This window comes from Mycobacterium sp., assembly GCF_035314905.1.
Classification (GTDB): domain Bacteria; phylum Actinomycetota; class Actinomycetes; order Mycobacteriales; family Mycobacteriaceae; genus Mycobacterium.
Genome location: NZ_DATFYW010000188.1, coordinates 1 through 51,026, shown reverse-complemented (window position 1 = coordinate 51,026; position 51,026 = coordinate 1). Strand labels below are relative to the sequence as shown.

The window sequence follows — 51,026 nt, the reverse complement described above, 5'->3', positions numbered from 1 at the left end:
GCCGAACTGGTGGGTCGTGTACTTGTGGGTGCCCTCGAGGTCGTCGCGGATGGCCTCCTGCGCGCTCGGCGGGAGGGTGTGCATGATTTCGCGCACCCGTGCCTGCCGACGGCCGACGGCCTGGCGCTCCGGCATGCCGGGGGTCGCGGTGATCTGCGCTGGCACGCCCTCGATATCGTCCGTGCCGCCGTCGTGGTGGCCGGCGTCGACCATGGCCTGCTCTTCGGCCATCGTCGCCTCGTCCTTCTCCTCCGACATGCCGATCGGGCCGATGCGGCGACCGTTGAGGAACTGCCGGACCACGGGCTCGTCGCTGGTCAGCAGCACTTCGCGCGGACCGAACATCACCAGCTTGCGGCGGAACAGCATGCCGATGTTGTCCGGCACGGTGCGGGCGATGTTGATGTTGTGCGTGACGATCAGGATGGTCGCGTCGATCTGCGCGTTGATGTCGATCAGCAGCTGGCTCAGGTAGGCGGTGCGGACCGGGTCCAGACCGGAGTCAGGCTCGTCGCAGAGGATGATCTCCGGGTCCAGCACCAGCGACCGGGCCAGGCCCGCGCGCTTGCGCATACCGCCGGAGATCTCGCCCGGAAACTTGTTCTCGTCGCCCTCAAGGCCCACAAGCGCGAGCTTCTCCATGACGATGTCCCGGATCTCGCCTTCCTTTTTCTTGGTGTGCTCGCGAAGCGGGAACGCGGTGTTGTCGAAAATGTTCATCGAGCCGAACAGCGCGCCGTCCTGGAACATGACGCCGAACAGCGTGCGGATCTCGTACAGCTCTTTGGCCGAGCACTCGATGATGTTCGTGCCGTTGACGATGATCTTGCCGCGCTCGGGGCGGAGGAGGCCGATCAGCGACTTCAAGAACACCGACTTACCGGTACCCGACGGGCCAAGGAGCACGCTGACCTCGCCGGGCGGGATGTCCATCGTGACGTCTTCCCAGATTCGCTGGGGCCCGAAGGACTTGGTCAGCCCTTCAACTTCAATGCCGATGCCCACGCGTGAATCCTTCCGCCAGTGCCGATGGCAGCCACCTGCCTCCCGCTTGTGGCTTGAGTCACTCTAGCGTACGCGCGACGCTGGTGGCACTCGCCGACAACTGTCTCATCCGCAACGGGGCCGCTCCATGGTTGGAGCGACCCCGCGTGCGTGTCGGCAGACTACTTGACCGTGACGGTGGCGCCGGCGGCCTCGAGCTTGGCCTTGGCCTCCTCGGCGGCCTCCTTCGGAACCCGCTCGAGAAGCGGCTTCGGGGCGCTGTCGACGAGGTCCTTGGCCTCCTTCAGGCCCAGCCCGGAGACGATCTCGCGGACGACCTTGATCACGCCGATCTTCTTGTCGCCGGCGGCCTCCAGGATCAGGTCGAACTCGGTCTGCTCCTCGGCGGCCTCGGCCGGGGCCGCAGCGCCGGCGCCGGGAGCCGCCGCGACGGCGACCGGAGCGGCGGCGGTGACCTCGAAGGTCTCCTCGAATGCCTTGACGAAGTCAGACAGCTCGAGCAGCGTCATCTCCTTGAACGCGTCGAGCAGCTCGTCGGTGGACAGTTTTGCCATGGGTGTGGGTCCTTCCCAAATTTCTTTAGCGGGTTTCTTTAGCGGTCTGTGCGGATTACTCGGCAGCCGCGGGAGCGTCTGCTGTGTTTTCTTGCGTGCCTTCTGCGCCTTGCTTCTTCTCCTGCAGCGCCGCAACGAGCCGTGCCACCTGTGACGCCGGGGCGTTGAACAGCCCGGCCGCCTTGGACAGGTTGCCCTTCATCGCGCCGGCCAGCTTCGCGAGCAGCACCTCACGCGACTCCAGGTCGGCGATGCGCTCGATCTCGGCGACGGTCAGTGGACGGCCGTCCATGTAGCCGCCCTTGATGACCAACGCCTTGTTGTCCTTGGCGAAGGTCTTCAGCGCCTTGGCGGCGTCGACGGGCTCGCCCTTGACGAAGGCGATCGCGGTCGGGCCGACGAACAGTTCGCCGAGACCTTCCAGGCCCGCCTCCGACGCGGCGCGGCGCGCCAGCGTGTTCTTGGCAACCGAGTAGGTGGCCGAGCCGCCGAGTGACCGGCGCAGTTCAGCCAGGTTCGACACCGTCAGCCCGCGGTACTCGGTGACGACGGTGGCGCTGGACTCCTTGAACCTCTCGGCGATCTCGGCGACGGCGGCGGCCTTGTCAGCCTTGGCCATGCAATGCCTCCTTGGGTGGGTATCGGGTTGCGCCACCGAACGCAGGCCGGAAAATGACGAACGCCCCGACGCAGGGTCGGGGCGTGCATTGCGTGCGCGATCGAACGCGCGTTGCGGCGCTGGCCTCGTCCTCCTGCGTGGGCCGCCCGGATCGATCCGGGACCTTCAACCGATTGCTCGGTGACCGACGGTCTTCGGTGGAGCCATCCCAGGCTAGCGCAAGCGTCGTCGATCAGCCAAAACGCGCACCTACGCCCCCGAAGCTGCGCTTCACGCGTATTCGATGTTGGCCAGTGCTCCCGCACCGACGAGCCCCGCGTTCGCGTCAAGCTCGGCCGGGACGACTCGCAGCCCGCGGATGAACTCGAGCCCGGCATAGCCGGCCAGCGCGTCGCGCAGCGGGTCGAACAGCAGCGGCCCGGATCTGGCGACACCTCCGCCGATCACCACGAGGTCGAGGTCGCACACCGCGGCGACGGAGGCGATCATCGCCGCAACCGCGGTGCCGCCGCGCCGAAAAGCGCTCAGCGCCGACATATCCCCCGCGTTCGCGGCGTCGGCCAGCTCCCTGGCGTCGGCGCCCGCCGGTCCCGCCCAGCCGTGGCGGACCGCCCATCGGGTCATGCGCGGGCCGCTGGCAACGGTCTCGACGCACCCCCGGCCACCGCACGAGCACGGCTCGCCGTCCGGCTCGACGACGACATGGCCGACGTGGCCGGCGTTGCCCGTGCGGCCGTGGTACGGGACGCCGTCGAGCACCAGCCCGCCGCCGATGCCGGTCGAGACGACCATGCCCAGCACGAAGTCCGCGCCCCTGGCCGCGCCCCGCCACCGCTCGCCGAGCGTCATGCACAGCCCGTCGCCGCCGAGCCGCACCGGCACTCCGGGCACCGCGGCGGCCACCCGGTCGACGATCGGGAAGTGCTCCCAGCCTGTGATGTTGATCGGACTCACGGTGCCTTCCCGAACCTCGATGGGTCCTGCCGACGAGATGCCCGCACCACTCACGGCCCCGCCGGCCGCCGCGACGGCCTCGCTGATCAGTGCGTCGACGGCGGACCAGACGGTTTCTGCGTCGCCGCGCGGGGTCGGCCGCTTGGCGGCGTGGCTGAGCGTCCCGTCGGGATCGACGAGACCGGCGGCGATCTTGGTGCCGCCGATGTCCAGGACGAGGGTCCGATCGGTCATCAGTGCCTGTGGGTGTTGTCCGGCTGGCGCGGGTCGCCGGGGTGCTCGTAGCCGGGAGCCAGTTCCACCAGCGCCGCCCGTCGCCCGTCGAGCCACCTCCGGAACGCGCGGCGCCGGGCGGCCCCGCGCAAATGCTCGGCGATCGCCGGCCACACGTCGTCCAGCGGCGGGGCGGTGCGGGCAGGTGCCTGCCAGCCAAGAGATCCGCTGTCCGGCGCGGCGAAACGCAACGGGTTGCGGGCGTGGTAGTCGGCGATTTGCTCGGCGGTGACGTCGACCTGCGATGTGACGTGAACGAAGAGGGCACGGGCCGTCGGGTCGGCCAGCGCCGCCGCGGCGACGCTCCCGATCTCCAGCCGGGTCGCCGGCTCTGGCAGGAGTTCGTCCTCGCTGGGAGCGTTGTCGGCGGTCACACCGAGCGTCGCGGCTTCGGCCGCCACGACCCGTTCGGTCACCAGCAGCTGGGTCAGCCACCGCCGCAGTTGCCGCCCCTCGCTCGTCCCGACGGCCGGCAGCGATGCCGCCAGCGGACCCGAGCGCAGCACGGCCTCGCGCGCGTCCACCTCGTGGACCTTCACCGGCAGCCCGCCGACAGTGGCGACGACGGTCATCGCACGCACACCACGACCGCGGGCGAATAGATCAGCCGCCCCGCGCAGGCGACTCGCACGAGGGCCCACCACCGCCCTGGCTCCACCCATGGGGGTGGACAGACGTCGAAGTTCAGGTCCACCGTGCCGCCGGCCGGCAGCACCGCTCCGCGCGCGGCAGGGACGACCCAGTCCCAGGTGCCCCATGGGCTGATCACGTGGGCCTCCACCGCCATGTCGGCACGCGCGTCGGTGCCGACGGTCACGCCCAGCGACGCTCGGTCACCCGGCGCCACCTCGATGTGTTCCGGAGCCTTGATCAGCCGCAGCAGATCGTCGTTGGTTTGAGTGCCGACCGACACGACGCAGACGTCCTCGACGACCTGTCGCCAGGCGGCGGGCAGGCCCGCGCCGGTCAGCTCGAGTTGGGCCCGCACCGGATAGCGGCCGGGCAACGTGCCGGGCGGCACCGTCAGCCGGATCTCGCTGCCGAGGTACCCGCCTGGCGCCAGGTCGACGGGCAGCTCGTCGTGCGTGGCCGTCCACCCGTCCGGGATCACCAGCCGGACCACGCCGCTCAACGACCGGTCGCTGCAATCGCTGGACGTGGTAAGGCGAAGCGGCACCTGGCTGTTGGGCTCCGCGGCGACGCGATACGGGTGCAGGTGGGCGACGGCCGGCAGCCCGCCCAGTGGTGCGGGTCCGCGGTTGTGCAGCCAGTACCGGGCGTACAGCGGCTGCGCGGCCTCGGCTTCCGGTGCCGGCCTCGCGCCGTCGGTGTGGAGCTTCACGGGCACGTCGAATCGCGCAAGTAGGGTGGCGATTTCATAGCCGTGCAGCGTCAGCCGGCCCGATTCGAGGCGCTCGCGTGGCCGCTCGAGAAGGTCGGCGACCGCGAGCGGCGACACCGTACCCGCCGTCGATTGGATGGCGACCTGCGTGGTCGCACCCTGGGTTTCGACAATCCGCAGCGCGATTGCATTGGCGGGGTCGACCGGCTGCGCGCTCCCGCGGGCGAGCGGATTGCCCGCCGCCTTCACGGCTGCTACCTGCACGCATCGGTCGGGCACGACCGCCAACAGCGAGCCGGCCGCGCCGAGGCCGCCCGCGCTGCCGGACGTCAGGACCGCCCGCAGCGGATGCGAAAACTCCGCACTGCGCGCGGGAACGTCGGACCGCCGCCAGTCACCCGCGCCGGAGACGAGCGCGTAGTCGAAGGTGTGGGTCCAGTGCTGCAGCTGGAAGTTGGAGCCGTCGGGTGCCGTGCGGCGCGGCTCATCGATCCAGGTGCCCGACGGCCAGCCGGTGCACGAGCGCATCAGCGACGTGTGCAGCGTGCCCTCGGTATCGACGGCGAAACTGGGCACCCCGCGGTTGAGCAGCGCAACGGTGCGCGGCTCGAACGGCTCGATGTCGGCCGGGACTTGCTGCGACACGACGATTTCGGCGTCGCCGAGATCGTCGGTCATCGAACCGATGGCGCCCTTGCCGGCGACGATCAGCACCGGCAGCCTTCGCACGTCGCGCAGGTCCGCGCCCGGTACCCACTCTTGGGCGAGTGGCGCCGCGGCTGGCACCCACACCCGCGCCTCGCCGGTGGCGTGCAACTGGCGCTTGAGTTCGTCGGCGTACCCCGGGTCGGTCTCGGCCAGCACCGCCGCCGTGAAGGGATTCTCGTCGGGCCCACCCAGCGCGATGCGGGTATCCGGCAGGTTGGAGTCGACGTCCAGGTCGCCGTAGCGGGGCGTGTCGGCGCCGCTGCACGTGGCGGTCACGCCGGTGCGGACCAGCGCGACCATGAGGTCACGTGCCGCCGCGGAGGCGGCCAGGGTGGGCACCACCACCTCGGCCACCGACATCGCCCGCACGTGGTCCCCGACCCGGATCCGCGCGGCCGAAGAGAGTCCGAACCAGGTGTGGGCCGGGTTCTCCAGGGTCCATGGGTGCGTTGCGGTGTCGACCGACCGCCCCGGGCCCTCGTGCAGGAGACCGAACCCGCGGCCGACCACGGCATCGCCGACCTCGCTCACCGGCAGGGCGCCCGGCACCGGGCAGGGCCAGCGCAGCCGCACCAGGTGGTCGGCGCCCGTAAAGTCGTCGATCACCGTCCGGCAGTCCACTCGGCGCACCCCGCGCCACAGCGTAAGGGTTTGCCGGTAGCGCAATAACTTTCCGATTCGGCCCTGGACGACCAGCCCTGTGCCCAACGGGCTGCGGTACGCGTGCACGTCGGCCGCGGCGGCCGACGAGCCGACTACCGGCCCTGACGGCAGCAGGTGCCACGGCCCTTCGCCGCCCGTCGGGTGCGCCGAGTACTCGTCGTACACCGCGAGCTCGTTGCCGACCCGGCCCGCGGCGATCAACTCGCGCCCGCCGGCCAGATCGACGAGCGACGCCACACCGCCGCCCCGCGCCGGGTCGACCCGCAGCCGATAGTGCTCGTTGGCGATCTCGATGCCGGGCAGCGGCTCCCAGCCGGCCGACGAGCCGGCCGTCTCCCAGCCGGCCGACGAGCCGGCGGCCATGAGGCGGTACGAACGCCAGCCGAGCGACGGCACGTCGCGCGCCAGCCAGGTGACACAGCGTCCGCCGTGTTCGACGAGCGCGGGCAGCTCGTTGTCGTCGGCGTCGAGCACCCGCACCCCGGCGCCGACCGGTGTGTCCAGGTACCCCGTGACGATATCGGTGCGCTTGTGGCTCAACGAGTTCCACACCACAACCGAGCCGTCGACAACCGAAGACAGCAACCCGAGCGCATTGTCGCGTGCCGCCCGCCCGAGCTCCCATGCGTCCCGCCAGCCGGTCAGCAGGTCGAGGTACACCTGATCGGACTCCGACCCGGTGATCGCGTCGTGGTGTGCCCCGTAAGCCAGCTGAACCCACGCTTTGGCCAGCGCGGCCTGGGGATACTCGGCGCCGGCTAGAAGACCGGCGAATACCGCGAACCGCTCGGCGTCCAGCACCGCGTTCTCCGCGTCGCGGTTGGCCTGTTTCGTGTCGATGTATGACACGTCCTTGCCCGTGTATATCGGGTTCATGTCGCGGGTCTGCGGCGACGGCGCCTGGCCCCGTGCGGACAGCTCGGCCCGCACCGCGGCGAAGAACTCCCGCGGCAGGGCGCACACGAACCTGGGCCAGGTGTACCGCGCGTTCCAGTCGCGGTGAACGTCTGTGACCCACTTGTTCGGCGGGGTGTAATCCGTGCCGACCGGCAGCAGCACATTGCGCGTCGCGGCGACCTTCTTCAACGCCGAAAAGAGCCGGTAGGCGGAGACCTCGGCGTCGGCCAGCGAGGCCGCCTCGTCGAGCCGCCAGCCCGCCCCGTAGTGGGCCGGCATGTAATGGGTGAGCAGGCCGCGTCCCGACGGCGAGATCCACTCGAACTCACTGCAGAACTGCATCAGCGTCGGATCACCGTGGCGCGCCATCGGGCCCCACTGATGATGCGGGCCGCGCGCCCACGAACTCGAAGTCAGGCCGGTGTCCGCCGCCATGCCGGGAAACTGCGGGTCGTGGCCGAAGACGTCGAGCTGCCACGCGGTGGACGGGTCCGACCCAAGGATGTCGCGCTGAAAACCGCTGCCGTGCACCAGGTTCCGAATGGTGGTCTCCGGACTGACGAGGTTCGTGTTCGGCTCGTTGTATGCGCCGCCCATAACTTCCAGCCGGCCCTCCGCGATGAACCGGCGCAGGTCGGCGCGGTCCTCGGGGTGGGTGTCCCAGTACGGCTTGAGGTAGTCGACCTCGGCCAGCACGAACTTGTAGTCGGGGTCGCGGCGAGCCATCTCCAGATGCGTCCGCACGAGGTCGAGGCCGTTTGTCTGGCGACCGGGCGGGTCGGCGGTCCACTCGCTCGTGTAGCCGCCCTGTGTGTTCCACCAGACCGGGTCGTAGTGGAAGTGGCTGACCATGAACATCGTCCAGCCGGGCTCGGCCACGACGAACGTGAACGGCAGGCCGACACCCTTCCCGACGACGCGGGCGGCGCGGCGGTCACCGGGCGGCGTGCGATCGACGGCGACCGGGATCTCGACCACCCCGGCCGCGGGAGCGGGAGACGCCGGCTCCGGCGTCACCAGGCCGTCGCCCTCGACCGCGAGCGGCGTCGGATGGCGGCCGCTGTAAGTCACCCGGACCAGTTGCAGCGGCGCATCCGGCGGCCCGACGAAAAGGTCCGTCGACTCCGCGGAGATGACGTGCACGCCAAAACACTACGGCCTCAGGGCCGGGAAACCCGCACGGTATCACCGCCTGAGACCGGCAGCCCGGCGGAGCCGTGCCGCGACAGCCCGCATGGCCTCGGCCAGCTCCGGCGGGTCGAGCACCTCGAAGGCGCAGCCCGGCATCGCCAGATACAGCGCCATGCGCTCGGGGTCGTCGGCGCCGGTGGTGACGACGCAGGCTTCTGCGCCGTCAGCCTCTATCGTCGCCGAGTTCGGCGAGAAATGCGGCGCCACAACATCGTACGGCGCAAAGTAGCGCACCCGGGCGTGGTGGCGGTAAGGCGAGGCGGTGATCGAGCGCCGCACGAAGGCGGCAGCGTCGGGTGCCGGCCGCGGCCGGAACGTGCTGCCGAGCGCGTGCACGTCATCCATCCGGTCCAGCCGCAGGCTTCGCCAGTCCGCGCGGTCGCGGTCGTAGGTCAGCAGATACCAGCGTCGGCCCGTCGTCACCAGCTGGTACGGCTCCAGCCGCCGCCGCGTCACTCTGCCGACGCGGTCGACGTAGCCGGCGGTCACGTGCTCCCGATCGCGACATGCACGCGCCAGCGTCATCAGCACGTCGGGTTCGACGGGCGAGTCGATCGACTCGGGTGTCAGCGTGACCGTCGCGTCGTGGACGGCGCCGACCTGCGACCTCAGCCGCGCCGGCAGCACCTGGTCCAGCTTGGTCAGCGCCCGCAGCGCCGATTCCCCCACCCCGGCCACGCTGCCGCCCGCCGCCAGCCGCAGGCACACCGCGACGGCCACCGCTTCGTCGGGGTCGAGCAGTAGGGGCGGCAGGGCCGCGCCGGCGCCGAGCTGGTAGCCGCCGCCGTGGCCCTTGCTCGCATGCACCGGGTACCCCAGCTCGCGCAACCGCTCGATGTCCCTGCGAACGCTGCGGGTGGTCACGCCGAGCCGCTGGGCCAGTTCGCCGCCGCTCCAAACCCGCCGCGACTGCAGCAGACCCAGCAGCTGCAGCACCCGGCCGGTCGTCTCGGACACGCCGTAATCGTGCCAGAGTCTTAGGACAGAAATCGTCCCCTATTGCTGACAGCCTGGGTTGACGACCGCCGGAGCCGTCAACTCCCACGAGAAAGCTCCCACGAGAAAGAGAGCCAGTGATGCCCGGACTGCCCCCGCCCGCCGCCGGCGAGCGCCAGACCCTGCTCAACTTCGTCGCCTTTCAGCAGAACGCGTTCTTCGCGGTGGCCTACGGCCTCACCGACGATGACGCGCGGTCCACACCGACGGTGAGTGCGTTGTCGATCGGCGGGCTCATCAAGCACGCCACCGGCGTGCAGCACAGCTGGACCGAGCGGGCATCATCGGCGCCCGGCTTCCCGCCGCCGGACCCGCGGCCGCTCGAGCAGCAGATGGCCGACCACGCCGACCAGCTCACGATGCGCGACGACGAAACCCTCGAGGGGCTGCTGGACGGGCTGCGCACTCAGAACACGCAGACGTTGCGCGTCTTCGCAGAAGCCGACCTCGACGCCGGGGTGCCGGTGCCACGCAACGTGCCATGGTTTCCCAAGGACATCGACCACTGGTCGGTGCGCTGGGTCGCGATGCACCTGATCGAGGAGTTGTCCCGGCACGCCGGCCACGCCGACATCATCCGCGAGTCGATCGACGGGGCCACCATGTATGAGCTGATGGCCGGGGTGGAGGGCTGGCCGGAGACCGACTGGACCAAGCCATGGAAGCCCGTGCGCGCGAGGTGACCGGGACCCGGTAGAAAAGGCTCATGACGCGAAGCGGCCGGGCCGACTGCGGCGACGTCGAGCTTTTCTACGAGGACCTCGGAGATGTCGGCGACCCACCCGTAGTGCTCATCATGGGCGTCGGCGCGCAGCTGCCGATGTGGCCCGACGGCTTCTGCGCCCGGCTGATCAAGCATGGCTACCGGGTCATCCGCTTCGATCACCGCGACACCGGCTTGTCGACGAAGATGTGCGGCATGCGGGCCAAGGGATCGGTCTACCGCCGGGTCTGGCGTTATGTCCTCGGCCGCGCCAGCGAAGTGCCGTACACCCTCGTCGACCTGGCCGCCGACGTGGAGTCACTGCTGGACCATCTCGGCATCGAGCGTGCACACGTCGTCGGCGCGTCGATGGGCGGCATGATCGGCCAGGTGCTGGCCGGCCGCCGTCCGGAGCGGGTGCGGTCGCTGGCCGTGGCGATGTCGGGCAGCGGCAAGCCGTTCTCGTCGATCCCGCGCTGGCGCGTCATCAAACTGGCGTTCGACCCGCCCGCCGGGGACGCGCCGGCCGAGCAGCGGCTGGCGTTCGAGGTCCGCAACATCAGGGTCATCAACGGCCCGAACTTCCTGCCGCCCGACGACCAACTGCGTCGCCGCGTCGCGGATCTCACCGCCCGCAGCGACTATCCGCAGGGCATGCTGCGACAGTTCGACGCGATCCTCGGCACCGGCAGCCTGATGCGCTACATCCGCCGCATCGGCGCGCCGACCGTCGTCATCCACGGCTCCGGTGACCCGATGGTGCCGCCCCGCAATGGCCGCAGCGTCGCCCGCGCGATCCCCGGCGCGCGCTTCGTGATGATCGACGGCATGGGGCACGACCTGCCCGAACCGGTGTGGGAGCCCGTCATCGACGCGCTGGTCGAGAACTTCTGCAGAGCCGGTGACTGACGTGGTATGAAACTCGTCACGTCCGTCGGGCGGGCGCGCAGGCCGGCCTTCACGTCCGTTTTCGGCACTCTCACCTGGACCGATGGTCGCTGACACCCGCCGCGACGGCGCGCCGGCGGCCACCGCCGGCGGCGGCGCATTCTATGAGGTGATGGCGCCTTTTGGCACACTGCTTGCATGAGTTCCACTGCGCACCGCGAGGTTGCCAAGCTGGACCGAGTGCCGTTGCTCACCGAGGCCGCGCGAGTCGGGGCGGCCGGATGGCAGGTGACAAGAGCCGCCGGCAGGGTGGCCACGAAGCTGCTCGGCCCGGGGGGTTGGCAACAAAAAGTCATCACCGAGATGCCCCACGTGTTTGCCGACCTGGGGCCGACGTACGTCAAATTCGGTCAGATCATCGCCTCGAGCCCCGGCGCGTTCGGCGAGCCGTTGTCCAGGGAGTTCCGCAGCCTGCTCGACGCCGTGCCGCCGGCCGATGCCGGTGAAGTGCACAAGCTGTTCGTCGAGGACCTGGGCCAGGACCCGGCGACGCTGTTCGCGTCGTTCGATGACGAGCCGTTCGCGTCGGCGTCGATCGCGCAGGTTCACTTCGCCACGCTGCACAGCGGCGAAGAGGTCGTCGTCAAGATCCAGCGGCCGGGCATCCGCCGCCGGGTGGCTGCCGACCTGCAGATCCTCAAGCGCGGCGCCCAGGTGGTCGAGCTGGCCAAGCTCGGCCGCCGGTTGTCGGCGCAGGACGTCATCGCCGACTTCGCCGACAACCTGGCCGAGGAGCTGGACTTTCTGATCGAGGGCCAGTCGATGGAGACCTGGGCCGACCACATGACCGCCTCCCCGCTGGGCCAGAACATTCGGGTGCCCCGGGTGCACTGGGAGTACACCACCCCGCGGGTGCTGACGATGGAGCGGGTGGACGGCATCCGCATCGACGAGGCCGCGGCGATCCGCAAGGCCGGCTTCGACGGTGTCGAGCTTGTCAAGGCCCTGCTGTTCAGCGTGTTCGAGGGCGGCCTGCGCCACGGCCTTTTCCACGGTGACCTGCACGCCGGCAACCTCTATGTCGACGCCGACGGCAAGATCGTGTTCCTCGACTTCGGGATCATGGGCCGTATCGACCCGCGGACCCGTTGGCTGCTGCGTGAGCTGGTCTACGCGCTGCTGGTGAAGAAGGACCACGCCGCGGCGGGCAAGATCGTCGTGCTGATGGGTGCCGTAGGCACCGTCAGGCCCGAGGGACAGGCCGCCAGGGACCTCGAGGCGTTCGCCGCGCCGCTGACCATGAAGTCCCTCGGCGACATGTCCTACGCGGATATCGGGCGGCAGCTGTCCGCACTGGCCGACGTCTATAACGTCAAGCTCCCCCGCGAGCTGGTGCTGATCGGCAAGCAGTTCCTCTACGTGGAGCGCTACATGAAGCTGCTGGCGCCCAAGTGGCAGATGATGTCCGATCCGCAGCTGACCGGATACTTCGCCAACTTCATGGTCGAGGTCAGCCGCGAGTACTCCGAAGAGGTGCAGGCGTAGTGGCCAGGGCCCGCACCGGCAATGCCAAATCGGGGGATCTCGATATCTACTACGAAGACATGGGCAGCCCCGACGACCCGGCCGTGCTGATGATCATGGGGCTGGGCGCGCAGCTGCTGTTGTGGCGCGACGGCTTCTGCGAAAAGCTCGTCGACCAGGGGCTGCGGGTCATCCGGTACGACAACCGCGACGTCGGGCTGTCCGGCAAGCTCCACGGCCACAGGGCGGGCGGGTCGCAGCCGGTCAGGATGGCGCGCTCGTTTCTCGGGCTGCGCAGCGACTCGGTATACACGCTGGAAGACATGGCCGACGACGCCGCCGCGCTGCTGGATCACCTGCGGATCGACCGGTCGCACATTGTCGGTGCGTCGATGGGCGGCATGATCGCCCAGGTCTTCGCGGCCCGGCACAGCCACCGCACGCAGACGCTGGGCGTGATCTTCTCCAGCAACAACCAGCCCCTGCTGCCCCCGCCGGGGCCGCGCCAGCTCTTCGCCGTCATCAGGGGCCCGGCGCCGGATTCTCCGCGCGACGTGATCATCGAGAACGCCGTGCGGGTCAACAGAATCATCGGCAGCCCCGGCTACCCGGCACCCGAGGAGCGGATCCGCGCCGAGGCGATCGAGGGCTATGACCGCAGCTTCTACCCGGTCGGTGTCGCGCGGCACTTCGACGCGATCCTCGGGACCGGCAGCTTGCTGCGTTACAACCGGCAGATCAACGCGCCGACCGTGGTGATCCACGGCAAGGCAGACAAGCTGATGAGGCCGGCGGGCGGGCGGGCGGTGGCCAACGCGATTCCCGGCGCGCGGCTGGTGCTCTACGACGGCATGGGCCACGAGCTGCCCGAGCAGCTGTGGGACGAGATCATCGGCGAGCTGAAGACAACCTTCGGCGACGCCGCGACGTGACCTGCGGCAAATCGCCCGATTCGGTAGCCGGGGCGGAATCGGATAGCATTTCTACCCAATGCGTCGGGGTTGCGGCTGCGTCATCGGGGACGCTGAAATGGCTGAGGAAGGCCCGATGCAAAGCCCGAAAGGCATCCAACCATGGCTAAAGCCGCGCGTCTGAAGCCGCATTTCGAAGATGTCCAGGCCCATTACGACCTGTCCGACGACTTCTTCCGGCTGTTCCTGGACCCCACCCAGACCTACAGCTGCGCGTACTTCGAGCGTGACGACATGACCCTGGAAGAGGCCCAGATCGCCAAGATCGACCTCTCGCTCGGCAAGCTGGGCCTGCAGCCCGGCATGACGCTGCTCGACGTCGGCTGCGGCTGGGGCGCCACCATGATGCGGGCCATCGACAAGTATGACGTCAACGTCATCGGACTCACGCTGAGCAGAAACCAGCAGGCGCACGTCGAGAAGATCTTCGCCGAGTCGGACAGCAAGCGCACGAGGCGGGTGCTGCTGCAGGGCTGGGAACAATTTCACGAGCCCGTGGATCGGATTGTGTCCATCGGCGCGTTCGAGCACTTCGGGCATGAACGCTACGACGACTTCTTCAAGACGGCGTACGAGATCACGCCGGAGGACGGGGTGGTGCTGCTGCACACGATCACCGGTCTGACCTTCCAGCAGATGATCGACCGGGGCATTCCGTTGACGTTCGAGGTGGCCCGCTTCGTGAAGTTCATGCTCACCGAGATCTTCCCCGGCGGCCGGCTTCCGTCGATCGAGAAAGTCGAGGACCACTCGCAGAAGGCCGGGTTCGCGCTCACCCGCAGGCAGTCGCTGCAGCCGCACTACGTCAGGACGCTGGACACTTGGGCCGAGGCGCTCCGGTCGCACAAGGAACAGGCCATCGCGGTGCAGTCTCAAGAGGTCTACGACCGTTACCTGCACTACCTCACCGGTTGCGCCAAGGGATTCCGTGTCGGCTACATTGACGTGAACCAATTCACGCTGGATAAGCAAGCCAACTTAGTTAGTTGACAAGTCTCACCGGAAACACGAACCCGGCGGGGGGACAATCCGGCGTGGCCGGGGATGACGCCATGTAGGGTGCCGTGGAAACCAGGTAGCCGTCGGCGGCCATCTGTCCGCCGGCCGTTGTGCGACACCACTGGAGGGGTCACGATGTCTGACACCAAATCGACCGAGATGCGGCCGCACTTTGAGGACATTCAGGCCCATTACGACCTCTCCGACGACTTCTTCGGCCTGTTCCAGGACCCGACCCGCAAATACAGCTGCGCGTACTTCACCGGGCCGGACGTCACCCTGGAACAAGCGCAGATCGCCGATGTCGACCTCAACCTCGACAAGCTCGATCTCAAGCCCGGGATGACCCTGCTCGACATCGGTTGTGGCTGGGGTCTGGCGATGAAGCGCGCGATCGAGAAGTACGACGTCAACGTCATTGGCCTGACGCTCTCCAAGAACCAGCAGGCGTACTGCACGAGGCTGCTGGACACGCTCGGCAGCCACCGCTCGCATCAGGTGCGCCTGGAGGGCTGGGAGCAGTTCCACGAGCCGGTCGACCGGATCGTCTCCATCGAGGCGTTCGAGCACTTCGGCTTCGAGCGCTATGACGACTTCTTCAAGAACTGCTTCGACATCCTTCCCGACGACGGCCGGATGACGATCCAGAGCAGCACCGGCTACCATCCGTTCGACTTGGCCGCACGCGGCAAGAAGCTGACGTTCGAGCTGGCACGGTTCATCAAGTTCATGATCACCGAGATCTTCCCCGGCGGCCGGATTCCGACCGCGCAGATGATGGTCGAGCACGGCGAGACGGCCGGCTTCGTCGTACCGGAGTGCCTGTCATTGCGAACGCACTACATCAAGACGTTGGGGATCTGGGCTGACGCGCTCGAGGCCAACAAGGAGAAGGCGATCGAGGTCACCGACGAGAAGAACTATCACCGCTACCTGCGCTACCTGCGCGGGTGCCAGTACTACTTCATCGACGAGAGCATCGACGTCAACCTGGTGACTTACCTCAAGCCTGGCGCAGCCGCCTGACCCTTCCCGCGCGAGCGGACGGCGCTGTCGGATTGGGGCAGCGTCGTTCGTCGGACAGGTAGAGAGTGGAACGCAGGGTTCTGCTCGCTACTGAGAGGTCTGACGATGCACTACTTCGCACTGCTGCTGTCGCCGTCCGGCGCGCCCGAGGAGCGCACGGACCCGGCGGCCCTGGAAGCCGAGATGGCGGCGTACAACGCCTTCCACGCCAAGGAGGCGTCATCGATCCGTGCCGGCGACGCGCTGACCTCCGCCTCCGACGGCGTCCGGATCACCGGCGGCCCACAGGCCCCCGTGGTCACCGACGGCCCGTTCCCGGAAAGCGCGGAGGTGGCCGGCGGCTACTACGTGTTCGAGGCTGACGACCTTGACGCCGCGCTGGCATTGGCCCGCCAGATCCCGCATGCCGCCAAGGGGGCTGTCGAGATCTGGCCGATGGTCCACGAGTTCGCATCCGCCCGGAAACTGACCGGAAACGACTGGATCGCGCTGCTCTTCGAACCGCCCGCTGACACGGTGGCGCCGGGCAGCCTGGAGTGGGAGGCGGGCATCGCCCGTCACGGTGAGTTCGCCGCGGCCGCAGGCGATCACATCCTCGGCGGCGCGGCCTTGCACCCGCCGTCCACAGCGACGACCATGCGGGTGCGCGACGGCGGGACGCTGCTCACCGACGGGCCTTTCGTCGAAGGCGCCGAGGTTGCCAACGGGTTCTATGTGCTCGCCGCCGCCGACCGCGACGAGGCGGTCAAGATCGCGTCCATGATCCCGGCGACGACCGTCGAGGTCCGGCGGCTCCTGGGCGTGGCGGGACTGTAACCGTCGTCGATGGCAGACCTGGACGGCGTCTTCAGGCGTGAATGGGGTCCGGCCGTCGCCGCCCTGGCCCGTTGGTCGGGCGACCTGACCGTCGCCGAAGACGCCGTCCAGGAAGCCTTCACCGAGGCGGTGCGGGCGTGGCCCCGCGACGGGCTGCCCCAGAACCCGGGCGCGTGGGTGGTGACGGTCGCGCGCAACCGCGCCCGCGACCGGCTGCGCCGCGAATCTGCCCGGCCAGGAAAGGAATTGGCTGCAGTGGTCGACGAGATCAGGGCGCGGACCGAGATCGCGGACCCACATCCGGTGCGTGACGACGAGCTGCGGATGATGTTCACCTGCGCCCACCCGGCGCTGGACCGGCCGTCGCAGCTGGCGCTGACGCTGCGGCTCGTCTCGGGTCTGACGGTCGCCGAGATCGCGCGTGCGCTGCTGCAGACCGAGTCTGCGATCGGGCAGCGGGTCACACGTGCCAAGAACAAGATTCGCGACGCCCGCATCCCGCTGCGGGTGCCGCCGGCCGAGCAGCTGCCCGAGCGCACGCCGCATGTGCTCGGCTGCATCTACTCGGTTTTCACCGAGGGCTACTGGTCGACCGCCGGGCCGTCGGCGATCCGCGACGAGCTGTGCTCCGAAGGGGTCAGGCTGGCAGGCGAATTGACCGCGCTGATGCCCGACGAGCGCGAGGCACACGCGCTCAGCGCGCTGGTGACTCTGCACGACGCGCGCCGTCACACCCGCGTGGATGCCGACGGCGCGCTGGTGCCACTCGACGAGCAGGACCGCAGCCGTTGGGACCCGGTGGCCATCACTCGCGGGGTGCGGCAACTGCAGCGCGCCGCGGCGATGGACCGCTCGCGCGAAGAGCAGACCCTGCAGGGGGCGTATCTGCCACAGGCGGTGATCGCGGCGTTGCACGCAACGGCCCCGACCTGGGAGCAGACCGACTGGGCCGCGATCTGCGCGGCCTACGACCGTTTGCTCGCGATCGTTGATTCGCCCGTGGTCCGGGCGAATCGGGCCGTGGCGGTTGGCTTTCGCGACGGGTGTGCGGCAGGGCTTGCCGCCTTGGACGCGGTCGCCGACGATCCGCGGCTCGCTCGGTCCAGCCTGGTGCCGTCGATCAGGGCGGACCTGCTGCGCCGGGACCGCCGCCCCGCCGAGGCGCTGCCGTGGTACCGGCAGGCGCTGGCGCTCAGCGGTTCGGAGCCTGCGAAGGCGTTCCTGCGCCGCCGCCTCGCCGAGTGCGGCCCCTGACCTACCGGCCTGACCTACCCGCGTGACCTGCCAGGGCCCGCTCGGGGCTTACGCCTCGGCGAAGTTCCGGGTGACCTGCGGGTCGACCGGAATGCCCGGACCCGTGGTGGTCGACACGGTGACCTTCTTCAGGTACCGGCCCTTCGACGACGACGGCTTGGCCCGCAGGATCTCCTCCAGCGCGGCGCCGTAGTTCTCGACCAGCTTGTTCTCGTCGAAGGACGCCTTGCCGATCACGAGATGCAGGTTGGCCTGCTTGTCGACCCGGAAATTGATCTTGCCGCCCTTGATGTCGGCAACGGCCTTCGCGACGTCGGCGGTGACCGTGCCGGTCTTTGGGTTCGGCATGAGGCCGCGCGGACCGAGGATGCGGGCGATCCGGCCGACCTTGGCCATCTGGTCGGGCGTGGCGATCGCCGCGTCGAAGTCCAGGAAGCCGCCCTGGATACGCTCGATCAGGTCGTCACTGCCCACGATGTCGGCGCCGGCGGCCAGGGCCTGTTCGGCCTTGTCACCGACGGCGAACACCGCAACGCGGGCGGTCTTGCCGGTGCCGTTGGGCAGGTTGACGGTGCCGCGTACCATCTGGTCGGCCTTGCGGGGGTCGACGCCGAGCCGGATCGCCACCTCGACGGTCGCGTCCTGGTTCTTCGACGACGTCTCCTTGGCCAGCCGCGTGGCCTCCAGCGGCGTGTACAGCCGGGTGCGGTCCACCTTCTCGGCGGCGGCCCGATATGCCTTGCTCTTCTTGCTCATTGGTTCATCCAATCGATCGTTGGGTTGTGGTCGTGCGGGCCGAAGCTGGCCCTCCCACACGTCGGCGACTACTCGACCGCGATGCCCATCGACCGGGCGGTGCCGGCGATGATCTTGGCGGCGGCGTCGATGTCGTTGGCGTTGAGGTCTTCCTTCTTGGTTTCGGCGATTTCGCGGACCTGGTCCCACGTGACCTTCGCGACCTTGTTGCGGTGCGGCTCGGCCGAGCCCTTGTCGACGCGCGCGGCCTTGAGCAGCAGCTTGGCGGCGGGGGGAGTCTTCAGCTGGAACGTGAAGCTGCGGTCCTCGTAGACCGTGATCTCCACGGGCACCACGTTGCCGCGCTGGTTCTCCGTCGCGGCGTTGTAGGCCTTGCAGAACTCCATGATGTTGACGCCGTGCTGGCCGAGCGCAGGGCCCACTGGCGGCGCCGGGTTGGCTTGGCCTGCCTGGATCTGCAGCTTGATCAGCCCGGCGACCTTCTTCTTCTTCTTCGGGGCCATGGGGTGTTGGTGTTCCTCTCTGGATCAGCGATGAGCCGCTTGCGCGAAGTGCATCAAATTTTGGAGACCTGGTTGAAGGTCAGTTCGACAGGTGTCTCGCGGCCGAAGATGGACACCAGCACCTTGAGCTTCTGTTGCTCGGCGTTGACCTCGTTGATCGTCGCCGGCAGCGTCGCGAACGGGCCGTCCATGACGGTCACCGACTCGCCGACCTCGAAATCAACCTCGACAGGGGTGCGTTCCATCCCGGCTGCCTCGCTCGCGGCGGCACCGGTCGCCGCCTTGGCGGCCTTCTTGCCCGTGCCCTGCGGCAGCAGGAACTTCACGACATCGTCGAGCGACAGCGCCGACGGCCGCGAGGTGGCGCCGACGAACCCGGTGACACCGGGCGTGTTGCGCACCGCGGCCCACGAGTCGTCGGTGAGGTCCATCCGGACCAGGATGTAGCCCGGCAGCACCTTGCGGTTGACCTGTTTGCGCTGGCCGTTCTTGATCTCGGTGACCTCTTCGGTGGGCACCTCCACTTGGAAGATGTAGTCGCCCACGTCGAGGTTCTGCACGCGCGTCTCGAGATTGGCCTTCACCTTGTTCTCGTAGCCCGCGTAGGAGTGGATGACGTACCAGTCGCCGGGCTTGCTGCGCAGCTCCTCCTTGAGCGCGGTCGCCGGGTCGACCTCGGCGGCCTCATGGTCGGCATCGTCGATCACGTCGACGGCCTCACCCACGGGCATATCGCCGTCAGGGGTACTCACTTCTCATTCCTTCCCTAGGTGTAACTCGTCAGCCGAACACCAACAGCACCAGCTTCGCCAGGCCCAGGTCCACCACGCCGATCAGCGCGACCATGAAAGCCAGGAAGAACAGCACCACGGTCGTGTAGCTGACCATCTGCTTGCGGTTCGGCCAGATCACCTTGCGCATCTCGGCGACGACCTGCCGCAGGTAGCCCCACACGAAGACGAACGGGTTGGTGCGCCCACCCTTGCCGGGGCGCTTCTTTGCCGTCTTGACCTTGGTCGGGGTGCCGTTCTTGGCGACGCCGAGTTCGGTCCCGGTCGTCTCTTCGATCTCCTCGGCGGTGGCGGTGCCCTGCCGTGACCGCTTCCCCGTGGGACGCAGCGGCCGGGTCGCCACCGCGGTCTGCCCGCGTCCGGTCGTGGTCTCGTCGCCGTCGCCTGCGGCGCCGGCACCTTCGCGCTCGTCGCTCACCGCATGCCTTTCCGTTGGTGTTGTCGTGTGTCCACTATCCAGTGTCCACGATTTGTTTGTATTCAGTTGACGCAGGGGCGACAGGACTTGAACCTGCAACCTGCGGTTTTGGAGACCGCTGCTCTGCCAGTTGAGCTACGCCCCTTCGAGGTTGGCAGGCCAACCGCCGTGTCGGGGCCTACACAGTTCGCGCGCTCCCCATTCGGTCCCGACAAACCGGGAATATCCGATGGACAGCGCGCTGTAGTGGGAAAACCCCGAGGTCCGAGTGTACATCGGCCCAGGTCTGAGTTACTAATCCCGACTACTCGCCGACGGCTTTCCTCATCACCTGGCCGCTGGCCGGGTCCCATTTGATCTGGATCGAGTTGTCACCCTCATGGCCCATCAGCGTGGTGTAGGCCTCCATCACGATCTCGCCGTCATCATCGACGCAGATGTTCTTGGTGACGACGATGTCGGCGCCGAACCGCTCGTCCACCGAGAAGACCTCAACGCGGCACCACAGCTTGTCGCCGGCACGAATCGGTCTGTGGTACACGAACTTCTGGTCGACCTGCACGATCTGCATGGTTTCCATACCGACGTCGACTTTCCGGAAGAAGTCCTGCTGGACCAGCAAGGCGACGGTGGACAGGAAGGTCAGCGGTGCGACGATGGCGTCGTGACCCAGGTCGGCGGCCGCATCTTCGTCGTAGCTGGCCGGGTCCTCGACCTTGATCGCCCTCGCATACTGGCGGATCTGTTCGCGGCCGACGAGGAAATAGTCGGGGTAGGGGTGCACCATCCCCCGGATGTCTGTCTTGAGAGCCATGGCTAGGCTAGCTTCGCAGTCGCGACCGCGCGGCCGAAGATCTTCTTGCCGCCCGTGGTGGCCGACAGTGCGATCGTCACCAGCTTGGTCTCCGGCTCCACCGACTTGACGCGGCCGCTGAACACGATCTCCGCGCCCCTACCGTCGTTGGGCACCGGCACCACGGCGGTGAACCGAACGTTGAACTCCTTGACGGCTCCTGGGTCGCCGACCCAGGACGTGACGTAGCCGCCGCCCAGGCCCATGGTGAGCATGCCGTGGGCGATGGCGGTGTCCAGCCCCACCTGTTTGGCGATGTCGTCGTCCCAATGAATCGGGTTCAGGTCGCCCGAGACGCCGGCATAGTTCACCAGATCCTGGCGGCTCAGCGGAATGACCTTCTCTGGCAGCTGGTCACCGACCTTCACCGAACTGAACTCACGCAGTGCCATCGCTAAAGCCCTCTTCTCCGTCTTCGCCGCTACGCCCCGCAAGGGTGGTGTAGGTCTCCTGTACTACTTCACCGTCCTGGTTGGTGACGATGTTCTTGGTGACGATGATGTCAGCGCCGAACGACTGCCGAATCGAGTGAACGTATACGTCGCAGTACAGTCGGTCGCCGGCTTTGATCGGCTGGAGGATCTTGAGCTCCTGGTCAACCTGGACGATTTTGGCGTCCTGAATGTCGATGTCGGCGTTCTCGAAGAACGCACTCTGAGCCTGATAGCCGAACACGGATATGAACGTCAGCGGTGCCAGCAGCGCGCCGTAGCCCAGCTCGGCGGCGGCCTTTTCGTCGAAGAACGCGGGATCGGCGTTCTTGACGGCCACCGCGTACTCGCGAATCTTCTCCCGGCCGACCACGTAGTGATCGGGGTACCGGTAGTGCATCCCAACGATTCGTTCGGATATGGACACGGGTCTAGAACCTACCTAGTCAAGCTCAGCAACCGCGAACCGGCGCTAGCGTGTCTCCCGGTGCGGCTGGTGCTTGCCGCAGTTCGGGCAGAACTTCTTCAGCTCGAGGCGGTCGGGGTCGTTGCGACGGTTCTTCTTCGTGATGTAGTTGCGGTGCTTGCACACCTCACAGGCCAGGGTGATCTTGGGCCGGATGTCGGTACTGGAGGCCACGGGGGCTGCCTTCTTTCACGCTTCTCGTTGTTGTCTTGTAGCGATGGCCGGACTCGAACCGGCGACCTAACGATTATGAGTCGTTCGCTCTAACCGACTGAGCTACATCGCCTCGTGATGACTCGCGCCAGTCAGCCCGGCGTCCACCGAGCCCCCTAACGGAATCGAACCGTTGACCTTTTCCTTACCATGGAAACGCTCTGCCGACTGAGCTAAGGGGGCCTGACCCGCGCAAGGGCCCAATAGAGGTTACAGGCTGGCGCAGTAGCCCGCCAAACAGCCGGTTGGCGTCCTGCCCCTACCCTTGAGTCATGGCAATGGACGACCGTCTCTACTTTCGCCAGCTGCTGTCCGGGCGAGACTTCGCGGCCAACGACGTCCTGGCGCGGCAGATGCTCAACTTCGCCTACCTGATCGGCGACCGCGAGACGGGCGATGCCATGGTCGTCGACCCCGCATACGCCGCCGGCGACCTCGTCGACGCCGTCGAAGCCGACGGGATGCGCCTGTCGGGTGTGCTCGTCACACACCACCACCCCGACCATGTCGGCGGCTCGATGATGGGCTTCGAGCTGAAGGGCCTCGCCGAGCTGCTGGAGCGCGTCAGCGTGCCCGTCCACGTCAACACCCACGAAGCGCCATGGGTGTCCCGGGTGACGGGGATTCCGGAGAGGGACCTGACCACACACGATCACGGTGACAAGGTCGGCATCGGCGACATCGAAATCGAGCTGCTGCACACGCCCGGCCACACCCCGGGCAGCCAGTGCTTCCTGCTCGACGGGCGCCTCGTCGCCGGGGACACCTTGTTCCTGGAGGGCTGCGGCAGGACCGACTTCCCCGGCGGCGACGTCGACGACATGTACCGCAGCCTGCACCAGCTGGCCGACCTGCCTGGCGACCCGACGGTCTACCCCGGGCACTGGTATTCCGCCGAGCCCAGCGCCGCGCTCTCGGAGGTCCGCCGCACCAACTACGTGTTCCGGCCGACCAGCCTGCAGCAGTGGCGGATGCTGATGGGCGGCGCCTGACTTCAGCAGCGCCACCCCCGTCGGTGCGGCCCTTGTTTTTCGGAACAACGTTACGTAACGTCCTTTCACATGGGTGATCGAGTTCACTACACGGTCGACGCGTCGGTCGCGACGATCCAGATGGACGATGGCAAGGTCAACGCGCTGTCGCCCGATATGCAGCGCGAGATCAACGAAGCCCTCGACCATGCCGAACTGGAGGGGATTGGTGCGGTGGTCATCGCCGGCAACAACCGGGTGTTCAGCGGCGGTTTCGACCTCGGCGTGCTGACGGCGGGGGGTGAGGCCGCGATCGGCATGCTCGCGGGCGGCTTCGAACTCGCCGCACGGATATTGGCGTTCCCCAAGCCGGTGGTGATGGCGTGCACCGGCCACGCGATCGCGATGGGCTCGTTTCTGCTGCTCAGCGGCGACCACCTGGTCGGCTCCCCCGACCACCGGGTGATGGCGAACGAGGTGGCGATCGGGTTGACGATGCCGCGCGCCGCGCTGGCGATCCTGCGCCATCGACTCACCCCCGCGGCGTATCAGCGAGCGGTCGGGCTGGCCGTCCCGTTCGTCGGCGAAGCAGCCGTCGCCGCAGGCTATCTCGACGAGCTGGTGCGGTCGGACCGGGTGCGTGTGCGCGCCGAGGAGCTCGCGCGGAACTTCACCGCGCTGGACGCCAGGGCGCACTCGGCCAGCAAGCTGCTCGCCCGCGCTGAGGTCCTCGACGCCGTCCGCACCGCGATCGACTCGGAATTCCGGCCGGCCCAGTAGGTATCGGGTGCCGCGGGCTAAGCAACGCACGCCCCAGCTTCGCGACAAGGTGCTCGACGTCGCCCTCACCGCGCTGAACGAGCACGGGATCGCGGGCTTCACCACGCGCCGGGTGGCCGAGCTGGCGGGCACGTCGGTGCCGGCCCTGTACGAGCTGTTCGAGGACAAGGCCGGATTGGTCCGCCACGTGTTCTTCGAGGGCTTTCGGCTGCTGGGCCGCGATCTGGCCACGGTGCCTGCGACGGACGATCCGCTCGCGGATGTGGAAGGGCTTGCGCCGGTGTTCCGCAGGTTCTGCCTGCGGCGGCCTGCCCTTGCGCAGGTGATGTTCACCCGGCCGTTCGCGGACTTCGATCCCGGCCCTGACGAGGTGGCGGCCGGCGCGTCGGTGCGCGAGGTCTTCATCGGGCGCATCCGGCGATGCGTCGACGCGGGACTACTGGTCGGCGACCCCACCGACATCGCGCACGTGTTGCTGGCCTTGGTGCAAGGCCTGGCCGTCCAGGAGGGCGGCCGATGGCTCGGGAACTCGCGCGTGTCGGTGAACCGGCGATGGACGCTCGGGGTGACGACGCTGCTGCGGGGATTTGCCACGAGCTGAAAGCGGGGGTTTGTCCTCCCAATGGTTGCTGTGGTACTCATGTCATGGCCAACAAGCTGCAACGACTGGTGCGGTTGATCGTCGCTGAGGGTTGCGTCGTGATTGGTGGGGTGGCTTCGGCCCGGCGAATGAGGAAAGGTGGAACGCCGTGGGGTGGATCAAGGACCGTTGGCACGACGTGACTCACGCCGGGTCCGGCACCTGGTTGGCGGTGGCCCTCTGGGCTGCGGTAATCCTCGGCATTATCGCGCTGGTCTATGTCAGCCGACAGCTGAAGCGGAACCGGGAACTCAAGATCGAGCAGATGCGGCCGCATGTCGCGATGTTCATGGAGCCCCATGCCGCCGATTGGCACGTCGTCGAGCTGGTGGTCAGGAACTTCGGCCAGACCGCGGCATACGACGTCGAGTTCTCGTTCCTGAACCCGCCGACCGTCGCGCAGTACGAAAACGCGCACGACGGCATGGTCGACATCGCCGAGTTGCGGCTCCCCGGTGAACTCCCCGTCCTGGCGCCTGGCCAGGAATGGCGAACGGTGTGGGATTCATCGCTCGATCGCTATGAGCTGGGCGGGTCGATCGAGTGGCGTTTCGTGGGCACGGTGAGCTACCACGACCGTCCCGACCACAAGACTGGGTGGCGAAAGTTCAGAGACCGCCGCCGGTCCTACAAGACCAACGTCGTGCTGGACTGGGACGACCTGCAACCGGTGCAGCGCGTCGAGCTGATGACAACGCACGACCTGGCCAAGCGGGAGAAGCAGAAGCTGGAATTGCTGCGGACCTTGCTGACGTATTTCCACTATGCCGGCGAGGAGACGCGCGCGGAGGTCTATCGCAGTGAAATCGATCGGATCAACCGCGCCACTGAGGAAGTCAGGGACCGATTGCGCGTCAAGCAGCTGGAGGCGCCCACCGATGTTCGACTGCCCCGCCTGCAGCCCCCGGCACAGGACGAGGATCACGAACCGGAAACAGAGCTGATCCCGGCGGAATCGGACGAAGGACGCCACCGCGAGCAGCCCGTCTAGGAGCTGCGCCGCCCTCGTTCAACGCGCCTACCCCAGTTCGACACGCCTACCCCAGGAGGAGGCGGCGCACAATTCTGACTTTGGCCCCTGCCGAAGACGGCCGACCAGCGCGCACAATCTAAGCGGGATGCGCAGAAGGGAGCGGGCGATGAAGGCGAACGTTGGCGACTGGCTGGTTGTGAAGGGGACGACCGTCGAGCGGCACGAGCAGCGCGGGATGATCGTCGAGGTGCGCTCGAGAGACGGCTCACCACCCTACGTGGTGCGTTGGGCCGGCGACCACGTCACGACGGTGTATCCGGGTCCTGACGCCATCGTCGTAACGAGCGCGGAACAAGAAGCTGCCGACGCAAGGGCCCGGCAACGGTCGGCGTCCACCTGAATCACAGGCCTTGCAGCGTCGCGCTATTGACGCAGATGTCAAGCGCTGGCCGCCGGCACCGCCCGGGCCGAGCCGATTTTTGCACCTCAGTACCACTGGTGCCCGGGGGACTTGGATCCGGGGTGGGGCTTCAACTGGGACGCCGGCGACTGCCACGATGACCACTACCGCGACAGGGACGCCGACGACCACAGCCACGACTGGTGGGGCGGCCCGCCGCCACCGCCGGCGCCGTGGCAACCGTGGGCACTAGGCCGAGCGGCAAAACCAAATGCAGGCAATCGAACCGGGCCGGGCGCCAGTTCGTATCGCTATGTGTCGAGACCTCGAGACCTGCCCCGGCGTCGGCCCGTCACCTGTCCGGGGTGACGGGCCGACTGCGCAGATCAGTCGACGGAACCTTGATAGCGTTGTGCGAACTGAGCGGGGGGCACCGGCCACTGCTCGCCCCGATCACCCTTGACGATCCAGGCGCCTTCCGGCGCCGTCACCGGGCCCTCCAGCGTGTCGATCGTCTCGCCGTCCCTGGCCGGCCTTGCGAACACGAATCCCTTTCTGCGCCAATGCCCATCGTCGACGTGTTCGTAGCTGTCCCGGAAGATGTCGCCCCGCACCGACCACCGATGTCCCGAGGAATCCCGCACCAGCCAGTCGCCCGCCGCCGCGCGCATGGTGTCCCGTGATTCCGTCGTCCAGGTCCATGCCGCAGATCAGAATCCAGCGCATTGCGGACCTGGCGCCGATTGGACCCGCGGTAGCACCTCACCGCCGGCGGCAAACCGTTTTTGACAGACGGGGTCATCGCCGCAGCGCCAGATATGCGATCGACGCGGCCGTCAATATCAGCAGCGCGATCCGGACGCGATGCATGATGCCGACCTCGTGCGGTCGCACCGGCCCTGACGCCAAGCGCCTGCCATCGACCGAGAGACCCGAACGATTGCATCGCTCAACCGGACGAAGCGCAGCCGGCGACAACCATGGGTCAATCATTCATGGCCGGCGCTGGTTTGTTGGATCGTTGTCGAAAAGACCAGAACCGATTCAGCCGCCGTGCGGTTTGCTGCTTTTCTCCCCAAACAGACAGCGACCAGACTTATGCTTAGCTAAGCGATTGCGTTGCGGCGGTGGCTGAGTCCGGGCTGAAAAAGCCAGTGTCATTGCCGGTCAAAATTTTTCGGCGGCGTAAAAGTTTGGTGAGCGGGGTTGCGGCGGGTGACCGCTTCGGCGCTTAAGCGGCCCGCAGTGTTGGGAATCGTTGGGTCGCAACCCCACTCTGGGCGGTAATGCTAAGCCCGTGACAGTAACTTTCTGAGCGCGTCGAACTGTGAATCGACTGAGCTTTTGGGGGCTGGTGGCTGGCAGTAGCGTGCTCGGCATCAGCTGGGTACCGCTGTGTGACGAGCAACACGTGCCCGAGACCGCCGGCCGCTCCACTCCGAAAAAGCCGATGTCCACCAGTCGTGATGCGGGACGGGCCGCAACGGCGTCACCGGGCGGTGGTTTGGGATGCGCGGCGGCGGGGCAAGGTAGGGGATGTGGCCGCGACAGGGCTTCCTACGGTCGCGGCCGTCGGGGGGCGATCACGTAAGTGAACACCCGGGAGGGAACAAACAGGTATGTATATGAAACAGAGGGCTGGCGCCGCGGCGATCGCCGTCGGCGTTGGCATGTCAGGACTCGCGCTCGGCGCAGGGCTCGCGAATGCTGCCCCGCCGCCGTCGCCGTCGCCGTGCAGTCAGCCGAACTGCCAGCCCGGCAGCGCTGAGCAAGGGGGCCCGAACGCCCCGGGCAACCCGCCTCAGGGCGGGCCGAACAACCCCGGCACTCCGCCGAACGCCGGCCCGAACAACCCGGGCAACGCCGGCCCGAACAACCAGGCCGGACCGAACAACGCACCGAGCGGTAGGTTCGGTCAAGGTAACGCGCAGCAGGGCGGCCCCACGAATGCACCTCGTGGATTCAGCACACCGGGCAACGGTGCGCCTCCGGTACCGCGCGAGGGTGACCGGGGATGGAATGACGGTCCGCCGCCCGGCGGCCCGCCGCGCGACTGGGACGGCCCGCCGCCTCCCGGAGGCTGGGACGGCCCGCCGCCTCCCGGTGGCTGGAACCGCCACTGGGACGGACCGCCGCGTGACATAGATCAGGCGCGGTTCGATCACCAGCCGTTCGATTGGGACGACTACCAGGCCGTCCCGGTGTTCGATCCGAACCTGGGCTGGGGATTCTGGTTCTTCGGACTCTGGATGCCGCTGTAAATCGGCCCGCTTGACGGAGATCACTTCCGGCGTCGCGGACGGTCCTCAGCCGGGCTGTTCGCGGCGCCGGAAGCCGTCTGTCGGCGAATCGCTCGGATCAGTCAACCATGGCACCGGCGGCGGCATGAGTGCGGATGATTCGGGGCTCTTCGTAACCGGAGTCGCTCACCGCACGCCGCACCGAGTCGCCGATGGCCTCGGCGCCGTCGGCGGGAACCAACGCGATCACGCAGCCACCGAAGCCGCCGCCGGTCATCCGGGCTCCCAGCGCGCCGGCCCGCACCGCGGTGTCGGCGATCAGATCGAGGTGGTCGGTGGTGATGTGGAAGTCATCCCGCATCGAGACATGCGACGCCGTCAGGATGCGGCCCGCCTCGTCCAGATTGCGATCGCCCAGCGCGGCAACGAAATCCAGCACCCGCTGATTCTCGGTCAGGATGTGGCGCGCGCGTCGGGCATCTACCCGATCGCTCACGCCTTCGAGCACGGCCGGTCCGCGGTCTTGCAGCTCACGAAGCGAAACGACGCCCAGATCGGCGGCCGCCCGTTCACACGACTCGCGCCGTGCCGCGTATTCGCCGCCCGCGTGGCGATGCCGCGCCCGAGAGTCGATGAGCAGCAACGCGGCATCCGACGCTTCGGGATCGAAGGTCACCGGCTGGACGGTCACCTCACGGAAGTCGATCAGCAGCGCCTTGGACGGCTCCCCGAAGAGCGCAGCCAGCTGGTCCATCAGCCCCGTTGGGGCGCCGACGTATTCGTTCTCGGCCCGCTGGGCGATGCGTGCCTGTTCCACCCGGTCGACCGGGACGCCGGCTGCAGACGTGATCGCGCCGAGGACCGCGCATTCCAGCGCCGCCGACGATGCCAGGCCCGAACCCATCTCGACGTCGCTCGCTACCGACATCGTGCCCCCCACAACCGGGTGGCCCGCACGGCGCAGCGCCCACATGACGCCGGCGACATACGCAGCCCAGCCGACGACTTCGCCCGGCGCGGCATCGAGTGGGATCGCGACCGTGCCGTCTGCACCTTCGCTGCCCACCGTGATCGCGTCGCCGTCGTCGGGGTCGAATGTCACCAGGGTGCGTTCCGGCAGCGCGATCGGAAGCGCGAAGCCGAGGTTGTAGTCGGTGTGCTCCCCGATCAGATTGATCCGGCCCGGCGCCGAATACCTGATGGTCATCGAAGCTCCCGCAGGCGGTGCGCGACGTCCTCCGGGATGACGTCGCTGATGAACGCGTCCATCGCCGACTCGGACGCGGCCAGGTACTTCAATTTGGTGGCGCTGCGCCTTGTCGACATCAGCTCGACGTGAAAGTATCCCTCCCGTTGCTCCTCGTTGTCGGCGTACTGGTGCAGCGCGGACATGTACGGCAGCGGCGCGTTGTACATGCGGTCGAACCGCCTGAGCACGTCGACATAGATCTCGGCGAATCCGCTTCGCTCCGCGTCGTCGAGCTCGATAAGGTTGTGCACGAACCTGTTCGGATAGATGTGAACTTCGACGGGCCAGCGCGCGGCGAAGGGCACGAACGCGGTGAACAGGCCGGTGCGCGCGACGACACGGCTGCCGTCGGCAACTTCGTGCGCGAGCAGGTCCGCAAACAGGTTGCTGCCGTTGCGCGCCGCGTGTCTCCGCGCCTGGCGCAGCATCTCGTCCGCCCGCGGCGTCAGGAACGGATACCCGTAGATCTGGCCGTGCGGGTGGGTGAGCGTCACGCCGATCTCCTCGCCCCGGTTCTCGAAACAGAACACCTGCTCGATCCCGGGCCGGCCCATCAGGTCGGCGGTCCGGTGCCGCCATGCGTCGACGACGAGGCGGGCGTGGCCGGGCTCGAGGGCGGCGAACGATGCTGTGTGGTTGCTGGAGAAGCAGATGACTTCGCAGCGGCCGTGGCCGGGCGCGGAAACGAAGTCGGTGTCCTCGTGGGTCGGAAGGTGAGCCGGCGACCTTCCGGCCCCGGAAAGGCTCGGGAAGCGGTTCTCGAAGACGGCGACGTCGTAGTCGGGGGCGGGCACCTCACTCGTCACGCCGGACGGCCCGGGACACAGCGGGCATTGATCGGCGGCCGGCTTGTAGGTGCGGTCTTGGCGCAGCGCTGCGATGACCACCCACTGGCCGGCCTGGCGGTCGAACCGCAGCCGCGATTGATGAGTTTCGCGCGGGGGCAGTTGCCGCCGGTCGGGAACAGGTTCCGGGGAATGGCCGGGCAACGCGAAGAACAACAGGTCGCGGCCGTCGGCCAGCGGCCACCGGGTCGGCGCTGTCGCGGTGTCTCTCACGAACACAAGTAAACATCTAAGGTGAGCGGCCGCGGCAAACTGTTACGTTCTCCGGTGGCACCTGCGACGGACGCCCTCTACCGAGGAGTTGATCGACCACGACTACCACCCTGCGGGCCGACAACGTCATGCAACTCCACGTCGGCGCACTCGACTACGTGTTGATCGCGGTCTATTTCGTGTTCGTTCTCGGCATCGGCTACCTGGCGCGCAGCCAAATCGCATCGAGCCTTGACTTCTTCCTGTCGGGACGGCGGCTTCCGGCGTGGGTCACCGGCATCGCGTTCGTGTCCGCGAACCTCGGCGCGGTCGAGATCATGGGCATGTCGGCCAACGGCGCCCAGATCGGCCTGTCCACAATGCATTACTACTGGATCGGCGCCGTCCCGGCGATGCTGTTCCTCGGCGTGGTGATGATGCCGTTCTACTACGGATCCAAGGTGCGCAGCGTACCCGAGTTCATGCGAAGGCGTTTCGGCACGGGCGCACATCTGGTGAACGCCATCAGCTTTGCCGCCGCGCAGGTGCTGATCGCCGGTGTCAACCTGTTCCTGCTGGCGACGGTGATCAATGCGCTGCTCGGCTGGAGCAAATGGGTGTCGCTGATCGTCGCGGCGGCGATCGTGCTGACCTACACCGCGCTCGGCGGGCTGTCGGCGGCGATCTACAACGAGGTGCTGCAGTTCTTCGTGATCCTCGCCGCGCTCGTCCCGCTCACGGTTTTCGGGCTCATCAAGGTCGGTGGCTTCAGCGGTCTGCGGGACGAGGTGGTCGACACCCACAGGGCCGACGGCTCGGTGACCGCGTCGGTGCACGAGCAGCTCACGACCTGGCCCGGTCAGGCGCTGAGCGGATTCTCCAGCCCGGTCTGGTCGGTGATCGGGATCGTGTTCGGGCTCGGATTCGTGTTGTCTTTTGGGTATTGGACGACCAACTTCGTCGAGGTACAGCGCGCGATGGCGTCGAATTCGATGTCGGCGGCGCGCCGCGCTCCGATCATCGGGTCGTTTCCGAAGATGCTGATCCCGTTCGTCGTGGTGGTGCCCGGGATGATCGCCGCGGCGGTGATCGGTGACATGATTCACCTGAAAGCCACCGGCCGGGGCAGTGTCACCTACAACGACGCGATGTTGTTGATGATCCGCGACATATTGCCCAACGGGCTGCTCGGTGTTGCGGTGGCCGGCCTGATCGCATCGTTCATGGCTGGTATGGCCGCCAACATCTCGGCGTTCAATACCGTGTTCAGCTACGACATCTGGCAGCAGTACGCGGTCAAGGACCGCTCCGACAACTACTACATCCAGGTGGGCCGATACGCGACGGTGGCCGCGACCGTGCTGGCGGTCTTCACGGCACTGATCGCGTCGGGCTACTCCAACCTGATGGACTACCTGCAGACGCTGTTCGGCTTCTTCAACGCGCCGCTGTTCGCGACGTTCATCCTCGGCATGTTCTGGAAGAGGATGACCGCGACCGCCGGCTGGGTGGGTCTGGTCGCCGGAACACTCTCTGCGGTCGTGGTTTTCATGCTGTCCAAGGTCGGGGTCATCGATCTGCCCGGGCAGGGGATGCCGTTCGTCGCGGCGGCGGCGGCGTTCATCGTCGACATCGTCCTCAGCGTGGCGGTGAGCATGGTGACGGCACCGAAACCGCACGGGGAATTGGCCGGCCTCGTCTACGGGGAGACGAACGTGCCGATCTTGTCCGACCCCGAGGACGCCGGGAAGCCGTGGTACCTGAAACCGGTTCCGCTGGCCGGGGTCATGCTCGTACTCGTCGTCATCCTCAACGTCGTCTTCCACTGAGTTACCGAGGTGCCGCCATGACCACACCACATACCGACAAGGCGCTCGTTCGCCTCTTCGACATCCGCACCATCGTCGGCGCGCTGCTCGCGATTTACGGTGTGGTGCTGACCATCGCCGGATTCGTCCCGGCGGTGCTGCGCGATCACGACGACAAGGCCGCGACCGGCGATCGGGTCGCCCTCTACATCGGCACCGACGCGAACTGGTGGGTCGGACTGATTTTGGTCGGCGTCGCCGCCGTGTTCTTCACATGGGCGTTCTTGCGTCCTGTGCCGGTCGAGGAGGTCGAACGGGCGGTCAGAGAGGAGGAGGGATCGGCGGGCTAGCGAGCCGCGGTCCAGAAGGCCTCCATGGTCAAGACCTCCTACACCCTGCGGTTCGCCGTGCTGCTGACTGCTGCGAACGCGTTCCTCGACGCCTATACCTACATCACGCGCGGCGGGGTGTTCGCCAACGTACAGACCGCGAACGTGATCTTCGGCGCCATCGAGGTTTCCCGCCGGCATTGGGCCGACGCGCTCGGCCATCTCTGGCCGATATTGGCGTTTTTTGCGGGCGTGCTGACGTCTTCGCACATCAAGTCCGTCAGTTCGCCGAAGCTGCTCCGCCACCCCCTGCGGTGGATCATGGCGAGCCAGGCGGCGGCGCTGGCGGCGGTCGGGTTCGTCCCTGCCTCCGTCCCGCCCAGTTTTGTGACGATCCCGATCTCATATCTCGCGGCCAACCAGATGGGCCTGTTCCGCAACATCGGCGATCTGCCGTACATGCCCATCGCGACAACCGGCAATCTGATGCGCTTCGTCGAAGCCGGATATACGGGATTCATTGACGGCCAGGCCGGTTCACGTAAAGCCTTCCGGATATACGGAATCCTCACCATCACGTTCGCATTGGGCGCCGCGGTGGGGGCGCTCGCCAGCTTCGACTGGGGTGTGCACGCGATCTGGATTCCTGCGGTTTTCATCGCGTTGACAGTTGTCCTGTTTGTGATCGACGAACGCGAGGGCCTCGAGCCGTAGACCTACCTGCACACGGGCGAGGCCCGCAGCAGTGTCACCGCGTGCGGGGGTACGACCCCGCTGGTCACGGCGCCGGTTGTTTTGGTGTCGGTGTGCGCCCACAGATCGCGGACGGCGTAGCAGGGCGCGGGACCGAGTCCTGCCTCGGCTGCGCTGGTGTTGATCGTCACGGGGTTCTCGCCCGCATTGAAGAACGCGACCGCGACCCCGCCGTCGGAAAGCTGCTTCGTCGCCACCCGCCCATCGGTGGGCAATGGGTGCGCTGGCGCGACACGGGGATCCTGATCGACGGCGATCACCTCGCGGTTGGTGAGGATGTCGCGGGTCTGCGGCGTCATCGACCGCACGTCGTTACCGGCGATCAGCGGCGCGGACAGCATGGCCCACAGCGAAAGGTGTGCGCGCTGCTCGGTGTCGGTGAGGTTGGGCTGCTGGAGCAGAATGTGAGCCAGTTGATCGTCGCTCAGGGCCGCCATCGCGCGGAGCTGGGCCACTTGGTCGCCCGGCACGTCCCCGACCGTGAGGCCGTCGCGGATGCTCGGGAAGTGGCGGGCGACGAATTCGTCCCACCCGACGCCGACGACCATCATGTCGGGGTCTGCCCAGTAGCCCGGCTTGCTTCCGGTGACCACCTTTTCGGCGACGGAGAACTCATCGGGCACGCCGCGATAGGCGCCCGACGCGAAGGGGTCGAGGGGGCCGAGCGGAGGCAACGTGTCGCGCCACACCGGAACCAGGTCGGTGGTGGCGCGGGTCAGGTCGGCGATGCCCGACCAGTCGTAGCGCGACCCTGCGGTGTAGTCGTCGGAGCTGTTCGGGTTGATGCTGTAGACGATCGGCCGGCCGGTGGCCCGCAACGCGTCGCGCATTCGCGAGAAGACCTGCTTCTGCTCGTCGTGGTTGGCCTCCGCGCGGCACCAGTCGTACTTCAGGTAGTCCACCCCCCACGCTGCGAACGTCTGCGCGTCGAGGGTTTCGTGGCCGATACTGGCGAGCGCGGGCTGGGCGCTGCAGCCCTCGTCGTAGGGGCTCGCGTACACGCCGAGCATCATGCCGCGGTCGTGGGCGTAACGGGCCACCGCGGGAATGCCGCCGGGGAATCGGGCGGGGTCGGCCTGCAGCTCGCCGCGCGACCCACGCCGCGGGGCGGCCCAGCCCGCGTCGAGGTTGACGTAGCGGTAGCCGGCGTCGCGCATCCCGGAGGACACCATCGCGTCGACCGTGGCTTTGACGTTCTCCTCGGTGAGGTCGATACCCGAGTTCCAGGAGTTCCATCCCATCGGCGGTGTCGTCGGCAGCGATGACGGGGCAGGTCCTCGCGGCGCGGCGCAGCCGGCCTGGGTGGCCGCGAGCAGGCTCAGCGCGACGACGGTCGACAACAGCGGGGTTCGCACCGACGGCTTCCTTCCGAGCGAAGATCGCCCCGACCCTACCGGCAGGCTCGCCTACGATTCCTGTATGGACGGCGAGGTGACGGTGCACATGGCGGCACCACCGATGAAGGTTTGGGAACTGGTATCCGATGTCCGCAACGTCGGGAAGTTCTCGCCGGAGACCTTCGCGGCGGAATGGCTTGACGGCGCGACCGGCCCGGCCGTCGGTGCACGGTTCCGCGGACACGTCAGGCGCAACGAGATCGGCCCGGTGTACTGGACGACGTGCCGCGTGACCGACTGCGAGCCGGGCCGCGAGTTCGGCTTCGAGGTGATGGTCGGAAGCCGCGTGGCGAACCACTGGCACTACCGGTTCGCCCCGGAAGGCGGCGGCACCGACGTGACCGAGTCGTTCCGCCTCACCGAATCCCCGTTCCTGCGCGTCTATTGGGTGTTCGGCGGCTAGCTGCGCCGGCGCCGGAACATTCGCGACATGACCAGGACGCTCGAACGGATCAAGGCCGTGGCCGAGGCGGCGTAGCCTCGGTGACACTTGTAGGATCGTTTGACTGTCCGCGCGAGCGTGCGAGCTACTGTTGGCTTGTGCCTGTGACCCTGTTGGGCGTGCCGACATGAGCCTGCCCGTGTTCGGTGCGTTGCCGATGTCCGGGTTCGCCAACGCCTGGTTTTTTCTCTACCTGCTCATCGTCGCAGGGCTGCTCGCGGCGTACTTCGTCATCCAGCGGTCCCGCCGGAAGCGGGTGCTGCGGTTCGCGAACATGGAACTGCTCGAATCGGTGGCGCCGAAGCGCGGCCCGGGCCGCTGGCGGCATGTGCCGGTGGCGCTGCTGATCGCCTCGCTGGCGGTGCTGACGACAGCGATGGCGGGACCGACCCACGACATCCGTGTGCCGCAGAACCGGGCGACCGTGATGCTGGTGATCGACGTGTCGGAATCGATGGTGTCCACCGATGTGGCGCCCACCCGCCTGGATGCGGCGAAGGCGGCAGGTAAGCGCTTCGCCGACGAGCTGACCCCGGGCATCAATCTCGGGCTCGTCGCGTTCGGCGGCACCGCGACGTTACTTACCGCGCCGACTGCCAACCGGGCGGTGGTGACGCGGGCGATCGACTCCCTGCAGGCCGAAACGCGCACCGCGACGGGAGAGGGCATCTTCACGGCGTTGCAGGCGATCGCCGCGGTCGACGCCGTGATGGGCGGCGGCGAGGGTCCGCCGCCTGCGCACATGGTGTTGGAGTCCGACGGCAAGGAAACGGTGCCGACGGACCCCGACGCGCCGCGCGGCGCGTTCACCGCGGCGCGGGCCGCCAAGGACCAGGGCGTGCCGATTTCGACGATCTCGTTCGGTACGCCGGACGGCTACATCGACCTCAACGGCGAACGGATGGCCGTGCCGGTCGACGACGAGACCTTGCAGAAGATCACCGAGATATCCGGTGGACACGCATTTCACGCGGCCAGCCTCGCCGAACTCGACAGCGTCTACGCCACCCTGCAGCAGCAGATCGGCTACCAGATCGTGCGCGGAGACGCGAGCATGGGATGGCTGCGGCTGGGCGCGGTCCTGCTGGCCGCAGCGGCTTTCGCAGCGGTGCTGATCCACCGCCGGCTGCCGAGTTGACCCGCAGTCGCAAGGCGGAGACCGTGAGCTCGGCGAGCACAGCCAGGTTCGCGTCAAAGCCGTCCAGCTGGCTCACTGACTCTGCGTAAAGGATTTCCGCCCGGGCGTATGGATTTCGTTCAGATCATTTCCCGCCCGCCCGCAGCGGAATAGACAAAGTATGCATGGGAAGCGCTCGTGGGTGGTCGAGGCTGATCGACGGAGAACACGCGTGGGGGTCGTTCGATATCAGGCTGGGCCGCTCCGGCTTTCGTCGCTACCGATTGACCGTGTTCCCGCCCGGCATCAGTGACCGGGATCGACGTCTCCTTCGCTTGTGGCGCGGCTGGCCGATCGGAGGCGTCGCGATATGGCTGATGGCGGCGACGTGCCTTGACGCCTCGTCGCCGGCATCGACGCTGGCCGTGTTGGTCAGCGCCTATCTCGGCACGGGTGCGGCCCTGTTCGCTCTGACCGCTGGGACACGGCCACGTGTGCGGTCGATGTCGCTGACGTTGGTGAAGGGCTACGGATGGGCTGCCGACCCGAAACGCGAAGCGGCGCGAAGGGCCTGGGAAAAGCTCACCGGCGTGATGCTGGCGGCGGAAGACATGCGCAAGCGCGGCACGCTGTCCCCGGTGCAGTACGAAGCCGTGTGGTGGGAGATCTACGACCGCATGGAGGCGGTCGCCGAGCTCCGTTGAGCTGTGCTTATTCTCCGTGGACCTGTGCCTGCCGGAAGGGCGCGGTGTCCGGCTCGGCGGTCCATCCGAGGTCCCGCCGAAGTAGGTCGGTGATGGTTTCCCTGCGAACCAGCTCACGGGTTCGGCCCTCGCGGACGGCCACCAGTGGCGGGCGTCCCACCGCGTTGTAGTTGGACGCCATGCTGTGGTGGTACGCACCCGTGCAGGCCACTGCCAGCAGGTCGCCGGGGTGGAGGTCGGTCGGCAGGTCGACGTCGCGCGCGATTTCGTCGCCCGCTTCGCAGTGCCGGCCCACCACGGTGACTGGCCTGGTCGGCGTAACGGGGTGGCGGTTGGCAAGAACCACAGTGTATTTGGCGCCGTACAGCGCCACCCGCGGGTTGTCGCTCATGCCGCCGTCGACCGCGACGAAGGTGCGTCCACCGGGCTGAGACTTCACGGTCAGCACCCGGTAGAGGGTGACACCGGCCCGGGCGCTGATGGCGCGGCCGGGCTCGATCACGACGGTGGGGCGCGGGAATCGGTGGGCCGCGCAGGCTGTGGTGAGGGCGGTGTCGATGACGTTGGCCAGCTCGTCGAGGTTCAGCGCGCGATCGCCACAGACGTATGGAACGCCGTGCCCACCGCCGATGTTGAGCTCGCTCAGCACAACGCCGTGGGTGTCGCGGACCTCGGCCATGGCGGCGATCATCCGGCGGATGGCGGTGCCGTACAGCCCGGCATCGGTCACTTGAGACCCGATGTGACAGTGCAGGCCGACAAGGTCCAACCACGGCTGGTCCAGTACCCGCTTGGCGGCGGCGGCGGCGTGGCCGTCGGCCAGGGTGAAGCCGAATTTCTGGTCGGCCACCCCGGTGGTCACCGCGGGGTGCCCGTGGATGTCGATCTCGGGGATCACGCGGAGCAGCACCTGCTGGCGGCGCCGCACGCGGCCCGCGAGGAACGCGATCTCGATCGGTGAATCGACCACGATCCGGCCGACCCCGATCGTCGCGGCGTCGCGCAGCTCGTCGGGCGTTTTGGCGTTGCCGTGCATGATGATCCGGGACGGATCAACCCCACCGGCCAGCGCGATGGCCAACTCCCCGCCGGAGCACACGTCCAAGCCGATCCCCTCTTCGGCGACCCAGTGCGCAACCGCGGTGGTGAGCAGCGATTTGCCGGCGTAGACCACCTCGACCCCGGGCAGCGTGGCGCGATAGCGGCGGATGCGCTGCCGGAAGTCTTCCTCGTCCACCACGTATGTGGGTGTCCGGAACTCGTCGGCGACCTCCGTCAACGCCACCCCGCCCACACAGAGGCGGCCCTCGTCCACATGGGTGGTCAGCGGCCAGATGGATCGGTCCAGCCGGGGCGTCGCTGCCTGGTGCAGCGACGGCAACAGCTCCAAAAGCGTCATAGCTCCACCGTGCTCGCGCGGGGCGGCGATGAGCCAAAACTTGACGAACCCCTGACGCGGGCCGCCCGAATTTTGACGGCCGAACCGCGGCTGTGCGTCGCGCTACACCAACTCGGCTTCGACCACTTTGACGATCACCAACGCGACCGCCGGGCTAGGTAGCGGCGCGGTGCTAGCAGTCCGGCACTGCGCAGCGGGGACATGACCGGCCGGTAAAGGGAGTCAATCCGATATCAGTTCACGCATGGAACGTCGCCGCCCAGGACCGGCTGACCCTGATCGGGTGTCGCCGACGGGTCCGGGCCGTCGGAGGCCGCCGAGTTGGCGGACATCCCCGTCGCGGCGGCGGTGGTGGGGTCGGACGTGCCAAAGCCGGACGGCAACGAGTAGTCGGAACCGAGGGTGACACGAATGTGTCCGGGCTCCTGGGTGGAGTCCAACCGCGGGGGCACTTGGATGCCGAGCAGCGTGGCGAGGTTCTGCGCGTCAGTCGACGCGCCGGAGCCGTAATCGATACCCGTTTCGCGCGGTTCGCCGGTGAGCGGATTGCGAACCTCTCCCTTCGTGTAGCCCTGCCGCGTCAATTCCTCCGAGACGGTGTTGGCGAGGCCGGCGGTGCTGCCGGCGTTGATGACGTCGACGGTGCTGGACGGGGCCGCCTCGGTGGTTGAGGTGGCGGCGGTGCCGTTGAAGGCAGCTGCCACTTGGTTCTTGATGGCGGCCGGATCGACGACGTTGACGTCCTGGTCGTCGACGGTGTCGTAGCGCAGCACGGGCAGAGTCTGGTACCGGACGCTGGCGCCGTTGATCGAACCGACTCGGCGGAACATCGCGTCGGTCCAGCCGGTGGACAGCACGATGTCCTTCCGCACGATGTCCATCATGCTGCTCAGCTTGCTCAGGTTCGTGAAGGTACCGCTGTCTTGGAGTTTCCGCATCACAGACACGAGGAAGGCCTGCTGGCGGTGCGTGCGGTCCAGGTCGCCGTTGTCGAGGCCGTGACGCTGCCGGACGAACGCCAGCGCCTCCGCCCCGTTGAGCGTTTGGCGTCCGGCGGGGAAGTCGGCGCCGGAGTAGTCGTCATAGACGGCGTGGTTCAGGCACACGTCGATACCGCCGAGGCTCGACGCGAGATCATAGAAGCCTGCCAGATTGATCTCGGCGAAATAGTCGATCGGCACACCGGTCAGGTCGCGCACCGCCGACAACGTCGCCCCGCGTCCGGCTTCGCGACCCTGCCGTTCCAGCTGTGCTTGATCGCTGACGCCTTGGTCCATGAGTTTCTGTTCGGCCTCGGCCTTCTTCAGCCCGTACGCTTCTTTGATTTTGATGTGGCTGTATCCGCTGATGTCGTTGACCGCGATGTAGTCGTCGCGCGGGATGGAGAAGGCCACCACCTTGTTGTCGGTCGTAATGTGCGCCAGGATGAGGGTGTTCGTGTTGTAGCCGCCGGAGTCCGAATCGCCGGCGTGCAACTTGTCCAGGATGTCCTCAGGAAGGTCATTGCCGTCCTGGTCCTTACGAGAGTCCAACCCGATCAGCAACACGTTGATCGCACCGTCGCCGGACTTGGGGGCGTCGGCGCCGAGGGCCTCCGAGATCGTGATCCCGCCCAGCGTGTGCTTCATGGTCCACCAGCTGGCGCCGGTCACCGCGATCAGCAGCACCGCGCCAACCGACGCGGCGATCCGTAGCGCGGTCATGCCGCGCCGCGCCTGCGGGAGACCGTGACGACCGGCGTGGGTCATATCGGTAACCGGCGGTTGAGGGGAATTGCCAGAAAGGCGGCCGCGGTGGCGATCAGCACCGCCAACCGCAACCAGCCGGCCGAGGCCGGGCCCCGCACGATTTTGTAGCCGACTTGCTGTTGCACCGCCCCGTAGCTGCGGTTGAGTTCGTCGATGTTGGCCGCCGTGTAGGACTGGCCGCCGGACAGTTTGGCGATGTTCGTCATCATCTCACCGTCAACCGGCACCGGCAGTTGCTGATCCTTGACCGCAACGATCCCGCCCTGGGTTCCGAACGAAATGGTCGAGATCGGCACGCCCTGGTCCCTGGCCGTGCGCGCCGCGGTGTAGCAACCGCGAGGGTTGTCGGGGCTCTCCGGTTTGTTCTCCTTTCCGTCGGAGAGCAGCACGATCCGCGCGGGCGGCGGCTTGTCGTTGTCGCTGCTGATCACGGCCTTGACCGTCGCGATCGACTGCAGCGCGGTGAAGATCGCCTCACCCGTTGCGGTGCTGTCGGCCGGGCGCAGGTTGTGCAGGGCCGTCGTCGTGCTGGCGTGATTGGGCGTCGGCGACACCAGCAGGTTTGCCGTGCCGGCGAACGCCACCAGCCCGAGATTGACCCCGGGTGTCACCTGATCGGCGAAACGCTCGGCGGCTTGCTGCGCGGCCGCGAGGCGGCTGGGCGACACATCGTCGGCGCGCATCGACTGGGAAACGTCGATCGCCAGCATGATGACCGCCCGGTTGCGTGGCTGGCGCAGCTCATGCGTCGGCCCGGCCAGCGCGACCGTCAGCAACAGCAATGCGGCGGTGAGCAGTGTGACGGGCAGGTGACGCCACGCGGTGGGCCGTTCCGGAGCGACGGAATCCAGCAAATCGGGGCTGGTGAAGCGGCGCACGCGTCGGCTTCGACCGGCCTGCATCACCATGTACGAGGCGATCAGCCCGACCGGCACCAACGCCAACAGGAACCACCAGGGTTGGTCGAATCCCGACAGCGACATCACACCCAGCCCGGGCATGGTCATACCGCCTGACGCGCCAGCGACAATGGGACGCTCCTCTCGTGTCCGCGACGCCTGGCCGTCGGCGGGCATTTGACCCAGTACAACCGAAATTCCGCAGTTCAGTCAAACACCTGTACAAGTGTTTCCTCTATTTTGTCGCGCCGTGACCGAGCCGATCAGCGCGACACCCGCCGCCCTCGCTGGTTTGGCCGCTCGGCCTCGGCCGCCTGCCGACGGCAATGCGGACGACATCGACGATGTGCGGGTCGGCGACGACGTAGACCTGGCGCTTGCCGTGGCGGCGCGCTCCGACCAGTCCGGCGAGCTTGAGCTTGCCGAGGTGGTGGCTCACCGTGGCCATGCTTTGACCCGTCTGCTCGGCAAGCGTGCCGACGTCGCAATCACCGACGGCGAGCAGCCAGAGGATGTGCAGCCTTACCGTCGCCGACAGCATGCCGAACGTCGATGCGGTCTCTTGCAGAAGACGTGGTGGCAACGGCTCGGCCACCGTTGGGGCTTCGGGTGCGTCGGGCACGGGACTTCCTCTCGGTGCATAACAGGCTGACGCATCGCCCACGCCTCGCGCAACCGTCAGACTGTCTGGTGGTGATTTTCCGGTCACCGGAGGTCGCTTCATGCTCGACGGGCCAACAGCTACCGGTGTCGCCGGCCTGCAGGAACTCGCCGATGCGCCGGTTTTCACGGTGTTGCAACGGCTGGCCGGGTCGCCGAGGGGGTTGGCGGAGGCGGAGGAGCGTCTGCTCCGGTTCGGTGAGAACGAACCGCCCCGCGTCGCCGAAGTCGGGCCTGCCGCACGACTGGGAGCGGCGGTGCGGAGCCCGTTCGTGGCGCTGCTGGCCGTCTTGGGCGCGCTGTTGGTGATTGTGATGATGCCCGCGGCACGTTCATCGTGGCGGTGATGGTCGTGCTCGCGGTCATCCTTCGCATCTGGCAGCAGACCCGCTCGATTCAGGCCACCCGCGCTTTGCGGGAGATGGTCACCTCTACCGTCACCGTGCGGCGCCGCGCGGGTGCCGACGACCTGCCGATTGGATCGCGAAGTTCCATTGCCGGATGTGGTTCCCGGCGACCTCGTCGTGCTGCAAGCCGGCGACGTCGTGCCGGCGGACCTGCGCGTCGTGTCCGCGAGCGATCTGGTTGTCGACCAGACCGTATTGACCGGGGAGTCGCTGCTGGCGGCCAAGTCTGCGGCGGTCGGTTCCCCGGGCAAACGGTCGGCGGCGCACCGAGCCTGTGCCTCTCGGGGACCGCGGTGGTGTCAGGCACGGCCAAGGGGGTGGTGATCGCCACCGGTGCGCACACCTACTTTGGCGGGTTCACCTGCTCAAGCGGCTACGGCTGCGCCACGCGAAGAGCTGGCTTTAGCGGTGTCATGGCTGTCCTTGACTGGCCAGCCATGTCGTGTAGTGCTCCTCCGGCATGCTGGTGTGGTAGTTGTCGGCGTCACAGGCCGGGACGAGTTCGGCGCCGGCGATGCGGGCGAACACCACCCGGGTCTTACGAGGATGGTGCTCATCGCGACAGCGCTCCCGCACGATCCCGTCGCTGTTTTTCTCCTGCCACTGATGAGTCGTCACCGTCGATTCCTGCAGCAGCACGGCCGGTGCTGATTCGCAGACCCAGCCCGCGTCCTTTCCATACACGTTGACCCAGTGGCTCAGCACCGTCACAGCGGCCGTCTGCCAATTTTCATAGCTGTGCGTCACGGGCCCGACGCTCCTCGGTGCGCTTATTCGACACGCCTGACACGGCCTGACGTGCCGTCAACCTCGACCAAGTGTCCAGTACGCAGAACGCGGGTGCCGGTCTTTGACCCAACTACACATGGAATGCCGAATTCGCGCGCCACGATCGCGGCGTGCGACATGACCGCGCCGGTGTCGACGACGACGGCGGTGGCGTAGGAGAAAAACGGTGTCCACCCGACGTCGAGCGATTCGGTGACCAGGACTTCGCCGGGCGTGAGTTCGTTGATCGAGTCCGCGGTGACGACCCGGACCCGGCCTTTGACGATGCCCGCCGACGCCGGAATTCCGCGCAGCGACCCACCGGGCAGTATTTCCGGCGCCGCTTCGGCCTCGGGTTCCCAGCGTTCGGTGAATTCGATCGGAGGCCGCGCACGCTCCAGCCGGGAACGCTCAGCTCTGCGCCGCAACACCAGGTAGCGGACGTCCAGCGGCGGATGGAGCAGTTCGTCGCGGGTCAGGTAGAAGACGTCGTCGCGGTCGGCGATGATCTCTCCGCAGGCCAGTCGGGTGCCGATCTCACGGGCGATCAGCCGGTACTCGTGGGTGAGGCGGATGGCGGCGTCACGCGCCCGCTCGCGGGACTGCTGTAACCACGCGCTCTCCCAAGCCAGCAGCCGCACGATGGGGTTCACCGTCGGGGTGGGCGACCCTGCGTGCCCGGTGGCATCGGCGAGCTTGTTGACAACATCGAGCAGCCGCGCCGGATTGTCGGCGAACACCGGGTTGATCAGCTCCGTCTCGCCGGGACCGCGGTGGCCCCATTCGGCGATGACGTCGTCGAGCCGTGAGGCGAATCCCGGATGCTGTGCGCGCACCCGCCTCAGCGCTTCCTCGGGCTGGTGTTCACGCAGGATCGCCCCGATCACTGCGTCCTGGCGCGCCGCCGCGGCGAGCTGATGCGTGGCCACGCTGAGTCCTGCGCTGGCCAATTTATCTGTGCCGCTTCTTGATTCGTTTTCCAGTGTTTTGCCCGCGATCCGTTCGATGATTCCCAGGACGGGCACGACCGCGAGCGTGATGAGCGCCGCCAAGCCCCAGGCGCTGACGACTTCGTCATAGGTGCAACGTAATTGGCTGTGCAACTGCTCGTCTGAGAGGTCGGCATAGAATACGGCGCCGTATTGTCGCGCGCGCGCTTCGTTGTCCATCCGGCGCGTCTCACTTGCTGCCGAGACGATGAAGGTCAGCATCCGGGGCAGTCGCCGGGACATCCCCCACAGGCCGATCTTGTCGATATCTGGAACCGCCGCGCCCGATCCCGCTCCGAATAGTTTCTCGCCCCAGCCGGAACGGTCGGCTCCGGGCAGCACCGCGCTCGTGGCGAACAGCACGCTCAGGTTGGCGTAGATCCGGTGGCCGAACGATCCGGTCTGCTCCTCGATCACCGCGCGGCAGAGTTCGCCGTTGAGCCGCAGCTGGTGGACCGCGCCGATCCCCATGGCACGCATGCCTTTCAACGACAGTTCGAGTGAGAGCGGCGTCATCGGGCCGGGGAACGCCTCGGAGGTGTTCACGGCGGTGTACACCGGCCAGTTGGGGTCGACGCCGGTGTCGAATTCACCGCCCTTGTCGTTGGCCGGTTGCCGGCGCGCGGTTTCGCGTGCGGGTCCGGGCGTCCTGGCCCATTGGCATCGCCACGGCAGCCGGACCCGTCTGGAGCCCAGATAGATGTGTTCGCGGTTGGCCTTTCGGAAGTCGAGGACGCAATCGCGGCTGCTCCAGGCTGGGACGAACCCGAGTTCGCCGAGTGCCGAGGTGTCCAGCAGGGGGAGGTCTTCGCCGGCCCGCTTGTGATTGATCTCGACATAGCGCTTGTCGAGGATCGCGGCGACCTCCCGCAGTGCGATCGTGTCGGATGCGACCAGGTTGACCATCCCGCTCCAGTCGGGGCGCTCGACGGCCTCGGCGACGAAGCGCGCGACATCGTCGTGATGGATGAATTGAGCGACGTTGCGGCCATTCCTGATACCGAGGATGACGGGGGCGGCGAAACGGCGCTGGGCTGGGCCGGCCGAGTCGCGGCCCATGATGGTCGCAGTCCGCACCAGAAGGGTGTTGGGGGCTGAGTTCGGCACGCGTTCTTCGGAATTTGATATCACCCGCGATATCACCACACCGTCGTGCCCTGTCATCCGCACCAGCGCGTGGGCTTCCCGGACATCGGCACCGGTATGGACCTCGTGGCCACGGCCGGCGAGTTCGGTGACGATGCACACCGCGACGTCCGTCGGCCCCTCGTCGACAACAACACGCATGATCGTGTAATGGTCCCACTTCAGCCCGGGGTCCGCCGTAGTTCAGCGTGCCGCCGGCAGAACGCGGTCGGTGAGCAGGTGCAGCGACTTCCATGCTTCGTCGAGCGGCATGCCGCCGACGAGGGGGTGCAGCACAAGTGGTTCGGCGCGATTGGCACCGAGGTCGCTGATGAGTTCGTCGGGCGTCATGAACCGGTAACGGCCGGAGGCGCGCACGTCGGTCAGGGTTCGAGCGTCGGTGATGTGCATGTAGGAGTGCGTCCGTCCGTCGGACCACTTCGCGTAGGTTTGGGCCTCCCACAGGATGAAATGACCCAGTTCGGCCCACGCTTTGTCGGGGTCTTCGTGCAGGTAGACCATGCCGCGGCTGTCTGCGGCGGGCATCACCACGACCGGGCGGTGTCCCGCGGCCCGGCAGAGTTCGGTGTAGTAGTCGGCAATTTCCGGAAGGTGGTCGGGCAGGCTCAACGGGAGCCCGTGGCGGGCGGCACGCTCGGCGGTGGCGCGCACACCGCCGCCGACGTAGATCGGGGGGTGCGGGCGTGTCCAGGTGGCCAGGTCGGAATGCGAGAAGGCACCGAGCAGGCGCTCGAGGAAGTTGTCGATCAGGCTGGCGCGGTCGTTGAAGGGTTTGCCGAAGAGTTCGTATTCGGCGGGGCGGTAACCCAGCCCGAGGGTCACGTGGAGCCGGCCGCGGCTCATCGCGTCGACCTGGGCGACGTCTTCGGCCAGCCGGATCGGATCCCACAGCGGAGCAAGCGCACAGTCGGCGGTGGCGAACATTCTCCTGGTCTGGGCGAGGAACCACGACGCGGCCAGGATCGGGTTGCTGCTCCAGCCCTGACCTGTGGCGTGGTGTTCGTCGACGCTGACGCCGCTGATCCCGTGGTCCTCGCCCCACTTGGCCAGCTCCAGGGCGCCGCGAAGGCGCTCGTGGCGCCGCTGTGCGTCGTCGTGGGGCGCGGCAAAGGTGAATCGCAAGATCGAGATCGTCACGTCAGACAGTCAAACAAACCGGCGCCGCCGGCGACCAGGCGGCTTTAGGCTGGAACCTGGCCCCTCACCGCAGCGGAGAAAAGATGCGAACGGCTCGTACACCAGCTGTCGCCGGAAGGCGGGCGTGCGCGATGCTTGCTGGATTTTCCGCTGTGCTGCATGGCTTTTCGCTTGCCGGCGTGACAAGTCTCGCGTCCGGTGCGCTGATGGTCGTGATGATCATCGGGTGCCTGAACTGTGCGCGTCGGCTGTGGCTGCGTGGGACGCTGCGGGACTGGAGCCTCGTCGCGATCATGAATCTCGCGATGATCACACTGCATCTGCCCGCACCCGGCCACCATCATGGCGCGGTCGGGACCGCGGTGGCGGTCCCGCATTCGACGGTCATGACGATGGCGACGGCGCTGGCGGCGACGGAGGTGGTGCTCGCCGCCGCGGTCGTCTGCCACAGGACCCGGGTCGACCCCCGGCGCGCCGCACTCCTGGCCGGGCACACCGGGAGCGGCCCCGCCGAAGTCGTGACTTCCTCTAGGGCACAAACATTTTCGGACCGGGCTGTGCGCGCTTTGGCGGTGTTGGCGGTCCTCGCCATGGTCGCGATCCCGACGGCGGGCAACCTCGCCGCGGACCCGGGGGCAACGGATGTCATCACGGTCGCGGCCGTGGGTCGAAACGGTCAGGCGGCCGATGGCTACCACGTGGAGCCTCGGTTCTCTTCGCCGGAGCTCTCCGGTTGCACCGCCCCCTCGCCGGCAGCGGTCGGCGACAACATCTACGCCTGCGATCCGGGTTCGGCCGCCGCCGAAGTGTGTTGGCCGGCACCCGCATCGCTGTTGTGCGCGGTCGATCCGTGGGGCAAGTCGCTTCGTCGTTTCCACTCCCCGGGCACGCTCCCGGCGGTGGCGCCTCCCGCAACGCCGATGCCGTTCGCACTGGTCCTTGACGACGGCACCCGCTGCATCCTGCCCAACGGCGTCGACCTGGGCGGCCGGGCCGATGGGACGGTCCCCATCTACGGATGTGGCCACAACAAGTTGTCGCTGGGGGTCCTGGCTCCCCCTGACTGGGATCCCGCGTCGGCGATCGACCGGTCGCAGCCGCTGTGGGCGGTGTACGTCGGCCAGCTGGGCCCGCCGACCACCCCCTTTCAGCCCCCGATCAGACACACGGTGACGACCGCGTGGTTCGCAGGCAATACCGGCTGACAGCCATCACTTCAGCGGCAGCATCGAGTCTGTTGACTCCGGTTTCACTTGTAACGTGAACCCGCGACGGTGAAATGCGTTTAGCCTTGCAGCGACAACGGGAGGCCGTCGTGGCAGTGACCATACGTCCGGCAACCGCCGCTGATGCGCCGGAGTGTGGACGCGTCTGCTACGACGCATTCGCCTCGATCGCCACCCGCCACGGATTTCCGCCCGATATCCCGTCGGTCCAGGTCGCCACCGAGCTGGTGTCGCGGTTGATCGAACACGCCGGTTTCTTCGCCCTCGTCGCGCACGAAGATGCGCGAACCGTGGGGAGCGGCTTCCTCGACGAGCGGTCGATCATCGCCGGGGTGGGCCATGTCACGGTCGCTCCGGACGTGGAGGACCATCACGTCGGCGGGGAGCTGATGAACACGATGCTGCACCGCTGCGCGCAGCGGCGAACGCCGGGCGTGCGACTGTTGCAGGCTGCCTACCACTACCGTTCGATGAGCCTGTACGCCAAGCTCGGCTTCGATGTGCGCGAACCCTTCGCCGCGATGCAGGGTGACCCGGTGGCGCTGCGGATCCCGGGATATGGTGTCCGCGCTGCCGCAGCGGCGGACGTCGGGGCGTGCAACGCGCTGTGCCTGCGCGTGCACGGCCACGACCGTCGCGGCGAGTTGCCCGACGCGCTCGCCAATGGCGCGGGCCGGGTAGTCGAACGCGGCGGCCGGATCACCGGGTACACGACCGGGATCGGCTTCTACACGCACTCGGTGGCCGAAACCAATGACGATCTTGCGGCCCTGATCGGTGCGGCGCACGCATTCCCGGGTCCAGGATTTCTTGTCCCGATGCGCAACACCGAGCTGCTGCGCTGGTGCCTGGCCCACGGGCTGCGCGTGTCCCTCATTGTGAATCTGATGACGATCGGCTTGTATTCGGAGCCGCGCGGCGCGTTTCTGGCGTCGGCGTGGTACTGACGGCCCCGCGCCTTACGCGGTCGTGTTGGCCACGGCGAGCTGCGAACGGACAAGCACCGACGGCGCGTTGGGGTGGTGCGGCTGGGGAAGGGCCGCCAAGGTGAAGCCGGCGATTGCGCCGGGGCGAAAGACCAGGCAGTGAGTCGAGCCGCCGAACTGGAAGCACCCCAGTTCCTCGCCCTTTGCGACGTGGTAGCCGGGCGTCACGTTCTTGTCGATCATGCAGGAGGAGACTTCCCCCATGCCGACCGCCACGAAGGCGACAAGGCCGATGACGGGGTCGGCGGCTCGATGAGGATGATCGCCCGCACCGCGACATGCGCCAGATAGGGCTGCGAAGCCGGGGGATCGATCGCGTTCCAGTCCTCCGAAACGGCCTCTGAGAAGTAGGTGCCCGGCTGGACGAACGCCCTGACGATCGTCCCTGCCACCGGACTGTGCCAACGGTGGTAAGTCATCGCGCTCAGATATGCCTGATAGACGGTTCCGCCGACGAACTGATCAACCGAATCGTCATTGGCCAGCATGTCCTGGAGCGAATACCGGTGGCCTTTGGCCCAGAAACGATCCCGGTGCTTGACATCCGTCGCGATGTGGTACGGCGTCGATTCGCAGGCGCTGGTGATCACCTTGTCGTCGTCCGGGGAAGCGACGGGACGCTCGCCGTCCTTGAACCGTCGGATGAAGAAGTCGTTCCAGGAGGCAAAGCCCCAATGCTCATCCTGCGGGTCGTGCTCGAACTGCTCGATGCCGACCGCACGTCGGGCGGCGGCGCACTTCCAGCCGGACGGCGAATCGTTGAGCACATACAGCGAGTCGGCGCTGTCGAGAAACGCGCACCAAACGGTCAGGATCTTGTAGAGCGTCGCGTTGATTCGCGGGTCGCGGAAGGCCGCGAACCCGGCCGGCGTGCCCATCGTCCAATCGAGGATCGTGCCCAGCGGCGTGATCACCGCGTTTTCGCCGAACTCCGGCGCCATCGTCAGCACCCCGTTGATCAGGCGCAGCATCTGCTCGACGCTGTGCAGGTGACGCTTGCGGTACCGCTTCGTATGCGGCACCTGGGCGATCATCTGGTCAACGTACATGCGCAGCACGGGGTCAGAGTCGATCAATTCCTGAAACTCGGCGAGCACGGGATGCAGCACGACGGCCTCACCCCGGGCCTCCACCCGCTCCCGGTGAGCGGTAAGCCAAGACTCCAACCGGTCTTGGTCCTCGGGCAACCAGCCGGCCCGGCGCCGCACATCCACACCATCGAAAACAGTCGTCACAAGAAGCAAACCTACGTCTGGGTAAGCAAGTAGCCGTTGCGGATTGTGAAACAGGCGGCCGATGCCACGGCGCGTGTCCGAGTCAAACCTTATCGTCGACGACCCGTCGTAAAGCGTCGGTGAGCAATGAATGAACGGCGGGCGACAAACCTCAGCCCAGCCGGTCATGGGTCGAAAGTCGGCCCGCCGCAGGCCAAACGGCCCTATTTCGGGCGCGGTGGCCGCCCTTACCTTTGCCACCAGGCGGGGCGCGCGACGTAGGGAACCACAATGAGCGGTAGCAGAACGGTTGCGGTGGCAGGTGCCAGCGGCTATGCGGGTGGGGAAATACTTCGGCTGCTGCTGGGCCATCCGGCCTACACGGACGGGCGGCTGACCATCGGCGCGGTGACAGCGGCCGACAGCGCGGGCACCACGCTGGCCGAAAACCACCCGAACCTGCTGCCGCTCGGGAGCCGTGTGCTGCAATCCACCAGCGCCGAGGTGCTGGCCGGTCACGACGTGGTGTTTTTGGCGTTGCCGCCGGGCCATTCCGGGCCGCTGGCCGAGCGGCTCGACGCCGGCACGGTAATCATCGACTGCGGTGGCGACTTTCGGCTGCGTGACGCCGCCGCCTGGGAGCGGTTCTACGGCACGCCGTACGCCGGCTGCTGGCCCTACGGGCTGCCCGAGCTGCCCGGTGCCCGCGACCGCCTGCGCGGTGCCACCCGGATCGCGGTCCCGGGGTGCTATCCGACCGCGACGCTGCTGGCGTTGGTGCCCGCGGTCGCCGAAGGCCTCGCTGAACCGTCGGTGACCGTGGTCGCCGTCAGCGGCGCGTCGGGCGCCGGGCGGGCGGCCAAGACCGAGCTGCTCGGCGCGGAGGTGATCGGATCGGCGCGTGCCTACAACATCGCCGGCGTGCACAGGCACACCCCCGAGATCGCCCAGGGACTGCAGGCGGTGACCGAGCGCCATGTGTCGGTGTCATTCACCCCGGTGCTCATACCGATGACCCGCGGCATCCTGGCCACCTGCACCGCCCGCAGCACCGCGACGTTGCCGCAGGTGCGGGCCGCCTACGAAAAGCATTACAGCGGTGAGCCGTTCGTGCACCTGCTGCCGGAGGGCCGGCTGCCCCGCACCGGCGCGGTGGCCGGCAGCAACGCCGCGCAGATGGCGGTCGCGGTCGACGAGGATGCCGAAACGCTGGTGGCCGTCTGCGCGATCGACAACCTCGTCAAGGGCACCGCCGGAGCGGCCGTGCAGTCGATGAACCTTGCGCTGGGCTGGCCGGAAACCGCGGGTCTGTCGGTCGTGGGGGTGGCGCCGTGACCGGGGTCGCGGCCGACACCCGGCTGGTGCGCAGCCAGGGTGTCACCGCCGCGGCGGGCTTTCGCGCCACCGGCATCGCCGCGGGCCTCAAGCCGTCCGGAGCGCTGGACCTCGCGCTGGTGGTCAACGAAGGCCCCGGCTATGGTGCCGCCGGCGTGTTCACCCGCAACCAGGTCAAGGCTGCCCCCGTGCTCTGGACGCGGCAGGTGCTGACCACCGGGCGGCTGCGCGCGGTCATCCTCAACTCCGGCGGCGCGAACGCCTGCACCGGCCCGGGCGGTTTCCAGGACGCCCACGCCACCGCCGAGGTGGTCGCGGCCGCGCTGTCGGACCGGGGCGCCGAGACCGGCGCGATCGAGGTCGCGGTCTGCTCGACCGGGCTGATCGGTGACCGGTTGCCGATGGACAAGGTGGTGCCCGGTGTGCGGGCAATCGTCGACGACATAGCCGACGGGCGC

General features: G+C 67.6%; 53 protein-coding genes, 3 tRNA genes and 1 pseudogene. 26 read left to right on the top strand and 31 right to left on the bottom strand.

Annotated features, from left to right (window positions below; translation table 11 throughout):
* From VKG81_RS16650 to VKG81_RS16620, 7 genes are all read right to left on the bottom strand, one after another.
* Positions 1-1,005, bottom strand: a 1,005-nt coding sequence (locus VKG81_RS16650; protein WP_324397662.1) for an ABC transporter ATP-binding protein, incomplete at its 3' end; no start/stop codon positions are given.
* 161 nt (positions 1,006-1,166) lie between these two features.
* On the bottom strand, positions 1,167-1,559 hold the full coding sequence (gene rplL, locus VKG81_RS16645; protein ID WP_324397661.1) for a 50S ribosomal protein L7/L12: 393 nt from the start codon (positions 1,557-1,559) through the stop codon (positions 1,167-1,169).
* Positions 1,560-1,614: 55 nt separating this feature from the next.
* Positions 1,615-2,178 (bottom strand): 50S ribosomal protein L10, encoded by a 564-nt coding sequence (gene rplJ, locus VKG81_RS16640; protein ID WP_324397660.1) that lies wholly within the window; start codon positions 2,176-2,178, stop codon positions 1,615-1,617.
* 270 nt (positions 2,179-2,448) lie between these two features.
* Entirely contained in the window at positions 2,449-3,366 is a 918-nt protein-coding gene (locus tag VKG81_RS16635) for an ROK family protein (RefSeq protein ID WP_324397659.1), read from the bottom strand.
* A complete protein-coding gene (locus VKG81_RS16630) occupies positions 3,366-3,977 on the bottom strand; it encodes a DUF7158 domain-containing protein (RefSeq protein WP_324397658.1) in 612 nt (203 codons plus the stop codon). Before VKG81_RS16630 ends, VKG81_RS16635 begins: the two co-directional genes overlap by 1 nt.
* Positions 3,974-8,158 carry an NEW3 domain-containing protein gene (locus VKG81_RS16625; protein ID WP_324397657.1) on the bottom strand — a complete coding sequence of 1,395 codons (4,185 nt, stop codon included), beginning with the start codon at positions 8,156-8,158 and terminating at the stop codon, positions 3,974-3,976. Before VKG81_RS16625 ends, VKG81_RS16630 begins: the two co-directional genes overlap by 4 nt.
* A 42-nt stretch (positions 8,159-8,200) precedes the next feature.
* Complete coding sequence (locus VKG81_RS16620; RefSeq protein ID WP_324397656.1) at positions 8,201-9,163, bottom strand: YafY family protein; 963 nt, start codon at positions 9,161-9,163, stop codon at positions 8,201-8,203.
* A gap of 119 nt (positions 9,164-9,282) precedes the next feature.
* On the opposite strand from VKG81_RS16620, the gene VKG81_RS16615 reads away from it, so the two are divergent.
* The 8 genes from VKG81_RS16615 to VKG81_RS16580 all read left to right on the top strand — a co-directional run bounded on the left by VKG81_RS16615 (position 9,283) and on the right by VKG81_RS16580 (position 17,383).
* Positions 9,283-9,885 carry a DinB family protein gene (locus VKG81_RS16615; protein ID WP_324397655.1) on the top strand — a complete coding sequence of 201 codons (603 nt, stop codon included), beginning with the start codon at positions 9,283-9,285 and terminating at the stop codon, positions 9,883-9,885.
* Between the two features lie 23 nt (positions 9,886-9,908).
* Positions 9,909-10,814, top strand: a complete 906-nt coding sequence (locus tag VKG81_RS16610) for an alpha/beta fold hydrolase (RefSeq protein ID WP_324397654.1) — start codon at positions 9,909-9,911, stop codon at positions 10,812-10,814.
* Positions 10,815-10,991: 177 nt separating this feature from the next.
* Entirely contained in the window at positions 10,992-12,338 is a 1,347-nt protein-coding gene (locus VKG81_RS16605) for an AarF/ABC1/UbiB kinase family protein (RefSeq protein ID WP_324397653.1), read from the top strand.
* Between the two features lie 59 nt (positions 12,339-12,397).
* Complete coding sequence (locus VKG81_RS16600) at positions 12,398-13,249, top strand: alpha/beta hydrolase (protein WP_324397664.1); 852 nt, start codon at positions 12,398-12,400, stop codon at positions 13,247-13,249.
* A gap of 141 nt (positions 13,250-13,390) precedes the next feature.
* On the top strand, positions 13,391-14,278 hold the full coding sequence (locus tag VKG81_RS16595) for a cyclopropane mycolic acid synthase family methyltransferase (RefSeq protein ID WP_324397652.1): 888 nt from the start codon (positions 13,391-13,393) through the stop codon (positions 14,276-14,278).
* 144 nt (positions 14,279-14,422) lie between these two features.
* Positions 14,423-15,313 (top strand): cyclopropane mycolic acid synthase family methyltransferase, encoded by an 891-nt coding sequence (locus VKG81_RS16590; protein ID WP_324397651.1) that lies wholly within the window; start codon positions 14,423-14,425, stop codon positions 15,311-15,313.
* 105 nt (positions 15,314-15,418) lie between these two features.
* On the top strand, positions 15,419-16,129 hold the full coding sequence (locus tag VKG81_RS16585) for a YciI family protein (RefSeq protein WP_324397650.1): 711 nt from the start codon (positions 15,419-15,421) through the stop codon (positions 16,127-16,129).
* 9 nt (positions 16,130-16,138) lie between these two features.
* Positions 16,139-17,383, top strand: coding sequence for an RNA polymerase sigma factor (locus VKG81_RS16580; RefSeq protein WP_324397649.1), 1,245 nt, complete (start codon positions 16,139-16,141; stop codon positions 17,381-17,383).
* A 48-nt stretch (positions 17,384-17,431) separates the two neighbouring features.
* Here VKG81_RS16580 and rplA read toward each other — a convergent pair whose 3' ends face one another.
* From rplA to VKG81_RS16525, 11 genes are all read right to left on the bottom strand, one after another.
* The gene (gene rplA, locus VKG81_RS16575; protein ID WP_324397648.1) at positions 17,432-18,139 is read right to left on the bottom strand and encodes a 50S ribosomal protein L1; all 708 of its coding nucleotides are present in this window, start codon (positions 18,137-18,139) and stop codon (positions 17,432-17,434) included.
* 68 nt (positions 18,140-18,207) lie between these two features.
* On the bottom strand, positions 18,208-18,642 hold the full coding sequence (gene rplK, locus VKG81_RS16570; RefSeq protein ID WP_324397647.1) for a 50S ribosomal protein L11: 435 nt from the start codon (positions 18,640-18,642) through the stop codon (positions 18,208-18,210).
* A 53-nt stretch (positions 18,643-18,695) separates the two neighbouring features.
* On the bottom strand, positions 18,696-19,394 hold the full coding sequence (nusG, locus tag VKG81_RS16565) for a transcription termination/antitermination protein NusG (protein ID WP_324397646.1): 699 nt from the start codon (positions 19,392-19,394) through the stop codon (positions 18,696-18,698).
* A 28-nt stretch (positions 19,395-19,422) separates the two neighbouring features.
* Complete coding sequence (gene secE / locus VKG81_RS16560) at positions 19,423-19,851, bottom strand: preprotein translocase subunit SecE (RefSeq protein WP_324397645.1); 429 nt, start codon at positions 19,849-19,851, stop codon at positions 19,423-19,425.
* A 72-nt stretch (positions 19,852-19,923) separates the two neighbouring features.
* Positions 19,924-19,996, bottom strand: a tRNA-Trp gene (locus tag VKG81_RS16555).
* 159 nt (positions 19,997-20,155) lie between these two features.
* Positions 20,156-20,665 (bottom strand): (3R)-hydroxyacyl-ACP dehydratase subunit HadC, encoded by a 510-nt coding sequence (gene hadC, locus VKG81_RS16550; protein ID WP_324397644.1) that lies wholly within the window; start codon positions 20,663-20,665, stop codon positions 20,156-20,158.
* A gap of 2 nt (positions 20,666-20,667) precedes the next feature.
* Entirely contained in the window at positions 20,668-21,096 is a 429-nt protein-coding gene (hadB, locus tag VKG81_RS16545; RefSeq protein ID WP_324397643.1) for a (3R)-hydroxyacyl-ACP dehydratase subunit HadB, read from the bottom strand.
* On the bottom strand, positions 21,083-21,535 hold the full coding sequence (gene hadA, locus VKG81_RS16540) for a (3R)-hydroxyacyl-ACP dehydratase subunit HadA (protein WP_414685303.1): 453 nt from the start codon (positions 21,533-21,535) through the stop codon (positions 21,083-21,085). Before hadA ends, hadB begins: the two co-directional genes overlap by 14 nt.
* A gap of 72 nt (positions 21,536-21,607) precedes the next feature.
* Complete coding sequence (gene rpmG, locus VKG81_RS16535) at positions 21,608-21,775, bottom strand: 50S ribosomal protein L33 (RefSeq protein ID WP_048890310.1); 168 nt, start codon at positions 21,773-21,775, stop codon at positions 21,608-21,610.
* Between the two features lie 38 nt (positions 21,776-21,813).
* Positions 21,814-21,887: transfer RNA gene (locus tag VKG81_RS16530), tRNA-Met, on the bottom strand.
* Between the two features lie 37 nt (positions 21,888-21,924).
* Positions 21,925-21,997: transfer RNA gene (locus tag VKG81_RS16525), tRNA-Thr, on the bottom strand.
* An 89-nt stretch (positions 21,998-22,086) separates the two neighbouring features.
* Here VKG81_RS16525 and VKG81_RS16520 point away from each other — a divergent pair.
* The 5 genes from VKG81_RS16520 (at position 22,087) to VKG81_RS16500 (ending at position 25,578) form a co-directional block, all read left to right on the top strand.
* Entirely contained in the window at positions 22,087-22,806 is a 720-nt protein-coding gene (locus VKG81_RS16520) for an MBL fold metallo-hydrolase (protein WP_324397641.1), read from the top strand.
* Positions 22,807-22,875: 69 nt separating this feature from the next.
* Positions 22,876-23,565 (top strand): crotonase/enoyl-CoA hydratase family protein, encoded by a 690-nt coding sequence (locus VKG81_RS16515; RefSeq protein ID WP_324397640.1) that lies wholly within the window; start codon positions 22,876-22,878, stop codon positions 23,563-23,565.
* 7 nt (positions 23,566-23,572) lie between these two features.
* Entirely contained in the window at positions 23,573-24,166 is a 594-nt protein-coding gene (locus VKG81_RS16510) for a TetR/AcrR family transcriptional regulator (RefSeq protein ID WP_324397639.1), read from the top strand.
* Positions 24,167-24,314: 148 nt separating this feature from the next.
* On the top strand, positions 24,315-25,196 hold the full coding sequence (locus VKG81_RS16505; protein WP_324397638.1) for a hypothetical protein: 882 nt from the start codon (positions 24,315-24,317) through the stop codon (positions 25,194-25,196).
* Between the two features lie 148 nt (positions 25,197-25,344).
* Positions 25,345-25,578, top strand: a complete 234-nt coding sequence (locus VKG81_RS16500; protein WP_324397637.1) for a DUF1918 domain-containing protein — start codon at positions 25,345-25,347, stop codon at positions 25,576-25,578.
* A gap of 386 nt (positions 25,579-25,964) precedes the next feature.
* Here the strand turns inward: VKG81_RS16500 and VKG81_RS16490 are convergent, their stop codons facing one another.
* Entirely contained in the window at positions 25,965-26,249 is a 285-nt protein-coding gene (locus VKG81_RS16490) for a hypothetical protein (protein ID WP_324397636.1), read from the bottom strand.
* 954 nt (positions 26,250-27,203) lie between these two features.
* Between VKG81_RS16490 and VKG81_RS16485 the strand changes: the two genes are divergently transcribed.
* Complete coding sequence (locus VKG81_RS16485) at positions 27,204-27,839, top strand: MAP_0585 family protein (RefSeq protein ID WP_414685301.1); 636 nt, start codon at positions 27,204-27,206, stop codon at positions 27,837-27,839.
* Between the two features lie 97 nt (positions 27,840-27,936).
* On the opposite strand, the gene VKG81_RS16480 is transcribed toward VKG81_RS16485, so the two are convergent.
* Both VKG81_RS16480 and galT read right to left on the bottom strand, forming a co-directional pair.
* Positions 27,937-29,025 carry a galactokinase gene (locus VKG81_RS16480; RefSeq protein ID WP_324397634.1) on the bottom strand — a complete coding sequence of 363 codons (1,089 nt, stop codon included), beginning with the start codon at positions 29,023-29,025 and terminating at the stop codon, positions 27,937-27,939.
* A complete protein-coding gene (gene galT / locus VKG81_RS16475; protein WP_324397633.1) occupies positions 29,022-30,125 on the bottom strand; it encodes a galactose-1-phosphate uridylyltransferase in 1,104 nt (367 codons plus the stop codon). The genes VKG81_RS16480 and galT overlap by 4 nt, the downstream gene beginning before the upstream one ends.
* Positions 30,126-30,253: 128 nt before the next feature.
* Between galT and VKG81_RS16470 the strand changes: the two genes are divergently transcribed.
* The 3 genes from VKG81_RS16470 to VKG81_RS16460 are packed head-to-tail and all read left to right on the top strand — an operon-like array spanning position 30,254 to position 32,955.
* Complete coding sequence (locus VKG81_RS16470) at positions 30,254-31,933, top strand: sodium:solute symporter family protein (RefSeq protein ID WP_324397632.1); 1,680 nt, start codon at positions 30,254-30,256, stop codon at positions 31,931-31,933.
* A gap of 17 nt (positions 31,934-31,950) precedes the next feature.
* Positions 31,951-32,262 carry a hypothetical protein gene (locus VKG81_RS16465; protein WP_324397631.1) on the top strand — a complete coding sequence of 104 codons (312 nt, stop codon included), beginning with the start codon at positions 31,951-31,953 and terminating at the stop codon, positions 32,260-32,262.
* Between the two features lie 24 nt (positions 32,263-32,286).
* Positions 32,287-32,955, top strand: coding sequence for a YoaK family protein (locus VKG81_RS16460; protein WP_324397630.1), 669 nt, complete (start codon positions 32,287-32,289; stop codon positions 32,953-32,955).
* Between the two features lie 2 nt (positions 32,956-32,957).
* Here VKG81_RS16460 and VKG81_RS16455 read toward each other — a convergent pair whose 3' ends face one another.
* Positions 32,958-34,349, bottom strand: coding sequence for a glycoside hydrolase family 27 protein (locus VKG81_RS16455; protein WP_324397629.1), 1,392 nt, complete (start codon positions 34,347-34,349; stop codon positions 32,958-32,960).
* A 64-nt stretch (positions 34,350-34,413) separates the two neighbouring features.
* Here VKG81_RS16455 and VKG81_RS16450 point away from each other — a divergent pair.
* From VKG81_RS16450 to VKG81_RS16440, 3 genes and pseudogenes are all read left to right on the top strand, one after another.
* A pseudogene (locus VKG81_RS16450) lies at positions 34,414-34,869 on the top strand (SRPBCC family protein).
* 91 nt (positions 34,870-34,960) lie between these two features.
* The gene (locus VKG81_RS16445; RefSeq protein WP_324397628.1) at positions 34,961-35,971 is read left to right on the top strand and encodes a VWA domain-containing protein; all 1,011 of its coding nucleotides are present in this window, start codon (positions 34,961-34,963) and stop codon (positions 35,969-35,971) included.
* Between the two features lie 164 nt (positions 35,972-36,135).
* Positions 36,136-36,654 (top strand): DUF6611 family protein, encoded by a 519-nt coding sequence (locus tag VKG81_RS16440; protein ID WP_324397627.1) that lies wholly within the window; start codon positions 36,136-36,138, stop codon positions 36,652-36,654.
* Between the two features lie 7 nt (positions 36,655-36,661).
* Here VKG81_RS16440 and lysA read toward each other — a convergent pair whose 3' ends face one another.
* The 4 genes from lysA to VKG81_RS16420 form a co-directional block, all read right to left on the bottom strand.
* Positions 36,662-38,053, bottom strand: a complete 1,392-nt coding sequence (lysA, locus tag VKG81_RS16435; RefSeq protein ID WP_324397626.1) for a diaminopimelate decarboxylase — start codon at positions 38,051-38,053, stop codon at positions 36,662-36,664.
* Between the two features lie 233 nt (positions 38,054-38,286).
* Entirely contained in the window at positions 38,287-39,801 is a 1,515-nt protein-coding gene (locus tag VKG81_RS16430; protein WP_414685300.1) for an LCP family protein, read from the bottom strand.
* Positions 39,798-40,808 (bottom strand): VWA domain-containing protein, encoded by a 1,011-nt coding sequence (locus VKG81_RS16425; RefSeq protein ID WP_324397624.1) that lies wholly within the window; start codon positions 40,806-40,808, stop codon positions 39,798-39,800. The genes VKG81_RS16430 and VKG81_RS16425 overlap by 4 nt, the downstream gene beginning before the upstream one ends.
* A gap of 127 nt (positions 40,809-40,935) precedes the next feature.
* Positions 40,936-41,322, bottom strand: coding sequence for a metalloregulator ArsR/SmtB family transcription factor (locus tag VKG81_RS16420; RefSeq protein ID WP_324397623.1), 387 nt, complete (start codon positions 41,320-41,322; stop codon positions 40,936-40,938).
* Between the two features lie 100 nt (positions 41,323-41,422).
* On the opposite strand from VKG81_RS16420, the gene VKG81_RS16415 reads away from it, so the two are divergent.
* On the top strand, positions 41,423-41,707 hold the full coding sequence (locus tag VKG81_RS16415; RefSeq protein ID WP_324397622.1) for a cation-transporting P-type ATPase: 285 nt from the start codon (positions 41,423-41,425) through the stop codon (positions 41,705-41,707).
* A 111-nt stretch (positions 41,708-41,818) separates the two neighbouring features.
* Entirely contained in the window at positions 41,819-42,091 is a 273-nt protein-coding gene (locus tag VKG81_RS16410; protein ID WP_324397621.1) for a hypothetical protein, read from the top strand.
* Positions 42,092-42,178: 87 nt separating this feature from the next.
* Here the strand turns inward: VKG81_RS16410 and VKG81_RS16405 are convergent, their stop codons facing one another.
* Genes VKG81_RS16405 through VKG81_RS16395 form a run of 3 tightly spaced genes read right to left on the bottom strand, consistent with a single transcriptional unit; the run spans position 42,179 to position 45,807 of the window.
* Positions 42,179-42,514, bottom strand: coding sequence for a hypothetical protein (locus VKG81_RS16405; protein WP_324397620.1), 336 nt, complete (start codon positions 42,512-42,514; stop codon positions 42,179-42,181).
* Between the two features lie 23 nt (positions 42,515-42,537).
* Positions 42,538-44,811, bottom strand: a complete 2,274-nt coding sequence (locus tag VKG81_RS16400; protein WP_324397619.1) for a PEP-utilizing enzyme — start codon at positions 44,809-44,811, stop codon at positions 42,538-42,540.
* Positions 44,812-44,853: 42 nt separating this feature from the next.
* Complete coding sequence (locus tag VKG81_RS16395; RefSeq protein WP_324397618.1) at positions 44,854-45,807, bottom strand: LLM class flavin-dependent oxidoreductase; 954 nt, start codon at positions 45,805-45,807, stop codon at positions 44,854-44,856.
* A 179-nt stretch (positions 45,808-45,986) separates the two neighbouring features.
* Here VKG81_RS16395 and VKG81_RS16390 point away from each other — a divergent pair, with 179 nt between their 5' ends.
* Both VKG81_RS16390 and VKG81_RS16385 read left to right on the top strand, forming a co-directional pair.
* Positions 45,987-47,012 (top strand): hypothetical protein, encoded by a 1,026-nt coding sequence (locus tag VKG81_RS16390; protein WP_324397617.1) that lies wholly within the window; start codon positions 45,987-45,989, stop codon positions 47,010-47,012.
* A gap of 110 nt (positions 47,013-47,122) precedes the next feature.
* The gene (locus VKG81_RS16385) at positions 47,123-47,980 is read left to right on the top strand and encodes a GNAT family N-acetyltransferase (protein WP_324397616.1); all 858 of its coding nucleotides are present in this window, start codon (positions 47,123-47,125) and stop codon (positions 47,978-47,980) included.
* Positions 47,981-47,992: 12 nt separating this feature from the next.
* Here the strand turns inward: VKG81_RS16385 and VKG81_RS16380 are convergent, their stop codons facing one another.
* On the bottom strand, positions 47,993-48,202 hold the full coding sequence (locus VKG81_RS16380; RefSeq protein WP_324397615.1) for a phosphatidylserine decarboxylase: 210 nt from the start codon (positions 48,200-48,202) through the stop codon (positions 47,993-47,995).
* Positions 48,199-49,605, bottom strand: a complete 1,407-nt coding sequence (locus VKG81_RS16375; RefSeq protein ID WP_324397614.1) for a phosphatidylserine decarboxylase family protein — start codon at positions 49,603-49,605, stop codon at positions 48,199-48,201. The genes VKG81_RS16380 and VKG81_RS16375 overlap by 4 nt, the downstream gene beginning before the upstream one ends.
* Here VKG81_RS16375 and argC point away from each other — a divergent pair.
* Positions 49,525-50,568: an N-acetyl-gamma-glutamyl-phosphate reductase gene (gene argC, locus VKG81_RS16370; RefSeq protein WP_324397613.1), complete on the top strand. Its 1,044-nt coding sequence runs from the start codon at positions 49,525-49,527 to the stop codon at positions 50,566-50,568. The two genes, VKG81_RS16375 and argC, sit on opposite strands and share 81 nt — an antisense overlap.
* Positions 50,565-51,026, top strand: a 462-nt coding sequence (locus tag VKG81_RS16365) for a bifunctional ornithine acetyltransferase/N-acetylglutamate synthase (protein ID WP_324397612.1), incomplete at its 3' end; no start/stop codon positions are given. The genes argC and VKG81_RS16365, both read left to right, overlap by 4 nt.

Bases quoted from the DNA above. Each gene is read 5' to 3' on its own strand.
- VKG81_RS16400 (WP_324397619.1), bottom strand. From the start codon at position 44,811: ATGCGTGTTGTTGTCGACGAGGGGCCGACGGACGTCGCGGTGTGCATC.
- VKG81_RS16465 (WP_324397631.1), top strand. From the start codon at position 31,951: ATGACCACACCACATACCGACAAGGCGCTCGTTCGCCTCTTCGACATC.
- VKG81_RS16460 (WP_324397630.1), top strand. From the start codon at position 32,287: ATGGTCAAGACCTCCTACACCCTGCGGTTCGCCGTGCTGCTGACTGCT.
- hadA (WP_414685303.1), bottom strand. From the start codon at position 21,535: ATGCACTACCGGTACCCCGATCACTACGTGGTCGGCCGGGAGAAGATT.
- VKG81_RS16590 (WP_324397651.1), top strand. From the start codon at position 14,423: ATGTCTGACACCAAATCGACCGAGATGCGGCCGCACTTTGAGGACATT.
- VKG81_RS16445 (WP_324397628.1), top strand. From the start codon at position 34,961: ATGAGCCTGCCCGTGTTCGGTGCGTTGCCGATGTCCGGGTTCGCCAAC.
- VKG81_RS16600 (WP_324397664.1), top strand. From the start codon at position 12,398: ATGGGCAGCCCCGACGACCCGGCCGTGCTGATGATCATGGGGCTGGGC.
- rplA (WP_324397648.1), bottom strand. From the start codon at position 18,139: ATGAGCAAGAAGAGCAAGGCATATCGGGCCGCCGCCGAGAAGGTGGAC.
- hadC (WP_324397644.1), bottom strand. From the start codon at position 20,665: ATGGCTCTCAAGACAGACATCCGGGGGATGGTGCACCCCTACCCCGAC.
- argC (WP_324397613.1), top strand. From the start codon at position 49,525: ATGAGCGGTAGCAGAACGGTTGCGGTGGCAGGTGCCAGCGGCTATGCG.
- hadB (WP_324397643.1), bottom strand. From the start codon at position 21,096: ATGGCACTGCGTGAGTTCAGTTCGGTGAAGGTCGGTGACCAGCTGCCA.
- VKG81_RS16520 (WP_324397641.1), top strand. From the start codon at position 22,087: ATGGCAATGGACGACCGTCTCTACTTTCGCCAGCTGCTGTCCGGGCGA.
- VKG81_RS16610 (WP_324397654.1), top strand. From the start codon at position 9,909: ATGACGCGAAGCGGCCGGGCCGACTGCGGCGACGTCGAGCTTTTCTAC.
- VKG81_RS16515 (WP_324397640.1), top strand. From the start codon at position 22,876: ATGGGTGATCGAGTTCACTACACGGTCGACGCGTCGGTCGCGACGATC.
- VKG81_RS16595 (WP_324397652.1), top strand. From the start codon at position 13,391: ATGGCTAAAGCCGCGCGTCTGAAGCCGCATTTCGAAGATGTCCAGGCC.
- VKG81_RS16605 (WP_324397653.1), top strand. From the start codon at position 10,992: ATGAGTTCCACTGCGCACCGCGAGGTTGCCAAGCTGGACCGAGTGCCG.
- VKG81_RS16425 (WP_324397624.1), bottom strand. From the start codon at position 40,808: ATGACCATGCCCGGGCTGGGTGTGATGTCGCTGTCGGGATTCGACCAA.
- VKG81_RS16470 (WP_324397632.1), top strand. From the start codon at position 30,254: ATGCAACTCCACGTCGGCGCACTCGACTACGTGTTGATCGCGGTCTAT.
- rplK (WP_324397647.1), bottom strand. From the start codon at position 18,642: ATGGCCCCGAAGAAGAAGAAGAAGGTCGCCGGGCTGATCAAGCTGCAG.
- VKG81_RS16480 (WP_324397634.1), bottom strand. From the start codon at position 29,025: ATGACCATCAGGTATTCGGCGCCGGGCCGGATCAATCTGATCGGGGAG.
- VKG81_RS16635 (WP_324397659.1), bottom strand. From the start codon at position 3,366: ATGACCGATCGGACCCTCGTCCTGGACATCGGCGGCACCAAGATCGCC.
- VKG81_RS16485 (WP_414685301.1), top strand. From the start codon at position 27,204: ATGAAACAGAGGGCTGGCGCCGCGGCGATCGCCGTCGGCGTTGGCATG.
- VKG81_RS16500 (WP_324397637.1), top strand. From the start codon at position 25,345: ATGAAGGCGAACGTTGGCGACTGGCTGGTTGTGAAGGGGACGACCGTC.
- VKG81_RS16490 (WP_324397636.1), bottom strand. From the start codon at position 26,249: ATGCGCGCGGCGGCGGGCGACTGGCTGGTGCGGGATTCCTCGGGACAT.
- rplJ (WP_324397660.1), bottom strand. From the start codon at position 2,178: ATGGCCAAGGCTGACAAGGCCGCCGCCGTCGCCGAGATCGCCGAGAGG.
- VKG81_RS16380 (WP_324397615.1), bottom strand. From the start codon at position 48,202: ATGATCGACAAGAACGTGACGCCCGGCTACCACGTCGCAAAGGGCGAG.
- VKG81_RS16375 (WP_324397614.1), bottom strand. From the start codon at position 49,605: ATGGCCCAGCAGCAGCCGAAGTATTTCCCCACCCGCATAGCCGCTGGC.
- VKG81_RS16580 (WP_324397649.1), top strand. From the start codon at position 16,139: ATGGCAGACCTGGACGGCGTCTTCAGGCGTGAATGGGGTCCGGCCGTC.
- VKG81_RS16430 (WP_414685300.1), bottom strand. From the start codon at position 39,801: ATGACCCACGCCGGTCGTCACGGTCTCCCGCAGGCGCGGCGCGGCATG.
- VKG81_RS16440 (WP_324397627.1), top strand. From the start codon at position 36,136: ATGGGAAGCGCTCGTGGGTGGTCGAGGCTGATCGACGGAGAACACGCG.
- lysA (WP_324397626.1), bottom strand. From the start codon at position 38,053: ATGACGCTTTTGGAGCTGTTGCCGTCGCTGCACCAGGCAGCGACGCCC.
- VKG81_RS16415 (WP_324397622.1), top strand. From the start codon at position 41,423: ATGCTCGACGGGCCAACAGCTACCGGTGTCGCCGGCCTGCAGGAACTC.
- VKG81_RS16630 (WP_324397658.1), bottom strand. From the start codon at position 3,977: ATGACCGTCGTCGCCACTGTCGGCGGGCTGCCGGTGAAGGTCCACGAG.
- rplL (WP_324397661.1), bottom strand. From the start codon at position 1,559: ATGGCAAAACTGTCCACCGACGAGCTGCTCGACGCGTTCAAGGAGATG.
- VKG81_RS16585 (WP_324397650.1), top strand. From the start codon at position 15,419: ATGCACTACTTCGCACTGCTGCTGTCGCCGTCCGGCGCGCCCGAGGAG.
- VKG81_RS16615 (WP_324397655.1), top strand. From the start codon at position 9,283: ATGCCCGGACTGCCCCCGCCCGCCGCCGGCGAGCGCCAGACCCTGCTC.